Annotated in this window: 49 protein-coding genes and 5 tRNA genes (1 of these 54 running past the window's edge); 13 read left to right on the top strand and 41 right to left on the bottom strand. The window is 59.2% G+C overall.

All coding sequences use genetic code 11. The annotated features are described in order from the left end of the window. From AAZU54_RS13445 to AAZU54_RS13425, 5 genes are all read right to left on the bottom strand, one after another. Positions 1-213: the 5' portion of a cupin domain-containing protein gene (locus AAZU54_RS13445; protein ID WP_434727270.1), read on the bottom strand. Its footprint begins 201 nt before the window's first position; the window shows 213 of its 414 coding nt (coding positions 1-213); it begins with the start codon at positions 211-213; its stop codon lies off the left edge, out of view. A gap of 109 nt (positions 214-322) precedes the next feature. Continuing rightward, positions 323-883: a DUF1285 domain-containing protein gene (locus AAZU54_RS13440; protein ID WP_186556858.1), complete on the bottom strand. Its 561-nt coding sequence runs from the start codon at positions 881-883 to the stop codon at positions 323-325. Between the two features lie 12 nt (positions 884-895). Further along, positions 896-1,501, bottom strand: coding sequence for a DUF4823 domain-containing protein (locus AAZU54_RS13435; protein ID WP_186556859.1), 606 nt, complete (start codon positions 1,499-1,501; stop codon positions 896-898). A 66-nt stretch (positions 1,502-1,567) separates the two neighbouring features. Beyond that, positions 1,568-2,536 carry a GTP 3',8-cyclase MoaA gene (locus AAZU54_RS13430; RefSeq protein ID WP_428630296.1) on the bottom strand — a complete coding sequence of 323 codons (969 nt, stop codon included), beginning with the start codon at positions 2,534-2,536 and terminating at the stop codon, positions 1,568-1,570. A gap of 106 nt (positions 2,537-2,642) precedes the next feature. Then, positions 2,643-3,278, bottom strand: a complete 636-nt coding sequence (locus AAZU54_RS13425; protein ID WP_186556865.1) for a TetR/AcrR family transcriptional regulator — start codon at positions 3,276-3,278, stop codon at positions 2,643-2,645. A 72-nt stretch (positions 3,279-3,350) separates the two neighbouring features. Here AAZU54_RS13425 and AAZU54_RS13420 point away from each other — a divergent pair, with 72 nt between their 5' ends. Continuing rightward, a complete protein-coding gene (locus AAZU54_RS13420; protein ID WP_405128831.1) occupies positions 3,351-4,484 on the top strand; it encodes an aminotransferase class V-fold PLP-dependent enzyme in 1,134 nt (377 codons plus the stop codon). Between the two features lie 333 nt (positions 4,485-4,817). Here AAZU54_RS13420 and AAZU54_RS13415 read toward each other — a convergent pair whose 3' ends face one another. The 12 genes from AAZU54_RS13415 to AAZU54_RS13360 all read right to left on the bottom strand — a co-directional run bounded on the left by AAZU54_RS13415 (position 4,818) and on the right by AAZU54_RS13360 (position 14,706). Further along, positions 4,818-5,600 (bottom strand): TatD family hydrolase, encoded by a 783-nt coding sequence (locus AAZU54_RS13415; RefSeq protein WP_405128832.1) that lies wholly within the window; start codon positions 5,598-5,600, stop codon positions 4,818-4,820. A 35-nt stretch (positions 5,601-5,635) separates the two neighbouring features. Beyond that, the gene (locus AAZU54_RS13410; RefSeq protein WP_186556871.1) at positions 5,636-6,622 is read right to left on the bottom strand and encodes a DNA polymerase III subunit delta'; all 987 of its coding nucleotides are present in this window, start codon (positions 6,620-6,622) and stop codon (positions 5,636-5,638) included. Continuing rightward, positions 6,615-7,247 (bottom strand): dTMP kinase, encoded by a 633-nt coding sequence (gene tmk / locus AAZU54_RS13405; protein WP_368972583.1) that lies wholly within the window; start codon positions 7,245-7,247, stop codon positions 6,615-6,617. Before tmk ends, AAZU54_RS13410 begins: the two co-directional genes overlap by 8 nt. Positions 7,248-7,256: 9 nt before the next feature. Further along, on the bottom strand, positions 7,257-8,462 hold the full coding sequence (gene mltG, locus AAZU54_RS13400; protein WP_405128839.1) for an endolytic transglycosylase MltG: 1,206 nt from the start codon (positions 8,460-8,462) through the stop codon (positions 7,257-7,259). 3 nt (positions 8,463-8,465) lie between these two features. Beyond that, the gene (gene pabC / locus AAZU54_RS13395; protein WP_186556905.1) at positions 8,466-9,287 is read right to left on the bottom strand and encodes an aminodeoxychorismate lyase; all 822 of its coding nucleotides are present in this window, start codon (positions 9,285-9,287) and stop codon (positions 8,466-8,468) included. Then, positions 9,287-10,531: a beta-ketoacyl-ACP synthase II gene (fabF, locus tag AAZU54_RS13390; protein WP_186556907.1), complete on the bottom strand. Its 1,245-nt coding sequence runs from the start codon at positions 10,529-10,531 to the stop codon at positions 9,287-9,289. Before fabF ends, pabC begins: the two co-directional genes overlap by 1 nt. A gap of 163 nt (positions 10,532-10,694) precedes the next feature. Beyond that, positions 10,695-10,931, bottom strand: coding sequence for an acyl carrier protein (acpP, locus tag AAZU54_RS13385; RefSeq protein WP_008096410.1), 237 nt, complete (start codon positions 10,929-10,931; stop codon positions 10,695-10,697). A gap of 214 nt (positions 10,932-11,145) precedes the next feature. Next, the gene (gene fabG / locus AAZU54_RS13380) at positions 11,146-11,886 is read right to left on the bottom strand and encodes a 3-oxoacyl-ACP reductase FabG (RefSeq protein WP_186556909.1); all 741 of its coding nucleotides are present in this window, start codon (positions 11,884-11,886) and stop codon (positions 11,146-11,148) included. Positions 11,887-11,902: 16 nt separating this feature from the next. Then, positions 11,903-12,841, bottom strand: coding sequence for an ACP S-malonyltransferase (fabD, locus tag AAZU54_RS13375; protein WP_186556911.1), 939 nt, complete (start codon positions 12,839-12,841; stop codon positions 11,903-11,905). Between the two features lie 127 nt (positions 12,842-12,968). Further along, on the bottom strand, positions 12,969-13,979 hold the full coding sequence (gene plsX, locus AAZU54_RS13370) for a phosphate acyltransferase PlsX (protein ID WP_186556913.1): 1,011 nt from the start codon (positions 13,977-13,979) through the stop codon (positions 12,969-12,971). A gap of 3 nt (positions 13,980-13,982) precedes the next feature. Beyond that, positions 13,983-14,165 (bottom strand): 50S ribosomal protein L32, encoded by a 183-nt coding sequence (rpmF, locus tag AAZU54_RS13365; RefSeq protein WP_008096416.1) that lies wholly within the window; start codon positions 14,163-14,165, stop codon positions 13,983-13,985. Positions 14,166-14,178: 13 nt separating this feature from the next. Further along, positions 14,179-14,706 carry a YceD family protein gene (locus AAZU54_RS13360; RefSeq protein ID WP_186556915.1) on the bottom strand — a complete coding sequence of 176 codons (528 nt, stop codon included), beginning with the start codon at positions 14,704-14,706 and terminating at the stop codon, positions 14,179-14,181. 95 nt (positions 14,707-14,801) lie between these two features. On the opposite strand from AAZU54_RS13360, the gene AAZU54_RS13355 reads away from it, so the two are divergent. Next, positions 14,802-15,380 carry a Maf family protein gene (locus AAZU54_RS13355; protein ID WP_405128840.1) on the top strand — a complete coding sequence of 193 codons (579 nt, stop codon included), beginning with the start codon at positions 14,802-14,804 and terminating at the stop codon, positions 15,378-15,380. A 38-nt stretch (positions 15,381-15,418) separates the two neighbouring features. Here the strand turns inward: AAZU54_RS13355 and sppA are convergent, their stop codons facing one another. The 3 genes from sppA to rluC are packed head-to-tail and all read right to left on the bottom strand — an operon-like array spanning position 15,419 to position 18,054. After that, on the bottom strand, positions 15,419-16,408 hold the full coding sequence (sppA, locus tag AAZU54_RS13350) for a signal peptide peptidase SppA (protein ID WP_434727269.1): 990 nt from the start codon (positions 16,406-16,408) through the stop codon (positions 15,419-15,421). A gap of 2 nt (positions 16,409-16,410) precedes the next feature. Then, complete coding sequence (locus AAZU54_RS13345) at positions 16,411-17,091, bottom strand: HAD family hydrolase (protein ID WP_186556921.1); 681 nt, start codon at positions 17,089-17,091, stop codon at positions 16,411-16,413. 6 nt (positions 17,092-17,097) lie between these two features. Further along, on the bottom strand, positions 17,098-18,054 hold the full coding sequence (rluC, locus tag AAZU54_RS13340) for a 23S rRNA pseudouridine(955/2504/2580) synthase RluC (RefSeq protein ID WP_186556922.1): 957 nt from the start codon (positions 18,052-18,054) through the stop codon (positions 17,098-17,100). 753 nt (positions 18,055-18,807) lie between these two features. Between rluC and rne the strand changes: the two genes are divergently transcribed. After that, positions 18,808-22,065 carry a ribonuclease E gene (gene rne, locus AAZU54_RS13335; protein WP_434727268.1) on the top strand — a complete coding sequence of 1,086 codons (3,258 nt, stop codon included), beginning with the start codon at positions 18,808-18,810 and terminating at the stop codon, positions 22,063-22,065. Between the two features lie 184 nt (positions 22,066-22,249). On the opposite strand, the gene murB is transcribed toward rne, so the two are convergent. The 8 genes from murB to AAZU54_RS13295 form a co-directional block, all read right to left on the bottom strand. After that, positions 22,250-23,269 (bottom strand): UDP-N-acetylmuramate dehydrogenase, encoded by a 1,020-nt coding sequence (gene murB, locus AAZU54_RS13330; RefSeq protein ID WP_186556925.1) that lies wholly within the window; start codon positions 23,267-23,269, stop codon positions 22,250-22,252. Then, on the bottom strand, positions 23,266-23,730 hold the full coding sequence (locus AAZU54_RS13325) for a low molecular weight protein-tyrosine-phosphatase (RefSeq protein WP_186556927.1): 465 nt from the start codon (positions 23,728-23,730) through the stop codon (positions 23,266-23,268). The genes murB and AAZU54_RS13325 overlap by 4 nt, the downstream gene beginning before the upstream one ends. Next, positions 23,730-24,494, bottom strand: a complete 765-nt coding sequence (kdsB, locus tag AAZU54_RS13320) for a 3-deoxy-manno-octulosonate cytidylyltransferase (protein ID WP_186556929.1) — start codon at positions 24,492-24,494, stop codon at positions 23,730-23,732. The genes AAZU54_RS13325 and kdsB overlap by 1 nt, the downstream gene beginning before the upstream one ends. Continuing rightward, positions 24,491-24,676 carry a Trm112 family protein gene (locus AAZU54_RS13315; protein ID WP_028633616.1) on the bottom strand — a complete coding sequence of 62 codons (186 nt, stop codon included), beginning with the start codon at positions 24,674-24,676 and terminating at the stop codon, positions 24,491-24,493. The genes kdsB and AAZU54_RS13315 overlap by 4 nt, the downstream gene beginning before the upstream one ends. A 42-nt stretch (positions 24,677-24,718) precedes the next feature. After that, complete coding sequence (lpxK, locus tag AAZU54_RS13310) at positions 24,719-25,729, bottom strand: tetraacyldisaccharide 4'-kinase (protein ID WP_405128843.1); 1,011 nt, start codon at positions 25,727-25,729, stop codon at positions 24,719-24,721. Further along, complete coding sequence (locus tag AAZU54_RS13305) at positions 25,729-26,163, bottom strand: ExbD/TolR family protein (RefSeq protein ID WP_186556933.1); 435 nt, start codon at positions 26,161-26,163, stop codon at positions 25,729-25,731. Before AAZU54_RS13305 ends, lpxK begins: the two co-directional genes overlap by 1 nt. Continuing rightward, positions 26,160-26,795, bottom strand: a complete 636-nt coding sequence (locus AAZU54_RS13300) for a MotA/TolQ/ExbB proton channel family protein (protein WP_186556935.1) — start codon at positions 26,793-26,795, stop codon at positions 26,160-26,162. The genes AAZU54_RS13305 and AAZU54_RS13300 overlap by 4 nt, the downstream gene beginning before the upstream one ends. A 174-nt stretch (positions 26,796-26,969) precedes the next feature. Beyond that, positions 26,970-29,189 (bottom strand): DNA internalization-related competence protein ComEC/Rec2, encoded by a 2,220-nt coding sequence (locus AAZU54_RS13295; protein ID WP_434727267.1) that lies wholly within the window; start codon positions 29,187-29,189, stop codon positions 26,970-26,972. 142 nt (positions 29,190-29,331) lie between these two features. On the opposite strand from AAZU54_RS13295, the gene AAZU54_RS13290 reads away from it, so the two are divergent. Then, the gene (locus AAZU54_RS13290; RefSeq protein ID WP_186556937.1) at positions 29,332-29,958 is read left to right on the top strand and encodes a DUF2062 domain-containing protein; all 627 of its coding nucleotides are present in this window, start codon (positions 29,332-29,334) and stop codon (positions 29,956-29,958) included. Here the strand turns inward: AAZU54_RS13290 and AAZU54_RS13285 are convergent. The 3 genes from AAZU54_RS13285 to AAZU54_RS13275 all read right to left on the bottom strand — a co-directional run bounded on the left by AAZU54_RS13285 (position 29,842) and on the right by AAZU54_RS13275 (position 32,318). Then, on the bottom strand, positions 29,842-30,621 hold the full coding sequence (locus tag AAZU54_RS13285) for an ABC transporter permease (RefSeq protein WP_186556939.1): 780 nt from the start codon (positions 30,619-30,621) through the stop codon (positions 29,842-29,844). The genes AAZU54_RS13290 and AAZU54_RS13285 overlap by 117 nt on opposite strands. Beyond that, positions 30,618-31,550: an ABC transporter ATP-binding protein gene (locus AAZU54_RS13280; RefSeq protein WP_264236936.1), complete on the bottom strand. Its 933-nt coding sequence runs from the start codon at positions 31,548-31,550 to the stop codon at positions 30,618-30,620. The genes AAZU54_RS13285 and AAZU54_RS13280 overlap by 4 nt, the downstream gene beginning before the upstream one ends. Before the next feature lie 144 nt (positions 31,551-31,694). Continuing rightward, a complete protein-coding gene (locus AAZU54_RS13275) occupies positions 31,695-32,318 on the bottom strand; it encodes a glutathione S-transferase (protein ID WP_434727266.1) in 624 nt (207 codons plus the stop codon). Positions 32,319-32,547: 229 nt separating this feature from the next. Here AAZU54_RS13275 and AAZU54_RS13270 point away from each other — a divergent pair, with 229 nt between their 5' ends. Next, a complete protein-coding gene (locus AAZU54_RS13270) occupies positions 32,548-34,995 on the top strand; it encodes an acyl-CoA dehydrogenase (RefSeq protein WP_434727265.1) in 2,448 nt (815 codons plus the stop codon). Between the two features lie 83 nt (positions 34,996-35,078). Here AAZU54_RS13270 and AAZU54_RS13265 read toward each other — a convergent pair whose 3' ends face one another. Then, positions 35,079-37,403 (bottom strand): hypothetical protein, encoded by a 2,325-nt coding sequence (locus AAZU54_RS13265; RefSeq protein ID WP_434727264.1) that lies wholly within the window; start codon positions 37,401-37,403, stop codon positions 35,079-35,081. A gap of 1 nt (position 37,404) precedes the next feature. Continuing rightward, entirely contained in the window at positions 37,405-39,684 is a 2,280-nt protein-coding gene (locus tag AAZU54_RS13260) for a hypothetical protein (protein WP_434727263.1), read from the bottom strand. Between the two features lie 210 nt (positions 39,685-39,894). On the opposite strand from AAZU54_RS13260, the gene AAZU54_RS13255 reads away from it, so the two are divergent. Next, positions 39,895-40,305 carry a PA2817 family protein gene (locus tag AAZU54_RS13255; protein ID WP_186556954.1) on the top strand — a complete coding sequence of 137 codons (411 nt, stop codon included), beginning with the start codon at positions 39,895-39,897 and terminating at the stop codon, positions 40,303-40,305. A gap of 50 nt (positions 40,306-40,355) precedes the next feature. Here the strand turns inward: AAZU54_RS13255 and AAZU54_RS13250 are convergent, their stop codons facing one another. After that, entirely contained in the window at positions 40,356-44,513 is a 4,158-nt protein-coding gene (locus AAZU54_RS13250; protein WP_434727262.1) for a sugar-binding protein, read from the bottom strand. A gap of 167 nt (positions 44,514-44,680) precedes the next feature. Between AAZU54_RS13250 and AAZU54_RS13245 the strand changes: the two genes are divergently transcribed. From AAZU54_RS13245 to AAZU54_RS13220, 6 genes are all read left to right on the top strand, one after another. Continuing rightward, positions 44,681-46,144, top strand: a complete 1,464-nt coding sequence (locus AAZU54_RS13245) for a hypothetical protein (RefSeq protein WP_434727261.1) — start codon at positions 44,681-44,683, stop codon at positions 46,142-46,144. A 30-nt stretch (positions 46,145-46,174) separates the two neighbouring features. Next, positions 46,175-47,305, top strand: coding sequence for a hypothetical protein (locus AAZU54_RS13240; protein ID WP_405130366.1), 1,131 nt, complete (start codon positions 46,175-46,177; stop codon positions 47,303-47,305). Next, on the top strand, positions 47,302-47,673 hold the full coding sequence (locus AAZU54_RS13235; RefSeq protein ID WP_405130365.1) for a hypothetical protein: 372 nt from the start codon (positions 47,302-47,304) through the stop codon (positions 47,671-47,673). Before AAZU54_RS13240 ends, AAZU54_RS13235 begins: the two co-directional genes overlap by 4 nt. Positions 47,674-48,105: 432 nt before the next feature. Then, complete coding sequence (locus AAZU54_RS13230) at positions 48,106-49,116, top strand: hypothetical protein (RefSeq protein ID WP_405130364.1); 1,011 nt, start codon at positions 48,106-48,108, stop codon at positions 49,114-49,116. Positions 49,117-49,124: 8 nt separating this feature from the next. Continuing rightward, entirely contained in the window at positions 49,125-49,400 is a 276-nt protein-coding gene (locus AAZU54_RS13225) for a hypothetical protein (RefSeq protein WP_405130363.1), read from the top strand. Between the two features lie 60 nt (positions 49,401-49,460). After that, positions 49,461-54,389 (top strand): RHS repeat-associated core domain-containing protein, encoded by a 4,929-nt coding sequence (locus AAZU54_RS13220; protein ID WP_434727260.1) that lies wholly within the window; start codon positions 49,461-49,463, stop codon positions 54,387-54,389. Positions 54,390-54,429: 40 nt separating this feature from the next. Here the strand turns inward: AAZU54_RS13220 and AAZU54_RS13215 are convergent. From AAZU54_RS13215 to AAZU54_RS13195, 5 genes are all read right to left on the bottom strand, one after another. Continuing rightward, positions 54,430-54,505, bottom strand: a tRNA-Gly gene (locus tag AAZU54_RS13215). Between the two features lie 86 nt (positions 54,506-54,591). Next, positions 54,592-54,667 (bottom strand) — tRNA-Gly (locus AAZU54_RS13210). A gap of 3 nt (positions 54,668-54,670) precedes the next feature. After that, positions 54,671-54,746: transfer RNA gene (locus AAZU54_RS13205), tRNA-Glu, on the bottom strand. 92 nt (positions 54,747-54,838) lie between these two features. Then, positions 54,839-54,914 (bottom strand) — tRNA-Gly (locus AAZU54_RS13200). A 4-nt stretch (positions 54,915-54,918) separates the two neighbouring features. Beyond that, positions 54,919-54,994: transfer RNA gene (locus AAZU54_RS13195), tRNA-Glu, on the bottom strand. A 404-nt stretch (positions 54,995-55,398) separates the two neighbouring features. Here AAZU54_RS13195 and AAZU54_RS13190 point away from each other — a divergent pair. Further along, positions 55,399-56,166 (top strand): hypothetical protein, encoded by a 768-nt coding sequence (locus AAZU54_RS13190; protein WP_186557668.1) that lies wholly within the window; start codon positions 55,399-55,401, stop codon positions 56,164-56,166. Between the two features lie 36 nt (positions 56,167-56,202). Here the strand turns inward: AAZU54_RS13190 and AAZU54_RS13185 are convergent, their stop codons facing one another. Further along, positions 56,203-56,685: a GAF domain-containing protein gene (locus AAZU54_RS13185; RefSeq protein WP_186557667.1), complete on the bottom strand. Its 483-nt coding sequence runs from the start codon at positions 56,683-56,685 to the stop codon at positions 56,203-56,205. Continuing rightward, positions 56,686-57,573, bottom strand: coding sequence for an ATP-binding protein (locus AAZU54_RS13180; RefSeq protein ID WP_186557666.1), 888 nt, complete (start codon positions 57,571-57,573; stop codon positions 56,686-56,688). It lies immediately after the preceding gene. Positions 57,574-57,671 lie beyond the last annotated feature (98 nt).

Genomic DNA, 57,671 nt, shown 5'->3' with positions numbered 1-57,671 from the left:
GACTGCGCCCGGATGCTGGTGCGCAGGCGAGGCCTCGCCTGGGGCGTAGCTGACGGTAAGCATCACCGCTTTCTTACCAGGGGCGTTTGTCGGCAGTTGTTCTTGCAGGACCTTGACCTGGTCATGGCGCTCGCCATGAGCCCAGGCGGCAGGTTGCGAGGTGACCAGGCCCATAGCCATGAGCAAGGCGAGCGACGGGTGCGCGGGTTTCATTGGGGCATCTCCTGAGTGGGCAACTGCCTGCAGGTTATGCCTGGGGAGTGCGGCGGCAAATGGCCAATTCAGAGAAAAAACGGGAGGCCGCCAGTGAAACACGTCGATATCAGTCAACACGCCCAATCGGGTAAAACTGGCCGTGGCTCCATACCCCAAGCCACTCTTGGCCATCGATTTCACCCGGCACCGCCAGCTCCACCAACTGATAGAACACATTGCGGTGAATCAGCGCTTCGAGGTTGGTGCGCATGAGAATGTAGGGCGAAGGCTCCTGGGTCGCAGGATCGACCTGCACCCGCAGCGGATGATCGACACCCGCCTCGGCCTGGTCGTCGACGTTGCTGGTAAAGCGCAGCACCTGCTGCTCGCCACTGCCCAGCACCTCCAGTGTCACAGCAACGAACGGTGCGTCATCCACCTGGATGCCCACCTTCTCCACTGGCGTTACCAGGAAGTAGGCGTCGCCATCGCGGCGAATGATGGTGGAGAACAGGCGCACCATGGGTTTGCGGCCGATCGGCGTGCCTTGGTAGTACCAGGTGCCATCACGGGCGATGCGCATGTCGATGTCGCCGCAGAAATCCGGATTCCACAGATGCACCGGCGCCGGTCCTTTCGCCTTGGGGATCTGCGCCAGCAGATCATTGGCCTTGGCGGAATCGGTCATCACCCTCTCCTATCAGCGGCTCATGCCTAACAGACTACGAGCGTACTCGCGCATGGGGGCGGCGAGCAAATCCTGCGGGGCGTTGTCGTGGAACGTCAACAAACCGCCACGGCTCTTGATGCGGGCAGTGTCGACCAGATAGCGAGTGCTGGTCTCGATCAACATCAGCTGGACCACGCCGGTATCCCAACCCAGGCGATCCACTGCCTGCTCGTCATACCATTGATCGCCATTGCCAATGCGGTCATCGGTGCGAGCGAAGCGGGTGTACAACACATAGTGCGCGCCCACCGAGCGCGCCTCGGCAATCGCCTCTTCCAAGCCAAGTGGGCCTTGGGCGCGACGCACCAGCGGGAAGTATTCGACGAAGCTCTTGAAGGCCTCTTCGGCCACCACATTCTGCCCTGGCACTGGGCCCTTGCCGGGTGGCACGAATGCGCCCTGGCCAATGAAGATGAATGAGTCGGGCTGCAAACGAATCGACAGGTTACGCTGGGTATCACTGTGGTCGAGCAACCCCGCATCGCTCATGTGATAACGGACACCTTCGCCCATATCGCTGACATTCATGCAGCCGCCCAACGCCATCAGCGCCAGCAGCAAGACCAGGCTACGCATCTTTCCTCCAGAAACCGGTGACGAAAAACCGGCGAATAGCCGCCAGATGCAGCTTTTGCGCCAGAGTCAGCCGCCGATCACCTTCATCACCGTCACACCCCCGGAAAACGCCATGTCCTGCTTGTCTGCCAGGGCCTTGACCAGCAAGCGCTGCAGCGCCGGCAGCGCTTGATGGCGCGGCTTGTCGAGCAGATCGCCGATGAAATGACGATTGCCCGAGGACAGGCAGCCATGCAGCCAGCCAGTGGAGGACAAGCGCAGGCGCGAGCAGGTACGGCAGAACGGCACGCTCTCGTTGGCGATCACTCCAAAATGGCCCCTGCCCGGGATCTGGTAGCGCAAGGCAGTGGCATCCAGGGCGGCACTGGCCTGCTGGTAGTCATAGGCCTGGCCAATCAGCGCCAGCAGCTGCTCCAGACTGACAAACCGCTGCAAGAAGGCATTGCCGTCGCGCGCCAGGTGCCCCATGCGCATCAACTCGATAAAGCGCAGCTCGTAACCCTGAGCCAGGCAGTATTCGAGCAACGGCAGCACCTGATCCAGATTTTGCCCGCGCATGGGCACCATGTTGACCTTGATGCTCATGCCCGCCGCACGCGCCTGGGCCATGCCATCGAGAACACTGGCCAGATCACCGCCACGGGCAATCTGGCGGAAAGCGCCAGCATCCAGGGTGTCGAGGGAGACGTTCAAGCGGCGGATACCCGCCGCGCGCAGCAGCGGCAACTTGCGCGCAAGCAGCTGACCATTGGTGGTCAGCGAGACATCCTGCAGGCCGAGCCCTGCCAGTGAATCCAGGAAGGCTTCCAGCCTCGGGCTGATCAGCGGTTCACCGCCGGTGATGCGCAGCCGCTCGATGCCTGCCGCCTCGACCAGATAGGCCACGCCTCGGGCCAGTGCCTGGCCGCTAAGCTCATCCTGCGCCGCCACCAGGCGCTTGCCGTCGGGCACGCAATAGGTACAGGCGTAATTGCAGGCAGCCGTAAGACTGACCCGCAGGTTGCGAAAGCGCCTGCCTTGACGATCGACGATCATGGATGACTCCGACATGGAAGAATGGGGCGTGCAAAACCTGACTCATAAATCAGGTTTTTGCAAGCCTCCCTATCGGAGCGCGCCGGACAGATGCCGGCAAAGGCCTTCAGCTGGCCGGTTCTGGGTCGCGCTTACGCTTGTTGCCCATCCGCACACCGATGTCCATCAGGAACTGGAAGAAGCCTTCCTGATCTTCCAGGACATTGCTCCAGAACGGCGAGTGATACAGCGCCACGGCGCCGTGGACCAAGGCCCAGGCGGCGCAGTAATGGAAGTACGGTGGTACGTCTTCAAGCTTGCCTTCGCTGATGCGGCCCTTGATCAGCTGGGTCAGGCGGTCGAAGTTGGACGCGCGGATGCGGTGCAACTCCTCGACCATTTCCGGCACCTGGTTGCCCTTGACCACCTTTTCTTCCAGACGGTCGAACAAACGGTAGCGCTGCGGATCACGCATGCGAAACTCGAAATAGGCACGCGACAGGGCCTCTTTGTCGCGGTCGACATCGGCCGAATGCAACAAGCCGTTCAAATCGCGCTCGTAATCGAGCATCAGGCGCAGGTAGATCTCTGCCTTGGATTTGAAGTGTTTGTAGATCGTGCCTTTGCCGATACCCACGGCGTCGGCGATCATCTCGACGGTGACGCTGTCTTCACCCTGTTCGAGGAACAGCCTGAGGGCGGTATCGAGGATCTCTTGTTCGCGGCGGCGAAACTCACGGACCTTACGAGGTTCTTTCTGCATAGGAAGGACTGGTTGACAATCGAAGCCGATTATTATGCCTAACTTGCAGGAAATTGCACGGATCATCCAACCATGTCTATGTTTCACGATGAGTTCGAGCAGGCCCCGGGCCTGTGCTATCTGAACCATGCTGCCGTGGCGCCGTGGCCTAGACGTAGTGCCGATGCGGTGGCGCGCTTCGCCCGCGACAACGTTTGCCTAGGGGCCAGCGAGTACCCGCAGTGGCTGGCTACCGAGCGGCGCTTGCGCCAGCGCCTGGCGCGGATGATCAATGCCCCAAGCTCAGGCGATATCGCGCTGGTGAAGAATACTTCCGAGGCGCTCTCGCTGGTGGCATTCGGCCTCGACTGGCAGGTGGGCGATCAGGTGGTGATCAGCGACGAAGAGTTCCCTTCCAACCGAATCGTCTGGCAAGCCCTGGCCGATCAGGGCGTGCAGGTGATTCAGGTAAGCCTCGCTGGCGACGAGCCAGAAACGGCGCTGCTGGCCGCTTGCACTGAGCACACCCGCCTGCTGGCGGTCAGCGCGGTACAGTTCGCCAGCGGCTTGCGCCTGGACTTGGCCCGCCTGGGACAGGCCTGCCAGCTACGTGGCGTGCTGTTCTGCGTCGATGCCATCCAGCAGATCGGCGCCCTGCCCTTCGATGTGCAGCATTATCAATGCGACTTTGCCATGGCTGATGGCCATAAATGGATGCTCGGGCCTGAGGGGCTCGGGGTGTTCTACTGCCGCGCGGCGCTGCGACCACGCCTCAAGCTGCACGCCTATGGCTGGCACATGCTGGAACATCTAGGCGATTTCGAGCGTGAACACTGGCAAATTGCCCGCAGCGCACGCCGGTTCGAGTGCGGCAGCCCGAACATGCTCGGTGCCTGTGCGCTGGACGCTAGCCTGTCGCTGCTTGAGGAAGTGGGCATGGACAGCGTTGCACAGCAGCTACAGCGGCGCGTCGAGCAATTGCTCGAGGGGCTTTCGGCTATCCCAGGGGTAATGTTGCTTAGCCCGCGTGAGCCAGAACGCCGGGGCGGCATCGTGACGTTCGCTATTGACGGGCATGACAGTGGCTGGGTTTTCCAGCAGCTGAGCGAGCAACGCGTGATCTGTGCAAAACGCGGCGGCGGTGTGCGCTTATCACCGCACTTCTACACCTCAGAGTGGATCATCGACGAAACACTTCGACATATTCGGCGAATTGCCATGCACTGAATGCGCTATGGATCCCGCACGTATTCCAAATCTGTTTAAAAAACGACCAGCTGTCGCTGGCACTGCGCCAAACCTGACCAATACTTGAAGTGTTGGCGCGGCGCATCCCCCCAAGTGGCGCGCCGATAAAGGTGCTCAGGGACCGCGTACCTTTGTTTTACTCCTAATGGTCTTAACCCGGATTCCCCCCCCAGAACCCGGGTTTTTTTTGGGCTGTTTAAAGGGAGGATGGGCAGGTGCTGCTGTGCAGTGTTTGGTCTGGCCTCATCGCAGGCAAGCCCGCTCCTACAGGGTTAGCGATAACCGCTCGACCCGCGATAACGGCCGCAGGAATCACGCAACCCGGGCTAACGGGAACAACCGCTTGAAGTTGCCCGTGGTCTGCTCAGCCAACTGCTCATAGCTGACACCGCGCAGCGAGGCGATGTACTCAGCCACTTCACGCACGTACTGTGGCAGATTCGGCTTGCCGCGGTGGGGAATCGGCGCCAGATAGGGCGAATCGGTTTCCACCAGCAGACGATCAGCCGGCACCTGGCGAGCCACCTCACGCAGGGCATCGGCATTGCGGAAGGTGACGATGCCGGACAACGAGATGTAGTAACCCAGGTCCAACGCGGCCTTGGCCATCTCCCAGTCTTCGGTGAAGCAGTGCAGCACGCCGGCTTGCGGCAGATTGACCTCGCGCAGCAATGCCAAGGTGTCAGCCCGTGCCGCGCGGGTGTGGACGATCACCGGCTTGCCGGTCTGGCGCGACGCTTCCAGGTGCAGGCGGAAAGACGCCTGCTGCAACTCAGCGGCCTCAGGCTCGTAGTGATAATCCAGGCCAGTTTCGCCGATCGCCACTACGTGCGGGTGCGCCAGCTCCTTGAGCAACCAGTCAAGCGCAGGCGTCTCGCCCGGCGCCAGATCGAGCGGATGGACTCCCACCGAACAATCGACGTCGGCATATTGCTCACTGAGCGCCTTCACTGCCCCAGCGTTATCAGCGCTGACACCAATGCACAGAAAGTGGCCCACGCCGCGCTCACGGGCAGCTTGCAGGGCGGCATCGAGCGAGCCCTGATGGGCGCTGAGGTCAAGACGGTCGAGGTGGCAATGGGAATCTACGAGCATGGGAGCACGACACACAAAAAGAAATCTAAGAAAAATTACCGGGCGCCGGGCAATTGGACCCAATGGGCCAGCAAGGCTTCCAGCAACAGCACACGATTGAGGTTGGCCTTGCCCAGCACCTTCTGGCGCTGTTCAAGGATCCACGCCTGGACCTCCAGGACCTTGCCCTGCCGGCTCTTCTGCGCCAGGTACTGCACCACCTTGCGCATATCAGCCAAGCCTAACCCCTCCTCGTCCTGGGTCAATTGATAACGCAGGATCAACTGCGACCAATCGAAGAACCAGTCGAACAGTTGCAGCAGCGGCACGGTGTTCCACGCCTCGGCCAGCTGGCTGGGGGACTGTTGCTGCTTGAGCAGCTTCTTTACCCCATCAGTGACCAGTGCACGCTGATCGCGTACACCCTGCGCCTGTAGGCTGACCGCCATCAGCGGTGAACCGGCCGCCAGGGTCAGCAGCTCTTCGCGCTCGGTCTCGTCACTGCCGGGCAGAGCGCCGGCCAGCCAGGCCTGGCTCTGGGCCAGGCTTGGTTGCGGGCAGGTGACCTGCTGGCAGCGGCTCTTGATGGTTGGCAACAAGCGACTGGGTTGGTGGCTGACCAGCAGCAACACGGTATCGCCAGAGGGCTCTTCCAGGCTTTTCAGCAAAGCGTTGGAGGCGTTGATATTCATCGCCTCCACCGGCTCGATCAAGATCACCTTGCGCCCGCCCAGCTGCGCCGTTTGCACCACGAACGCCACCAACTCACGGACCTGATCAACCTTGATCGGCTTGTCGGCCTCTTCCGGCTCGAGGATGAAGTTGTCCGGGTGGCTACCGGCCTTGAGCAGCAGGCACGACTTGCACTGGCCACAGGCATCAAGCCCCTGCGGTTGCTGGCACAGCAAACGCGCCATCAGCCGCTCGGCCAGGGCGCGTTTGCCAATACCTTGCGGCCCATGCAGCAGATAGGCATGGGCGTGCTGGCTACGACCGGCCAACTGCTGCCAGATCGACTGCTGCCAGGGGTAGGCCTCAGCCACGGCAACGCTCCAGGATGCCCGGCAGCAAACCGTCGATGGCCCGCTGCACGGCGTCCAGGGACTGGCCAGCATCGACAATGCTGTAACGCTGTGGCTCACCTTTGGCGCGCTCAAGATAGGCCTGACGCACCGCTTCGAAGAACGCTTGGCCCTCTTGCTCGAAGCGGTCCAGGCGACCGCGCGCAGCAGCGCGTGCCAAGCCGACCTCAATCGGCAGATCGAAGACCAGGGTCAGGTCCGGACGTAGCTCGCCCTGAACGAAGTTTTCCAGAATGGCGATGCGCTCCACCGGCAGGCCACGCCCACCGCCTTGGTAGGCGTAGGTGGCATCGGTGAAGCGATCGCACAACACCACCGCGCCGCGCGCCAGGGCCGGCCGGATCACCTGGGCCAGGTGCTGGGCACGGGCAGCGAACATCAGCAGCAGCTCGGTATCAGCCGCCATGCACTCGTCACTGGGCGCCAGCAGTAGCTCGCGGATTTGCTCGGCCACGGGCGTACCACCAGGCTCACGGGTCAGCACCACGTCCAGCCCCTGCTCGCGCAGACGCTGCGCCAGGTATTCGCGGTTGGTGCTCTTGCCCGCGCCTTCGGGGCCTTCCAGGGTAATAAACAAGCCGCTCACGGGCAGTCCTTAATGTTGTTCGTCAGGTACCGGCGCATCGGCTGGCACAGGGTCGGTAGCAGGGGCGTCGGCCTCGGGCGCCGGGTTATCGCCTGGCGCTTGGTTGGCGTCGGCCGGCGCTTCACCGTTCTCAGCAGGCGCCTGGCTTGGCGCCACGCCCCCTTCTGCCCCTGGCTGGGCCTGTGGCGCGGGGCTGGAGCGGTAGTCGGCGCGGCGCTTGAGTTGGTACTCGCGCACTGCGGTGTTGTGATCGTCGAGGTCGTCGGAGAACACATGGCTGCCGTCGCCACGGGCGACGAAGTACAGGCTGGTGCCATTGGACGGATTCAACGCGGCATGGATCGCCTCACGCCCGACCATGGCGATCGGCGTCGGCGGCAGGCCGCTGATGGTGTAGGTGTTGTAGGGCGTCGGCTCACGCAGGTCGGCACGGGTAATCCTGCCGTTGTAACGCTCACCCATGCCGTAGATCACCGTCGGATCGGTCTGCAGCATCATGCCCAGGCGCAGACGGCGCACGAATACCCCGGCGATCTGCCCACGTTCCTGCGGAATGCCGGTTTCCTTTTCCACCAGCGAGGCCATGATCAGCGCCTGGTAAGGGTCGCGGTACGGTAGGTCGCTGACCCGCTCAGCCCACTCTTTGGCCAGCACCTCTTCCAGGCGCATGTAGGCCTGCTGGAGCAATTCGACATCGCTCATGCCGCGCACGAAGCGATAGGTGTCAGGGAAGAAGCGCCCCTCGGGGAACACGCCGGTATGGCCAAGCTTGTCCATCACCTCAGCGTCGGACAACCCTTCGAGGGTGTGCTTGATCTTTTCGTGCTTGGCCACGGCGGCGCGGACCTGGCGGAATGTCCAGCCCTCGACCAGGGTCAGGTTGTACTGCACCACATCACCCCGACGCCAAGCGTCGAACAGCTGTTCCACAGTCATGCCAGGGGTCAGGCGGTATTCACCGGTATGCAGCGGCGTGCCGGCCATATTGAAGCGCCAATACAGGCGCAGCCAGACCGCGTCGTCCAGCAGCCCTTCGCTTTGCATGCGATAGAACATACGGTTGGGCGTGGTGCCGTTGGGTACGTCGAGCATGCGTTCTTGCTCAACGTGCAGCGGCTGCTCCAGGACCGAATGGACCTTCCAGGCCGACCAGCCCAATGCCAGGCCGGCAAGGATAAGGCCCATTTCCAGCAGCAGCAGGAATTTGCGTCTCACGAATCAGGTATCCAGTAGCGTACGGGCAACGGCCTGCAGTTTACGGGTGAGCGGCCCCGGCGGCCAGTCAAGCGTGTGTGCAGGGCACTCACGCACGGGCCAAATTCCATACACGCTGTTGCAAACGAAGACTTCGTCGGCCTGCTCCAGGTCCGCCAGCTCAAGGTCTCGCACCTCAAACGGGATACCCAGCACTGACGCTTGCTGCAGCAACGCTGCGCGCATCACTCCAGCCACGCCGCAACGACTCAGGTCGGCAGTCAGCAAGACGCCATCGCGAACCAGAAACAGATTGCTGTAGACGCCTTCGATCAGCCGCCCTTGGGTATCACGCATCAGCCCTTCGACATGCTCGGCGTCCTGCCATTCGGCACGGGCCAGCACCTGCTCAAGGCGATTGAGATGTTTGAGCCCGGCCAACAGCGGTTGTTCCGCCAGACGCGTCTGGCAGGCGAACAGGCGCACGCCTTGCTCGGCATTGGCGGCGGGATAAGCTGGCAGCGGGCTGCCTTGCACAATGCGTCGGGCCGGTGATCCGGCAGCAGGCGCATAGCCGCGCAGGCTGTCGCCGCGGGTGAGGATAAGCTTGGCCACGCCATCGCCAAGCTGGCTGGCGTAACGCGTCAGTTCATCGCGAATCAGGGGGAAATCGGCTTCGATCGCCAGGCGCTGGCAACCCAACGCCAGGCGTTCGAGATGCAGCTCCAGCAAGCTCGGCCTGCCGGAGTGCACGGCAATGGTCTCGAACAGACCATCGCCGTAGGCCAGCCCACGATTGTGCAGATTCACCGCAGTCGCAGGCTGACCGTCGATCCAGCTGTGCATCAGTCGGCGAACCGGCGGAATACCAGCGAACCGTTGGTTCCACCAAAGCCGAACGAGTTGGACAGCACCACATCGATCGGCATGCTGCGAGCTTGATGCGGCACGAAGTCCAGGTCGCAACCTTCGTCCGGCTCATCCAGGTTGATGGTCGGCGGCGCCATCTGGCTGTTGATCGCCAGGACGCTGAAGATCGCCTCCACCGCACCCGCCGCACCGAGCAAGTGGCCGGTCATCGACTTGGTCGAGCTGACTGCCAGCTTGTAGGCGTGCTCGCCGAATACGCGCTTGATCGCGGCCACTTCAGCGATGTCGCCGGCCGGGGTCGAGGTGCCGTGGGCGTTGATGTAGCTGACCTGCTCAGGCTGGATGCCGGCATCGCGCAAGGCGTTGGCCATGCAGCGGGCAGCGCCTTCACCCGAATCAGGTGGCGAGGTCATGTGGTAGGCGTCACCGCTCATGCCGAAACCAACCAGCTCGGCATAAATGGTCGCACCACGCGCCTTGGCGTGCTCGAGCTCTTCGAGCACCAGCGCACCGGCACCGTCGGAGAGTACGAAGCCATCTCGACCCTTGTCCCATGGACGGCTGGCCCGGGTCGGCTCGTCATTGCGCGTCGACAGCGCACGCGAGGCGCCAAAACCACCCATGCCCAGGCCACAAGCGGCCATCTCGGCACCGCCGGCGATCATCACGTCAGCTTCGCCGTAGGCAATGTTGCGCGCGGCCATACCAATGCAATGGGTGCCGGTGGTACAAGCCGTGGCAATGGCGTAGTTCGGCCCTTGCAGACCCAGATGGATCGACAGGAAGCCGGAAATCATATTGATGATCGAACCTGGCACGAAGAACGGCGAAATGCGCCGCGGGCCCTGCTCGTGCAGGGTCCGACTGGTTTCTTCGATATTGGTCAGACCGCCAATGCCCGAGCCCATGGCCACGCCAATGCGCTCGCGGTTGGCATCGGTGATGTCCAGCCCGGCGTTGCGCACTGCCTGAAAGCCCGCTGCCAAGCCGTACTGAATGAACAGGTCAAGCTTGCGTGCTTCCTTGGCCGACAGGTACTGCTCGACTTCGAAGCCCTTGACCGAGCCGCCAAAACGGGTTGAGTAAGCGGTCAGGTCCGTGTGTTCGATCGGACCGATGCCACTGCGGCCAGCCAGAATGCCCTGCCAGGTGCTCGGTACATCGGTACCCAGTGGCGACAGCATACCCATACCGGTGACCACGACGCGTCTACGCGACACAGTACTCTCCTCATTTTCTAATAACAGAGTCTCTTGCCATTGCATCCAGGACTCGGAATGCAATGGCAACAAACTCTTGATTCACGGTTCTCGCAAAGAAAAAACCGCACGCCGGCAAAGGCAGTGCGGTTTTTCCCGACAAGAAGCGTCGACTACAAACGTCTTAGGCCTTGTGGCTGTTGACGTAGTCGATGGCAGCTTGAACGGTAGTGATCTTCTCGGCTTCTTCGTCAGGGATTTCGGTCTCGAATTCCTCTTCCAGAGCCATCACCAGCTCAACGGTGTCAAGCGAATCGGCACCCAGGTCATCGACGAAGGACTTCTCGTTGGTCACTTCCTCTTCCTTGACGCCCAGTTGCTCGGCGACGATTTTCTTGACGCGTTCTTCGATGGTGCTCATACCTAGTTTTCACTCCTAATGGACATATGTCAGGCAGCTGGCCGGTGACCAAGTTTATAGCAAGACGTTTGCTTTTCAAGCGGAACGCGCCCTGCCATACCCTATTGAATAGTCACCCAACCCTCTGTCCGGAATCTGGTTGCAGCTTTATAACGGATTTTAGGCTCGGAGTATGACTCTTTTTTGAACCAATCCGTCACATTGAGTTGCGGTGTTACATGTACATCCCGCCGTTCACTGGCACGGTAGCGCCAGTGACGTAGGCTGCGCCGTCGGATGCCAGGAAGGCCACCACTTTGGCGATTTCATCAGCCTGACCCAGGCGGCCCAGCGGAATCTGGGTTTGCAGCGCTTCACGCTGCGCTTCGGGCAATTCACGGGTCATGTCGGTATCGATGAAGCCAGGAGTGACCGAGTTGACGGTGATATTGCGCGAACCCACTTCACGCGCCAGGGCGCGGCTGAAGCCTTCCAGGCCTGCCTTGGCGGCGGCGTAGTTTACCTGACCGACGTTACCCATGGCACCCACAACCGAACCGATGCTAATGATACGACCCCAGCGCGCCTTGGTCATGCCACGCAGCACACCCTTGGACAAGCGGTACAGGCTGTTGAGGTTGGTGTCGACCACGTCGAACCACTCGTCGTCTTTCATCCGCAGCATCAGGTTGTCGCGGGTGATGCCGGCGTTGTTGACCAGGATCGCGGTAGCGCCGAATTGCTCCTGAATGGCCGCAAGAACGGCGGTGACCGACTCTTCGCTGGTCACGTTCAGCTCCATGCCGGTACCGGTGATGCCGTGCTCTTTGAGGGTGGCGGCGATGCGCTCTGCGCCCGAGGCCGAGGTCGCGGTACCGATCACGGTCGCGCCCTGGCGGCCCAGTTCGAGGGCGATAGCCTGGCCGATGCCACGGCTCGCGCCGGTGACCAGTGCAACTTTACCTTGCAGGCTCATGCAAGCTTCTCCAAATTCAGGCCAGCGCCGCACGGGTGGCGGCGACGGCGTCAGGGGTATTGAGGTTGTAGGTGGTCACGCCGTCAGCGCAACGCTTGTTCAGGCCAGCCAGGACCTTGCCCGGGCCGCACTCGACCAGGTTGACCGCGCCGTTGGCGGCCAGGGTCTGCACGCACTCGACCCAGCGTACTGGCTTGTACAGCTGCTCGAGCAGGTCGCGCTTGAGCGCATCGAGATCAGCGGCGATGCCAGCGGTAACGTTCTGTACTACCGGGATCTGCGGGGCTTTCCAGTCGATGGCGTTGACGTGCTCGGCGAAACGCTCGGCGGCCGGCTTCATCAGGGCACAGTGCGACGGTACGCTGACCGCCAGTGGCAGGGCGCGCTTGGCACCGGCCTCTTTGCACAGCTCCATGGCACGATCGACCGCAGCCTTGTTGCCGGCAATCACAACCTGGCCCGGCGAGTTGAAGTTCACCGCGCTGACCACTTCATCTTCAGCCGCCTTGGCGCAGATCTCGACTACCACGGCGTCGTCCAGGCCAAGGATCGCGGCCATGGCACCGTGACCGGACGGCACGGCTTCCTGCATCAACTGACCGCGACGCTCGACCAAGCGAACGGCGTCTTTCAGCGACAGGCTGCCAGCGGCGACCAGCGCGCTGTACTCGCCCAGGCTGTGACCTGCGACGAAGGCAGGCTGTGCGCCGCCCTCTGCCAGCCACAAGCGCCACAGGGCGATGGATGCGGTGAGGATCGCCGGCTGGGTCTTGTCGGTTTGATTGAGTTGTTCTTCCGGGCCTTCCTGAACCAGCTTCCACAGGTCGTAACCCAGAGCCTCGGAGGCCTCCTTGAAGGTCTCGATGATCACCGGCTTTTCGGCGCCGAGTTCAGCAAGCATGCCCAGCGACTGGGAACCTTGGCCGGGAAAGACGAATGCGAGGGATGCAGACATTGAACAAGCCCTTATGATCTTGTCGTCGGATAGGGTGCGCCGAGCCTAAGGCTGGACGCGCAATCTGAAAACTTGGATGAAAACGAAAACCAAGCGGTCACATTTAACCACTTCATGGCGATTATGCCTAAGGCAGCAAGTCTTCCAGGCGACCATGCAAGCGCTGCGGCAGGTTTTCCTGGATCTCGATCAGCGCGCGCTGGATTGCACTCTGCAAGCCCTCGACGCCCGCCGAGCCATGGCTTTTGATGACGATACCCTGCAAGCCGAGAAAGCTCGCGCCATTGTGCCGCGCCGGGGCCAAATCGGCCTGCAGACGCTTGAGCAGCGGCAAGGCCATGGCGCCGACAGCTCGGGCGAATACACCACCCTTGAACAGCGCCTCGATGCGCGCACTGATCATGGTCGCCAGGCCTTCGCTGGACTTGAGCAGGATATTGCCGACGAAACCGTCGCACACCACCACGTCAGCCTCCCCCCGGTACAGGCCGTCACCTTCGACGAAACCTATGTAGTTAAGGCCGCGGGCATTCTGCAACAGCGTGGCAGCCAGCTTGACCTGCTGGTTGCCCTTGATGTCTTCGGTGCCAATATTGAGCAACGCCACGCGCGGGCGATGAATGCCCAGCGCCTGGGCCGCGACCGAGCCCATCACCGCGAACTGGAAGAGGTTCTCGGCGCTGCAATCGACGTTAGCGCCCAGGTCGAGCAACTGGCAGAAGCCTGACTGGGTCGGAATTGCCGCCACCATCGCCGGCCGGTCGATGCCCGGCAGGGTCTTGAGCACGAAACGCGACAAGGCCATCAGCGCACCGGTATTGCCGGCACTCACGCAGGCCTGCGCCTTGCCATCACGCACTAATTCGAGGGCGACGCGCATCGACGAGTCAGGCTTACCGCGCAATGCCTGAGAAGGCCGCTCGTCCATGCCCACCACTTCGCTGGCGGCCACGATTTGCAGGCGCGCGCGATCCGCAGCCGAGAGGCCACTGACAAGATCTTCAAGAAGGGAGGGTTGACCGACGAGGGTCAGGTGTAGCGAGGGAGTAGCCGAGAGGCAAGCGATACTTGCCTGGACAATGCTGCGGGGACCGAAGTCCCCGCCCATTGCGTCGATCGCGATGATCTGAGCGGACAAGATTTACTCGTCAGCGCCCTTGTCGATCACTTTGCGACCACGGTATACGCCTTCTGGCGATACGTGGTGGCGCAGGTGTACTTCACCGGTGCTTTTCTCTACCGACAGCGCGTTTTCCGACAGGGCGTCGTGCGAACGGCGCATGTCACGGGCAGAGCGGGATTTTTTGTTCTGCTGAACAGCCATAATTGATTAACTCCTAAACGTTTGGGTCACGCTTTAACTGCGCCAAGACACTGAACGGGTTGGACCGCGTTACCTCGTCCTTGCTCGATTCGGGCTCGTCTGCGCCCGCCGGCTGCTGGCATTCTTCCGGATGATGAGCAGGCACGATGGGCAAGGCGAGCAAAAGCTCTTCCTCGATCAGCGCCTGCAGATCCAAAGGATCTTCGCCCAGTTCCAGCACGTCATAGCCTTTCGGCAACGACTGGGTATTCGCACCCTCCTTCACCACAGCGTAGGAACACTCGCTGTGAATCGGCAGGGTGACCAGCTCAAGACAACGCTGGCAAACCATTTTGACTTCGACGTCGAGCTCACTGTGGATAACCACAGCGTTCTGTTCGTCTCGTTCAAAATCGAACTTCGCCTGCACCGTACCGACATTGTCGGAAAGCGGGTCGCAGAGTCTTTCCAAATCAGCGAGTTGCAGCGAACCTTGGAGGGTTACGCCACGATCGGCTAATTTGCGCGGGTCAACGTGAGGTGGAATCGGGTCATTCAACATAGGCGCAGCATTCTAGGGATGCCCCCCGCCCCTGTCAAAGGAAATTCGGCGGCATCTGACATGTTAGAATCGGATGATCTGCCCAGGAGTCTACCATGCTTCCCCTGTTACTGGCTTCCAGCTCCCCTTACCGGCGCGAACTGCTCGAGCGCCTGCGCCTGCCCTTCACCTGGGCAAGCCCCGATATAGACGAGCAGCGCCTGGATGACGAGCCGGCTGTCGAACTGGTTCGACGCCTGGCCCGACAGAAAGCCGAGGCACTTGCGCACAGCCACCCTGATCATCTGATCATTGGCTCTGACCAGGTTGCCGTGCTGGGCGAACAGATCCTTGGCAAGCCGCACACCTTCGATCGAGCGTGCGAGCAGCTGCTTGCGGCGAGCGGGCAGCACGTTACCTTCCTCACCGGCCTGGCGCTGTACAACAGCCAGACAGGCCAGTGCCAGGTCGACTGCGTGCCATTTACCGTTGCGATGCGTGAACTGGACCGGGGGCGCGTTGAGCGCTACCTGAGGACTGAGCAGCCGTTTGACTGTGCTGGCAGCTTTAAAGCGGAAGGGCTGGGCGTGAGCTTGTTTCAGAGCACCCATGGCTGCGATGCGACCAGCCTGGTCGGCCTGCCACTGATTCGGCTGGTGGATATGCTGCTTAAGGAAGGCGTGCAGATTCCTTGAGAATTCTGGGGGCGCTTTGCCCCCAGACTCGTTCAACCTTAACGCAGGGTTGGCCCCTGGAACCCCATCCACATGGCCAAATGCTCAGCCACACTGGCGCCAATGCGCTTGGAGAAACGATCGAACGGCGATTCCTGGACAGTGAAATCGACCAGGTTCTTCTCACCGACAATATCCCGCGCCACATAGCTGGCACTACCCAGACCATCCACCAACCCCAGCGCCTTGGCCTGCTCACCCGACCAGATCAGGCCGCTGAACAACTCAGGATGCTCCTTGTCCTTCAGGCGCTCGCCGCGACCCTGCTTGACCATGGCAATGAACTGCTGATGGGTCGTGTTGAGCACACCCTGCCAGAACTCGGTCTCTTCAGGCTTGGCTGGCGAGAACGGATCAAGAAACGCCTTGTGCTCACCGGCGGTGTAGGTACGACGCTCCACCCCCAGCTTGTCCATGGCACCGACAAAGCCATAGCCCGCTGCGGTCACGCCGATCGAACCGACCAGGCTCGCCTTGTCGGCGTAGATCTCGTCCGCCGCACTGGCGATGTAATACGCACCCGAAGCCCCCAGATCGGCGATCACCGCATACAACTTGATCTGCGGGTACTCGGCACGCAGGCGACGGATCTCGTCATACACATAACCGGACTGCACCGGGCTGCCGCCCGGGCTGTTGATGCGCATCACTACAGCCTTGGTCTTGGCGTCCTTGAACGCCTCACGCAGGCTCTTGACGATATTGTCGGCGCTGGCGGCCTCCTGGTCGGCAATGATGCCACGCACTTCGACCAACGCCGTATGGCTGTCGCTGCGCGAGGCAGTGCTATCCATGCTCATCAGCGGCGAGAACAGAAACAGGATGCCGAACAGATAGAGGAACGTCAGCAGCTTGAAGAAGATGCCCCAGCGCCGCGCTCGGCGCTGCTCTTGCACACCGGCCAGCAGGGTCTTTTCCAGCAGCTTCCAGCTCTTGCGATCTTCGTCCTCGACCACCTCGGTCTTGGGCGCTTTCCACTCGTCAGCCATGCTCACCTACCTTGGAATTGAAGTTGCGCCGAACCGCTCAACCACTGGCGCAACTGGGAAAAATGATCAATACAGACCTGCGGACCGAATTCAGCCAGCGCCTGCAGCGACATCGCGCCGTAGCCCACCGCCACCGAATGCATCCCGGCATTGCTGGCCATCTGCAGATCGAACGCCGAATCTCCGACCATCAGCGCCTGTCCGGGTTCGACCTGGCAATGCGCGAGAATCTCTTCGAGCATCAGCGGATGAGGCTTGCCACGGGTTTCGTCGGCCGCCCGGGTGATGTCGAAGAATTGCTCCCAGCCATTGGCCTTGAGCACCCGATCCAGCCCGCGACGCGCCTTGCCGGTCGCCACCGCCAGACGATAGCCCTCGGCACGAAAGGCATCCAGCGACTCCAGCACGCCTTCGAACAGCGGCGAAGGCTGCTGATCGAGCGCCATGTAGACGTCGGCGTAGTGCTGACGGAACACCTCGACCTGGACCGGCTGAAGATGGGGATAGAGCACCGAGATCGCCTCGCTCAACGCCAGGCCAATGATGCCCTTCACCGCATCTTCGGCGCTTGGCACCTCGCCCGCACGCTCGGCCGCCAGGTTCATGGCCAGGACAATCCGCCCAATCGAGTCGGCCAACGTGCCATCCCAATCGAAGATCAACAGCTCGTAGCGTTTACTCATCGACAATCAGCTCGCACTCAAGCGCTCCACGGTCTTGGCCCACATCTCGTCGACCGGCGCCTCGATCTTCAGCTCGCCGCCATCGGGCAGCGGCACGGTCAGGGCATAGGCATGCAGGAACAGGCGCTTGCCCCCCAGCTCACGGATCTCGCGGGTGAAGTCCTCGTCACCGTACTTGCTGTCGCCGGCGATCATGTGCCCGGCATGCAGGGTGTGCACGCGAATCTGGTGCGTACGGCCGGTAATCGGCCGCGCCTCGACCATGGTGGCGAACTCACCAAAGCGGCGCAGCACGCGGAACAGGGTCAGCGCGTCCTTGCCTTCGTCATTGATTTCGACCATGCGCTCGCCAGAGCGCAGGTTGCTCTTCTGCAGCGGCGCATTGACCTGCTTCTTCGAGGTCGGCCAGTGACCGCGCACCAGCGCCATGTAGCGCTTGTCGACACCATCACCGCGCAGGGCGGCATGCAGGTGGCGCAACATGCTGCGTTTCTTGGCGATCATCAACAGGCCGGAAGTGTCGCGATCCAGGCGGTGGACCAGCTCCAGCTCCTTGGCATCCGGGCGCAGCTGACGCAGCGCCTCGATCACCCCAAAGCTCAGACCGCTGCCGCCATGCACGGCGATACCGGCTGGCTTGTTGAGCACGATCAGCGCCTTGTCTTCATAGACAATCGCTGCCTCCAGGCGCTGCAACAGCGCCTGGGCGACCGGTACCGGCTCGTCGCGCTCAGGCAGTCGGACGGGCGGTACCCGCACGATGTCGCCGGCCTGGATCTTGTACTCAGGCTTGACCCGCCCCTTGTTGACCCGCACCTCACCCTTGCGCAGGATGCGGTAGACCAGGGTCTTGGGCACGCCCTTGAGGGCCGTGATAAGGAAATTGTCGATACGTTGGCCGGCAAGCTCCGGCGCGACTTCGATCAGCTGAACGCCGGAAGTCGGAGGGGTATTGGTCGTCATTGCTCGATCATAACAATTTTTTATGGAATTGAAGCACTTAATCATTACTGCTATAGTCGCGAACGCCGCCAAAAGCGGCAGGCCAGCGGCACCTGGCTCTACGCCGGGCCCTGACCATCGCAATTCTCGAGGACGCGAGGCCGTCCTACGGGGTTTTCGCCAGTTTACCGAAATGCCTGGAATCGCCACCAGCGCCGAGTAGAGAAGACCGAAAAAAAACGACAAGCGCGGTGTTTCACCTGCTTTCCCGCTTCTTTTCGCTGGACCTCTGCCCCGCCACCGTCGCTTCCGCGTCACACCCGGCGAATGCTTCGGAAATACCTGCCTTGGACATGAATGGCGTCAGCTTCTGAATCGGAGCTGGCGAAAAATGCAACCCGTTGCGGATTCAGCGCGCGGCAGCACCCGAATTTTCAGGGATACGTGCAGGGTGGAGATGTACAGCCTCCCGGATCGTGTAGCACGGCGTTCGGCCACCGGCCCTCTGTAATGGCCCGGCGAGCGAGCCTCGATGTTCTCCAGATGCCTACGGGCGTCCACGATTCAATGGCTGATTCCTCCTCCTGACTGAGTGCACTTGGCACCGCAGCAACAGGACGCGTCGTCGCGACCACGGCAGGCTGGGCAACCGGCTGGTGCCGAATGTCGCCGACACGGGGGTGGCTCGCTACCCTTTGCGCACCTTGGCACCGACCATGAGAAGTCGTGTGTGCCGAACGCCGTTTCCGGCAGCCCGGAAACCGACGGTACAACATGAAAAGAATGCTGATTAACGCAACTCAACCCGAAGAGTTGCGTGTAGCCCTGGTGGATGGCCAACGCCTCTACGACCTGGATATCGAATCCGGCGCCCGTGAGCAGAAAAAGGCCAACATCTACAAAGGCAAGATCACCCGGATCGAGCCCAGCCTCGAAGCCGCCTTCGTCGACTTCGGCTCCGACCGTCACGGCTTCCTGCCGCTGAAGGAAATCTCCCGCGAGTACTTCAAAAAGGCCCCTGAAGGCCGCGTCAACATCAAGGAAGTGCTCAGCGAAGGCCAGGAAGTCATCGTCCAGGTCGAGAAGGAAGAGCGCGGCAACAAAGGCGCCGCCCTGACCACCTTCATCAGCCTGGCTGGCCGCTACCTGGTACTGATGCCGAACAACCCCCGCGCAGGCGGTATTTCCCGTCGCATCGAAGGCGAAGAGCGCAACGAACTGCGCGAAGCCCTCAATGGCCTGACCGTGCCGGGCGACATGGGCCTGATCGTGCGCACTGCCGGCCTTGGCCGCAGCAGCGAAGAGATGCAGTGGGACCTGGACTACCTGCTGCAACTGTGGACCGCAATTAAAGAAGCCTCGCTGGACCGCACTGCGCCGTTCCTGATCTACCAGGAAAGCAACGTCATCATCCGCGCGATCCGCGACTACCTGCGCCAGGACATCGGCGAAGTGCTGATCGACAGCATCGATGCCCAGGAAGAAGCCCTGACCTTCATCCGCCAGGTGATGCCGCAGTACGCCAGCAAGGTCAAGCTGTACGAAGACAGCGTACCGCTGTTCAACCGTTTCCAGATCGAAAGCCAGATCGAGACCGCCTTCCAGCGCGTAGTCGACCTGCCTTCCGGCGGCTCGATCGTGATCGATCCGACCGAAGCCCTGGTGTCCATCGACATCAACTCGGCGCGCGCCACCAAAGGCAGCGACATCGAAGAAACCGCCCTGCAGACCAACCTGGAAGCGGCCGAGGAAATCGCCCGTCAACTGCGTCTGCGTGATATCGGCGGCCTGATCGTCATCGACTTCATCGACATGACCCCAGCCAAGAACCAGCGCGCCGTCGAAGAGCGTGTGCGCGAGTGCCTTGAAGCTGACCGCGCCCGCGTCCAGGTTGGCCGCATTTCGCGCTTCGGCCTGCTGGAAATGTCCCGTCAGCGCCTGCGCCCATCGCTGGGCGAGAGCAGCGGCATCGTCTGCCCACGCTGCTCGGGCACCGGTATCATCCGTGACGTCGAGTCGCTGTCGCTGGCAATCCTGCGCCTGATCGAAGAAGAAGCCCTGAAAGACCGCACTGCCGAAGTGCGTGCCCAGGTGCCAATCCCGGTCGCCGCGTTCCTGCTCAACGAGAAACGCAATTCGATCACCAAGATCGAACTGCGCACGCGCGCACGGATCATCATCCTGCCGAACGATCACCTGGAAACCCCGCACTTCGAAGTCCAGCGCCTGCGCGACGACAATCCGGACGTGCTGAACAACCAGTCCAGCTACGAAATCGCTGCCACCGAAACCGAAGAAGCGCCGCAACCGACCGCCGCCACTCGCACCCTGGTTCGCCAGGAAGCAGCGGTCAAGACAGCCCCGGCCCGCACCAACGCTCCGGTTCCTGCCGCCGCACCAGAACAGCCCGCCGCCCCTGCCGCAGCAGCTGCCAATGCGCCTGAGCCAAGCCTGTTCAAAGGCCTGGTCAAGTCGCTGGTCAGCCTGTTCGCAGGCAAGGACGAGCCTGTCGCTGCACCTGCTGCCACCACCGAGAAGCCTGCTACCGAGCGCCCCCAGCGCAACGAAGAGCGTCGCAACGGTCGCCAGCAGAGCCGCAACCGCAACGGCCGCCGCGATGAAGACCGCAAACCGCGCGAAGAACGTGCCGAGCGCGCCCCGCGCGAAGAGCGTCAACCGCGGGAGGAACGCGCCCCACGTGAAGAGCGAGCACCTCGCGAAGAACGCGCTCCACGCCAGGACCGCCGCGGCAACCGTGAGGAACGCCCAGTTCGCGAACTGCGCGAACCTCTGGACGCCGCACCGGCTGCCCGCGAAGAACGCGCTCCTCGTGAAGAGCGTGCACCTCGTGAGGAGCGCGCACCACGCGAAGAACGCGCCCCTCGTGAAGAGCGTGCACCGCGCGAAGAACGTGCTCCTCGTGAAGAGCGCGCACCGCGCGAAGAACGTGCTCCTCGTGAAGAACGTGCTCCTCGTGAAGAGCGCGCACCGCGCGAAGAACGTGCTCCTCGTGAAGAGCGTGCACCGCGCGAAGAACGTGCTCCTCGTGAAGAGCGTGCACCGCGTGAAGAGCGTGCACCGCGTGAAGAACGCGCTCCTCGTGAAGAACGCCAGCCGCGCGCTGCCGAACAAGCCGCCGAGCAGGCAGCGGAAATCGCCGACGAGCAACTGCCAAACGAAGAGCTGCTGCAGGACGAGCAACTGGAAGGCGCCGATGGCGAGCGTCCACGTCGTCGTTCCCGTGGCCAGCGTCGTCGCAGCAACCGTCGCGAACGTCAGCGCAATGCCAATGGCGAGCTGATCGATGGCGACGAAGAAGCCACTGATGAGCAGCAGCCACAGCAGCACCAAGCGACCGAACTGGGTGCCGAACTGGCAGCTGGCCTGGCCGTCACCGCTGCCGTTGCCACCAGCAACATCAGCGCTGAAGCTGAGGCCCAGGCCAATCAACAGGCTGAAATCGCCACTGCCGAGGCCCCAGAGGCTGCGACAGGCGAAGTCATCGCCCTGCCATCTGAGCCTAACGCCCAGGTAGAACAAACCGTTGCCGCCGCACCTGTGGTCGAGCAGCCGTTCAGCGAGCCGGTAGCCGTGGTCGAGCCAAGCGCCGAGCCAGTTGTCGAAGTGGTGCCGCAAGCTGTCGTTGAAGCGCCTGTCGCTGAAGCTGCTGAGCCACAAGTTGCTGTCGAGGCTGTAGCGATCGAAACTCCAGCGGTTGAATCGGGTGAAGCCGAGAAAGCGCCGGAAGTTGCCGAAGCTGCACCGGTCGCACCCGTCGAGGCGCCAGTAGCTGAGCAGCCTGCTCCGGCTGTCGAAGCCAAGCCTGAGGTTGTCGAGCCAGCACCGGTTGCCGCCGAACCTGCACCGGTAATGCTGCCTAACGGCCGCGCACCAAACGACCCACGTGAAGTGCGTCGCCGCAAGCGTGAAGCCGAGGCCGCCGCTGCTGCCGCTGCCGCAGCACAGGCCGCTGAAGCTGCGCAACCTGAAGCCCTGGAAACAACCGAAGAGCAGAAGCCTCATCACGGTTGATTGCAACGGCTGAATGAAAAAGCCCCGCCAGTGTGAACTGGCGGGGCTTTTTCATGGCTTTTGGTAATGTGCTGCCTGTAAAAGCCTTATCGCGGGGCAAGCCCGCTCCCACGTACCCCGTCGCAATCGAATCGTTTGCGTGGGAGCGGGCTTGCCCCGCGATGAAGCCATCACAGGCAGGCCATCAATACAGGTTTGGCTCCATCTCCAACTCAACCCCAAACCGTTCGAGAATATCCGCCTGGATCTTGCGCGCCAGCTCATGCAGCTGCACCCCGGTCGCCTGGCCATAATTGACCAGCACCAGCGACTGCAAACGATGCACGCCCGCGTCACCCTCACGATGCCCCTTCCAACCCGCCTGCTCGATCAACCAGCCCGCAGCCAGCTTCACCTGGCCATTGGCCTGGGGATAAGCCACCACACTCGGATAGCGCGCACGGATCTGTTCAGTCAGGGCAGCACTGACCACCGGGTTCTTGAAGAAACTGCCGGCATTACCCAGTTCGAGCGGATCCGGCAGCTTCTCGCGACGAATACTGCATATCGCATCACTGATCGCCTGGGCAGTGGGCTGCTCGATGCCCTGCTCACTCAGACGCTGACGCACCGGCCCGTAGTCCAGGTGCGCCCGCAGCGTGCGATCGAGGGCAAAGCGTACCCGCAGGATCAGCCAACGCCCCGGCTCGCGCTTGAACAAGCTGTCGCGATAGCCGAATGCGCATTCTTCAAGGCCGAAATCACGCAGCTCGCCGGTCTGGCGATCCAGCGCCGTCAGCCCTGCGAACACATCCTTGATCTCCACTCCATAGGCACCGACGTTCTGCATCGGCGCAGCGCCTACGGTGCCAGGGATCAGGCTGAGATTTTCCAGGCCGCTCAGGCCTTGCTCCAGGCTCCACTGCACGAAAGCATGCCAGGGCTCGCCAGCCTCGGCCTCGACCACCACCCGATCGCCCTGCTCGCTCAGCACCCGGCGACCACGGCTGGCCATATGCAGCACCAGGGCGTCGATGTCATGGGTGAGCAACAGGTTGCTGCCACCACCAATCACCAGCACGGCAACGTGCCGCTGCGCCGCATTGGCCAGCGCCGCACGCACGTCATCGTCATTGTGCGCTTGAGTGAAATAGCGCGCTTTGACGTCGATGCCGAAGGTGTTGAACGGCTTGAGCGAAACCCGCTCCTGCCACTGCGCCGTCATAGCCGCCCCTTGATTTCCACAACCAGCGCCTGGCAGGCCGCCTCGATCAGGTCCAAGACCTGCTCGAAGCCGTCGGCGCCGCCGTAATACGGATCGGGTACTTCGTCCAGCGCTGCGCCATAGCGGCGCAGGAACAGATCGAGCTCAGCGCTTGCCGCGTGCGGGCGCAACGCCTGCAAATGGGCAAGGTTGCTCTTGTCCATGGCCAGCACCAGATCGTACTCGGCGAAATGGCGTGCACTGACCTGCTGGGCACGCTGCGCCGACAGGTCGTAACCGCGGCTTAGCGCTGCACGGCAGGTACGCGCGTCGGGCGCCTTGCCCACGTGCCAGTCGCCCGTCCCGGCAGACGCTACATGGACCTGGTCAGCCAGGCCGGCAACCTGTAATTGATGGCGTAACACGCCCTCGGCCGTTGGCGAACGGCAGATATTGCCCAGGCAGACGAACAGAACGCGCATCAAGCCTCCAGCAAGCGCCGAACGCGCTCCAGGTCTTCAGGGGTATCGACACCCACGGCAGGCGCCTCGATGGCGTCCTCGACATGAATGCGCACGCCATGCCATAGCGCCCGCAGCTGCTCCAGCGCCTCGGTTTGCTCGAGCCAGCACGGGCCCCAGCTAACGAAATCTTGTAGGAAGCCCACGCGGTAGGCGTACATGCCGATGTGGCGACGATAAGGCACTGCCTCAGGCAGCTGCTCACGATCCTTGGCGAAGGCGTCACGCGCCCAGGGCAGCGGCGCGCGGCTGAATGTCAAGGCCAGGCCATGCTTGTCGCTGACGACTTTGACCGCGTTGGGGTTGAATACCGTCTGCGGCTCATGGATCGGCTCGGCCAGGGTGGCGATGCCCGCCTCAGGGTGCGCCGCCAGGTTGGCCGCCACCTGATCGATGATCACGGGCGGAATCAGCGGCTCGTCACCTTGCACGTTGACCACGATGGCATCGCTGGGCAGCCCCAGGTGCGCGGCAACTTCGGCCAAACGGTCGGTGCCGGATTCATGATCGGCGCGCGTCAGCAGCACTTGGGCGCCGAACGCCTGGCACGCCTCGACGATGCTGGCATCGTCAGTGGCGATGACCACGCGGCTGGCACCGCTCTTACGCGCCTGCTCCCACACGTGCTGGACCATCGGCTTGCCGGCGATCGGCAGCAATGGCTTGCCCGGCAAGCGCGTCGAGCGCAGGCGAGCGGGGATCACCACGGTGAAATTCAGGCTCATTTGTCCAGACGCTCGTCGTCAGTCAGGGTGCGCGCTTCGCTTTCCAGCATGACCGGGATGCCGTCACGCACTGGATAAGCCAGGCCTGCGCCTTTGCTGATCAGCTCGGTCTTGTCGGCGCTGAGCTTGAGCGGGCCTTTAGTGATCGGGCAGGCCAGGATGTCGAGCAGTTTGGTGTCCATGGAAGCTTCCTTGAGGCCAGTGGCCGGAAAAATGAATAGGGCTCAGGGCTGACGGCGCGCAGGCAGCAACCGGTCGAGCTGAGCGTCGAACCAACCGACGAAGGCTGGCGAAGGCTGCGCTTCGACCGCCAGGTACCACCAATCGTCAGCGGCGAACGCCCGGCACTTCACCGCATCTTTTTCAGTCATTACCAGCGGCAAAGCCGGGCTGAACGTCAGCGCCTGGGCAGAGAACTGCGCATGGTCGGCGAAAGGATGCGGCACAGGCTGCCAGTTTAGCCCCAGCAGGGTGTTGAAGAAACGTTGTGGGTTACCAATACCAGCCACCGCGTGCAGGGCCTGGCCGGGCGGGAAATGCTCAAGCGAATGGCGCTCGCCGCTGTGCAGGTTGATCAGCGCTGAGGGCTGCAACTGGAAGGCAAAACCGCCATCACGGTCGCCGCTCGCGCCGTTGTACAGAACGGCATCCGCGTCTTGGAGACGCTCGACCGGCTCACGCAGCGGGCCTGCCGGCAGGCAGCGGCGATTGCCCAGGCCACGTGCAGCATCGATCAGCACCAGCTCAAGGTCGCGGGCCAGGCGATAATGCTGCATGCCGTCGTCACACAAGATCAGGTCCAGCGGCTCGCTGGCCAATAGCGCCTGCACGGCGCGGGAGCGGTCAGGGTCGATCATCAGCGGCACGCCGGTGCGCTGGACGATCAGCAACGGCTCGTCGCCTGCCTGCTCGGCACTGTGAGTCGCCTCGACCCGCCAGGGCAACTGCGCAGGCTTGGCGCCATAACCGCGACTGACCACGCCAACCCGCAGCCCCTGACGGCGGCAGTGCTCGATCAGCCAGAGGATCATCGGCGTCTTGCCGGTACCGCCAACGGTGATATTGCCCACCACGATCACCGGTACCGGCGCGCGGTAGCTGGCACTCTCGCCGCTGAGAAAGCGCGCACGCTTGCGCAGCACTACGCGCCGGTACAGCGCCTCCAGTGGGCGCAACAGGGCCAAGGCCGGATGTCCGGCATACCAGGCCTCCAGCAGACGATCGGCGAAGGCCATCAGGGCGTCCCCGGCGCCGCCTCGACGGTGGTCATGCGCAGCTGGCTGAAACCGAGCTTGCCGGCAGCATCCATTGCGGTAACCACAGCCTGGTGCGGCGTCTTGCCATCAGCACTGATCGACAGCGGCAACTGGGTGTCGCCACCGGACTCCTGCTGCAGCGCCTCGGTCAGGGTCGCCAGGTCGCTCTTGGGCAGCAGGTGGTTGTTCACCGAATACACGCCGTCGGCGCTGATGGTAATGTCCACCCGCTTGCCCTCGTCGGGGCTAGGCGGTGCAGCCGTGGTGGCCTCCGGCAGCTCGACGCGCAGCTGGTTCTCGCGGGTGAAGGTGGTGGTGACGACGAAGAACAGCAGCAGCACGAACACCACGTCGATCAACGACGCCAGGTTGATGTCGACGTTCTCGCGCTGGCGATTGCGCCGAAACTTCACGCCTTGCCTCCAGCCACTTCCACTTCGCGGTCGCCCTGCACGACCTCGACCAGCTTGATCGCCTCTTGCTCCATGCCCACCACCAGCTCATCGATACGACGCAGCAGGAAGCGGTGGAAGAATACCGCCGGGATACCGACCATCAGGCCCGCAGCCGTAGTGACCAGGGCCTTGGAGATACCGCCGGCGAGCACCGAGGCGTTGGCCGTCATCTGCGAGCCCATGAAGGCGCTGAAGATATCGATCATGCCCAGTACCGTGCCGAGCAGGCCGAGCAGCGGCGCCATCGCAGCGATGGTGCCCAGGGTGCTGATGTAGCGCTCCAGCTCATGGATGACGCGCGAGGCGGCCTCTTCGATGCACTCTTTCATGATCTCGCGGCCATGGCGCGAGTTGGCCAGGCCTGCGGCAAGGATCTCGCCCAATGGCGAATCGGCGCGCAGGGCCTTGAGCTTGTCACTGGTGAGCTGCTTGTCCTTGATCCACATCCATACCTGGCCGAGCAGGTGCGGCGGGGTCACGCGACTGGCGCGCAGGGTCCACAGGCGTTCGGCGACGATCGCCATGGCGGCGATGGAGCTCAGAATGATCGGCAGCATCATCCAACCACCGGACTTGACCAATTCCCACACAGTAAGCATCCCCTCGGAAAAAGGCCGCCACTCTAACATAGGACGCAAGTCGCCTCATCTGCCGGAGGTCGCAATGCGCAGCAGCGCATCCCCTCCCCCGACGCTAACCAACAACCACAGGCACCGTGGGAGCGGGCTTGCCCCGCGAAGAGGTCGGCCCAGCCTATGCTCTACTCAATCCCCAGTACGCCAGAACCGCCGCTGCCCCCGCTGCCCCTCTACACCGCCAAAGCTACCCAGGCGCAAACTCAGGGCCCCCTCGATCGCCGTGTCGTGAATCACCGCCCCATGCCGCTGATAACGCTCGATCACCTGCGCATGCGGATGCCCGAACCCGTTGTACCGCCCCCGCGAAATCAATACCCCACGCGGCGCCGTGGCGCGGATGAACGGTTCAGTGGAAGAACTGCGACTGCCATGATGCGGCGATTGCAGCCAGTCGACCCGCGTCTGGCCATTGGCCGCCAGCCAGGCCCGTTCGGCCCCGGCTTCAATATCCCCGGCCAGTAGCAGCCGCTCGCCATTGGCCTCGACCAGTAGCACGCAAGAGCGCTCGTTGCTCCCCGGCCCCTCGGGCCAATGCCAGAGCGAAAAACTCACCCCATCCCACTCCCAGCCCTCGCCCGTCAGGCACATGTCCGCCTGCAATGCCGCTGGCAGCTCAGCGGCCTCCCCGGCCAGCACCCGGGCAATCGCTAGGCCGCGGTGAACAGCCAACGCACCACCTGCATGATCGGCATGGGCATGGCTAATCAGCAGGACGTCCAACTGATCCACCCCCAGCTTGCGCAGGGTGGGCAGCACTACCGTCTGCCCCAGATCGCTTCCGCCTTGCGCGGGACCTGCGTCGTAGAGCAGGGTGTGCTGGCGGGTACGCAGCAGTATCGCCAGCCCTTGCCCGACATCCAGTTGCAGCACGTGCACCTGGCCATGCGGCACGGATTCCGTCGGCGCCCACAGCGCCAGCAGCATCACCGCCCCCAAGCCTCGCAGCGGCAAGCCACGCGGCAGCAGCACCAGCCAGGCGCCGCTGGCGACCAGCAGCCAAGCGATCAGCGGCAAGGGTCGAGGTATCCAGGCGGGCTGCCAGTGGGCCAGGTGGCCGAGCGCGCGAAACAGCCACTCCAGCGCCCCGCCCGCCAGCCACAACAGCGACTCGCCTACCCCCGCCACAGGCAGCAGAACAGTGCCAAGCAACGCCAAAGGCAGGACCAGCAGGCTGATCCAGGGTACAGCCAGCAAATTGGCCACAGGTGCGCTGACACTGATCGGCAGCCCCACCGCCAGCAACGCCGGGAGCAGGCCCACAGCGATCACCCACTGCGCCCGGGTCCAGGCGTGCCAAGGTCGCCAACCACCGAGCCGGTGAGCGAAGCAGTAGACCAGCACCGCCACCGCTCCAAACGACAGCCAGAACCCTGGCAACAGGCTGGCCAACGGCTCGATCAGCAACACGCCGCACAACGCCAGCAATAGCGGCAAGCCGGTGCCCAGATGACGAAAACGCAAGCGCCAGGCCAGCACTACCGCGAGCATCAGGCAAGCGCGCTGCACCGGCACCGCAAAACCCGCCAGCCAGCCATACGCCAATGCTGCCGCCATGGCCAGGCCACAGGCCCAGGGCAACCACGGCCAGCGATGCGGCCAGGCGCCGCAACGGGCCATGAACGCCACCAGCCCATACATCAGCCCCGCAGCCAGGCCGATGTGCTGCCCGGAAATCACCAGCAAATGCACTGTGCCGCTGGCCTGCAGGGCCTGCCAGTCTTCGCGCGCCAGCCCCGAGCCATCACCAAGCACCAACGCGACCAAAGCGGCTTCGCGGCCCTGGCCATCCACAGCCAGCAAGCGCTGGCGCAGACTGTCGCGCCAGCCGCCGGAGACTGGCGTCAGCAGTTGCCCGGCCTTGACTGTGCCGGTCGCACCGATCCTGCGAGCCAACAGCGTCGCTTCGCGGTCTGGCCCATGGGGGTTGAGCAGGCCATGCGGGCGCTTGAGTGTAACGGCCAGGCGCCAACGCTCGCCGGCCTGCACGTGCGGTCCGGCAAACCAGCTCAACTGCAGGCGCTTGGGCAGATCAGCCCGGCGCGACACTGCCTCATCCAGCTCAAAACGCACGCCTCGGCCAGTCTGTGCTGGCAGCCCCACCACCCTGCCCTCCAGCCACAAGGTGCGGCCATCCAGAGTGGCCGCCAGACGGTCATCCAGCGCTTGCTGCGCCGACCAACACGCCCAGCAAAAGCCCAGCAGCAGCCAACCCAGCGGCCAAACGCGCGTACGCAAGCAGCCCAGCCCAAGCAAAAGCAGGATCAGCAGCCATCCGACCGATGGCAGAACCGGAAGAAAACGCAGGGCCAACAACCCCGCGGCGAGCGCAAACATCCCTGTGCGCATGAGGTAGAGCTCCGCAAGCCGATAAGCCTGCACAGCAATAGCGCAATTGGCGCCTAATCTTGCTCAACAATTGTCACAAACTCTGAACAAGCCAGTCAGGGAATCAAGGCATACTGACCCCCTTCAAACCCGGGGAGCCTACATGCCGCGCCGCCTCTTCAAACGGTACATGCCGGATCCGACCAGCATTCGGGAACACAAATCTTTACGCTTCTTCGGAAAACTGCTGCACGATCCCAACCTCTGGCACCTGAACCGCCATTCAGTGGCGCGGGCCATGGGTGTAGGCCTGTTCGCGGCGTTGATCCCTATCCCGATGCAAATGCTGCTGGCCGCCAGCCTGGCCATTCCCCTGCGCGGCAACTTGCCAATCGCGGTGAGCCTGGTCTGGCTGACCAATCCGCTGACCATGCCACCGGTGTTCTTCGTCACCTACATGACCGGCGCCTGGCTGTTGCAGACGCCACCGCGCACCCTGCCCGACGACCTGACCTTCGAGTGGATCACCGATCAGCTGTCGACCTTGTGGCAGCCGTTTCTGCTCGGTTCGGTGGTCTGCGGCGTGGTACTCGGTATCGCCGCCTACTTCATCACCATGTTCTATTGGCGCTGGTGGGTTGGCCGGCAGTGGCGCCGGCGCAAACTCAAGGCTTCATGCACGCATGCCGCGGCCGCTGACCAGCAAGCGGATGCACAGGGTATACAGCACTGCGGTAGCAACCAGCATGAAGGTGATCGCCGTACCAATGCTGATATCCGACACCCCTAGAATGCCATAGCGGAACGAGTTGACCATGTGCAGCACCGGGTTAGCCAACGACACGGTCTGCCAGAATGGCGGCAGCAGGTTGATCGAATAGAACACCCCGCCCAGGTAGGTCAGCGGCGTCAGCACGAAAGTCGGGATGATCGAGATGTCATCGAAGTTGCGCGCGAACACTGCGTTGACGAAGCCCAGCAGCGAGAAGATGGTTGCCGTGAGCAACACCACCACCACGGTGACGCCCAGGTGATGCACTTGCAGATGGGTGAAGAACAGCGACAGGATGGTCACGATCACCCCCACTGCCAGACCACGCAACACCCCGCCCAGCACATAACCGACGAGGATGGTGTGTGGCGACACCGGCGAAACCATCAACTCCTCGATCGAACGCTGGAACTTGCTGCCGAAAAAGCTCGACACCACGTTGCCATAGGAGTTGGTGATCACCGACATCATGATCAGCCCGGGGACGATGTACTCCATATAGGTGAAGCCACCCATATCGCCGATCTGCCGGCCGATCAGGTTACCGAAGATCACAAAGTACAAGACCATGGTGATCGCCGGCGGCAGCAAGGTCTGCGGCCAGATGCGCAAGAAGCGCCGGACTTCGCGGTAGACGATGGTATTGAGGGCCACCCAGTTGGTGCGCAGCTCCACATTCATACCGCCACCTTCGACAGGTTCTTCTCCACCAGGGACACAAACAGCTCCTCAAGTCGGTTGGTCTTGTTGCGCAGGCTCTGCACTTCGATGTTCTGCAGGGCCAACTGGCCGAACAGCGCGGTGATGCCAATATCCTTATCCACCTGCACCTCCAGGGTATGCGGCGTGATCAGCCGACACGGGTAGCCCTGCAAGGTGGGGGCAACGGCCAGATCCTGCTTGAGGTCGAGCACGAAGGTTTCCACATGCAATTTGCTCAGCAGCTTGCGCATGCTGGTGTTCTCGACGATGGTGCCGTGGTCGATGATGCCGATATGGCGGCACAGTTGCTCGGCTTCCTCGAGGTAGTGGGTGGTGAGGATGATGGTGATGCCTTTCTGGTTCAGCTCAGTCAGGAAGCTCCACATCGAGCGACGCAACTCGATGTCCACCCCTGCGGTTGGCTCATCGAGAATCAGCAAGCGCGGCTCGTGGATCAGCGCGCGGGCGATCATCAAGCGGCGCTTCATGCCACCGGACAGCGAACGCGACTGCACATCACGCTTGTCCCACAGCCCCAACTGGGTCAGGTACTGCTCGGCACGCTCCTTGGCAAGCTTGGGCGGGATGCCGTAGTAGCCCGCCTGGGTGACGACGATGTCGAAGGTCTTCTCGAACTGGTTGAAGTTGAATTCCTGCGGCACCACGCCCAGGCAGCGCTTGAGCGCGGCAGGCTCGCGGTCCAGGTCATGGCCAAACACATTCACCGTGCCGCTGGTCTTGTTGACCAGGGTCGAGAGAATGCCGATGGTGGTGGATTTGCCGGCGCCGTTAGGGCCGAGCAAGGCGAAGAAGTCACCTTCGGCGACATCCAGATCGATGCCCTTGAGGGCCTGGAAGCCATTGCCGTAGGTCTTGGTCAGCTGTCTTATGGACAGGGCAGAACTCATAGCGGGTCACGTACCATGCGAAGAGGTTCAGGACACGCCAGATCAGGTCACTGGCGCAGTGAGTGCGGCCATGGTGCAAGGCCTGGCCGCACAAGTACAGTCATGTGTATTGATAGTGACTATCGAAATAGTGCAGGTGTTCGATCAGGTCAGCGCAGTCATCACCGCCGCCTGGTACGCCGGGCGCTCTTGCAAACGCTGGTACCAGGCTAGTAGGTGGTGCATGTGCGGACGCTCGATGGGCATTTCGAACCAGGCGTAGACGAAGCTGCCCAGCGGAATGTCACCCATGCCGATCTGCTCACCGGAGAGGTAGGGTTGCCTGGCCAAGGTCTGGTCGGCAATCGACAGCAGCTCGGCGCAGGCCTTTTGCGCGGCATTGATCGCGACCCAGTCGCGCTGCTGCTCGGGGCTGCGGAGCAGGCCCCAGAACAGCGGGCGGAAAGGCGTGGCGAACGATGAAGTGGTCCAGTCCATCCATTTATCGGCCAGGGCGCGCTGGCGCGGGTCGTCCAGATACCAGCCCTGCTCGCGGCCGTACTCGGCGCAGAGGTAGCGCACGATGGCGTTCGACTCCCACAGCACCAGGTCGCCATCTTCGAGCATCGGCACCAGGCCGTTGGGGTTGCGCGAGCGGTACTCGGGGTCGTTGACCACGCCGAAGGCGCCGCCGGCGTCGATCGACTCGAAGTCCAGGCCCAACTCGTGGGCGATCCACAACGCCTTGCGTACATTGCTCGAATTCTTGCGACCCCAGATCTTCAGCATGACAACGTCCTTATGAATGCGCGAATTCGGCAGTTTACTCCACAGCTTGATCGTCTGTACTGGCCTCAGCGCGGGACAAGCCAGCCCGGGCGGTCCAGACACATACCCTGACAACCCCCGGCGAACTCCTGCCGCCACACCCTGTCACTGATCTGACAAGGCCGTTCGCCGGATGCCGGCTAAGCTCTGTGGGTTCGGCCCACGCCCAAGGTTCCAAGGAGGAAGGATTATGTTGCTGTTGTGGTTGGTGGTTCTGGTGATCGGCGCGGCGTATCTCACCCATCGGCGCCTGCCGCCCTTGCAGATACTTGGCATCATCGCCGCCTACACGCTGCTGATGGGCATTTTCAGCAGCGCCCCGGGCTGGCTGCTGACGCTGATCTGGCTGGTACTGGCCGCCAAGACCGCGCTGCTGGTGCTGCCCGACTGGCGCCGCAAGGTGTTCACCGGCCCGATCTTCAAATGGTTCCAGCGCACCTTGCCGCCGATGTCACAGACCGAGCGCGAGGCGATCGAGGCTGGCACCGTGTGGTGGGATGGCGAGCTGTTCAGCGGCCGTCCCGCCTGGAACACCCTGCTCGACTACCCTGCGCCCAAGCTCACCGACGAAGAACAAGCGTTCATCGACGGCCCCACCGAGCAACTGTGCGCCATGGTCAGCGACTGGCAGATCGGCCAGGACCTGGACCTGCCGGCAGAAGCCTGGCAGTTCATCAAAGAGCACGGTTTCTTTGCCCTGATCATCCCCAAGCAATACGGCGGCAAAGGCTTCTCGGCGTATGCCCACTCCCAAGTCGCGATGAAGCTGGCCACCCGCAGCGGCGACCTGGCCTCCACGGTCATGGTGCCCAACTCCCTGGGCCCGGCCGAGCTGCTCCTGCACTACGGCACCGATGAGCAGCGCGACCACTACCTGCCGCGCCTGGCCCGTGGCGATGAGATCCCCTGCTTCGCCCTCACCGGTCCGCTGGCCGGCTCCGACGCGGGTGCCATGCCCGACACCGGCATCATCTGCAAAGGCCAATGGCAAGGCGAAGAGGTGATCGGCCTGCGCCTGAACTGGGAGAAGCGCTACATCACCCTGGGCCCCATCGCCACCCTGCTGGGCCTGGCGTTCAAGGCCTACGACCCCGAGCACCTGCTGGGCGAACAAGAAGAGCTGGGCATCAGCCTGGCGTTGATCCCCACCGACACACCGGGCGTCGAGATCGGCAAACGCCACTTACCGCTGGGCGCGGCGTTCATGAACGGCCCCAACAGTGGCAAGGACGTGTTCGTGCCGCTGAGCTTCCTGATTGGCGGCCAGGAAATGCTCGGCAAAGGCTGGATGATGCTGATGAACTGCCTGTCGGTGGGCCGCTCGATCTCCCTGCCGGCAGTCGGCACGGGGGCGGCCAAGTACACAAGCCTGGTGACCGGCCAATACGCCAATATCCGCGAACAGTTCAACGTACCGCTGGCCGCTTTCGAAGGCATCCAGGAATCGCTCGCGCGCATCGGCGGCAACGCCTGGCTGATGGACAGCGCCCGCCTGTTGACTGCCAAGGCCGTGGACCTGGGCGAAAAACCTTCGGTACTGTCGGCGATCCTCAAGTACCACCTGACCGAACGCGGCCGCGAGTGCATCCAGCACGCGATGGACGTGCACGGCGGCAAGGGCATCATCATGGGCCCGAACAACTACCTGGGCCGCAACTGGCAAGGGGCGCCGATCTTCATCACGGTAGAAGGCGCCAACATCCTGTCGCGCAACCTGATGATCTTCGGCCAAGGGGCGATCCGCTGCCACCCGTTCGTGCTCAAGGAAATGGCCCTGGCTGGGCGCGAAGACCGCGATCAGGCCCTCAAGGAATTTGACCAGCTGCTGCTCAAGCACATCATGTTCGCCGCTGGTAACGCCGCCAGCACCCTGGTACTGGGCTTGGGCCTGGGCCACTTCGAACGGGTGCCGGGCGATGCTTTGAGTCAAGGTTACTTCCGCTCATTGAACCGCCAGGCTGCGGCTTTCGCCTTGTTGGCAGACCTGTCGATGATGCTGCTGGGCGGCGCCTTGAAACGTCGTGAACGCCTCAGCGCGCGCCTGGGGGATGTACTGAGTTACCTGTACTTGTCCTCGGCCGCGCTCAAGCGTTACCACGACCTGGGGTCGCCGGAGCACATGCAGCCGTTGTTGCGCTGGGCGATGGAAGAGTGCCTGGGTAAAGCAGAGCAGGCGCTGGATAAGCTGCTAGACAACTTCCCCAACCGGTTTATCGGCTGTGCGCTACGCGTGCTGGTGTTCCCGTTTGGACGTCGGCATACCGGGCCAAGTGATGAGTTGGATGCCGAGGTTGCACAGTTGATTGGGCGCAGCAAGGGGGATCCGGCGTTGGAGGAGCTGTTGGCAGGCTGCTTCCGGCCACAGGCCGAAGGTGATCCGGTGGCGGCATTGCAAAGGGCCTGTGACTTGCTGGACGAAACTGCGCCGCTTCGCAAGACCCTGCATCAGGCTACTCGAGAGGGAACAGTGCAGGCTCAAGCCGGGCGCTCGGTAATCGAGGCTGCAATCGAGGCTGGCGTGTTGCAGGAGACGCAAGGACAGCAGCTAAGCGATGCTGAATCCGCTCGACGTGCGGTCATTGATGTGGATGCCTTCGATAAAGACCAGTTATTACCAGGGACGGATAAGATACGCTGATCGCAGGGGGCCGCTTAGCGGCCCTCGTTTCGATCCAGCAGTTGCAATGATCACTTCAACCGGTCGCCATCACGCTTGCTCGACTAGGCGCCCTCTTCATCTTTTGCCTCCCATTTGAGGGTGGCCCGTGCTATTTGGGCTTTGCGTAATTCAGCAAAACTACTCAAGGGCAAAGGAAGGGTCAGGCTGCCCCCATAGGTTCTGGTAGACGTTTGTTTTTTCGCCAGGATGACGACAAAACGTGCGTCTCCCTGTGGCGTGTAGACTCCCCCTGAATCTATCTGGCCGGTTCCTTCCAGGGGCAGTATCCACTCCACTTCAGGTAGAGGACTTGGGCTCCCTGCCACCCTCGCTTCGATTTTCAACCCCGCTCCTGCCCATTGCTCATCCACGGACAAATGCAAATCGGGTTCCTTATGCGTTACCAAGACATACCCAGTTGCAGTACGCCCTGAAGTTTTACCCGTGACCTGTATTTGGTCGATTACATACCTCACATCATCAGGGGCTGGCGCCGCCTGGTAGTCAGCGATAGCGCTGTTAGTCCCCGAGCTTGAGATGGTTCCACTGCCCGCACCGTCCGTCAGCACCTGCCACTCCAGCTCTTCAGCGGCCATGCTGGGGTCTTCCAGCAGATCCGCACGCAACTGGAGCGAAGTACCGCTAAAACAGGTGGCGAACTTCGGATTGAAATCCAGCGAATGCCCTATCACCATGACCAGTGACTCGCTACGCTGCTCGGCATCGGCATCGGCATCGGCATCGGCAAGTTTTGCAACGACCCGAACCATCAGGTTTTTACCCCCCAGCGCCGCCGCAGCTGGCGCCTGGTAATAACCTGTGGCTTCATTGATTGTACCCATCTCACCTGTAGTTCCCGGCAAGGGTTCGATGCTCCATTTCACGCCGTTGCTTGGCGGCTCAACGGTGAATTTAGTTTCAGCCGCAGCTGATAACTCTACGTTCTGCTCGACTATTCGGAACGAACTATCCGTAGACGTGAATCCGCCCATCAGCAACAGATTGTTCGTTCTGTTTCTGACGAGAGGCTGAATAAAACGCCCATCAGGCTGGCGCAGGCACGGTAGGATTTGCCTATCGATATGAGCGGTCAGGCGGGTGGATAGCGCGTTCAAAAACCCCCTTTGCACCGCATAATCCGCAAGGGCTTTAATGGCGTCTTCATGAGTAGATGGCGGGACGGACTGGTCATCTATGCTCGCAGCGGCTTGCTCTACCATGCTGTCCAGCCGCCCCGTCAACGCAGCCGTGGCGTCGGCTGCAAGTTCAAATGCGTAATCCAGTCGAGGCTCAACTGTAATCTTGCTACTCTGCCACTCTTCTGTTGCACCCACATGCCGGTATTTATATTCCACTGTACAGCTGGGCTGCCACGTTTGACTGATGCGCTCCTCAGCGAATGCTATCTTGAGTGCAGCCTTACCGCCGCTCCCCGGCACGACAATCTCATCGAACAACATCTCCAACCCCAAGCCCTCGCACCTTCCTGCCGGGATCGAAAGTTGCCCTTTCAGTGCCTCCATACTGCCCAGGCCTTTCTCTGGGGGGTCGCTCTGAACATAGCGATACTCTCCTCCTTGCAAGACGCCCAAAATGCTTTGCGCGTAGGCATCCCGATGCAAAAGTCGCCAAGAGAGAATGGCAGTGCTCGCATACCTGTCATCGGCAGTGTTCGCCAGCAATGAGGGGAAATCAAGGCCATCTTGTGGCACGCGCCCCTGTCCCCCGTGAGTAAAGTTGACGAAAAACAGCAACGCCGGTGTCAGCCCATCGCTCCCTTGCACCGCAGGCCTTGCCTGCGATACCTGGCGAAACGGGTTGTCTTGGCTGCTCATAACATCGGCAAGCGCTAGCACCTGCTGCGCAGGCTCCAAGGCATCGAGGCCAGCCTTGAGCATTTTGGGGCCCAGCGATTCAATATCCGCAGTGCTGTTCAACACCAGGGTATGGTCCTGACCCTGGCCAAGATCAAGCACCACTTGACCGTTCTCGGAGCGCACCGGCAAGTTCATCGTGGCCTGCAGCCGACTCACCGTATCATGCACCGCTATACTCATCACCTCACCCAGATAACTGGATTTCACATAGCTACCGCCCTCCAGGCTCAACCGGACATGGAGCATAGGCCGCTCATAGCCGTTCGCCTTAATATGTACATCCGTGAGGCGGACAATGTAGTTATCCAACTCATGCAGAGAGTCATCTTCTTGACGTAACGCTTGGCCACTGAGGAATGCGACAGTCTGCTCCGCCAATCGCTGCAACTCTTGCTGTTGCACGGTGTATTGAAGTAGCGAAAGCGGTTGGGAGGCGATCATGTCCCAGTTGAGCATTGACGGGTTTCTATCCATCCACGCCACCAGCGCTTCAGGGGGGGTCATGCTCATATCAATGTCCTCCCAGGGATGCAGCGGCAGCCTTATTTTCCAGAAGTTTGCTATAGGCTGTTTTGTATTGGGTGAGCGGCAAAGGCAGAAGGATAAACCCCTCTACCTCGACTCCCAGTTCCGGGTCACGGCTTTTGCCAACAATCAGCGCGAAGTGTTCACTTGCCTTGGGGTCGACCGTGTACACGCCGGTTGGACCCTCAGGGTTTATCTGCCCAGGCCCAAACCGAAGTTGCCAGGTCGTAGGCGTTGATACCCCCGTAGGCGACATCGTCAGATGGATTGAATGCTCTGTATTACCCTCTTCAACCTCAGTGACGTAGAGCGGAGCAAAGTTGTTGCCAGACACCAGCCAGGTTTCTCGAGTCAGTTTGGTCTTGGGGTCATACACCAGCACTACATCAACATGAAAGGTCTCAACTGTACCTGCGGTATACCGAACCTTGGCACCGCTGAGAGCGCTTAATTCGCCTTTCGCATTGTCTCCGTCCTTGAACGACCAGATTAATTTCGAGGCGTCTTCAGTAGTACCTGCCATCAGGTCGACACCGCTGCCCTCCGTGCCGAGATGGTACGCCAGGGGGGTTAAACTGAGCGCTTCACGCACTACCGTTAGCAACGCATAGCCGCTGACACCGGCATCCGTTGTAGCCTTGACCCGATGACGCATGAAATCACCACTGAATGCAGCATCTGCGGGTGCTGTATATCTGCCAGTTTTTGCATCGATGGTACCGATGTTCGGATCGTCTTGATGCAGTGGTTCTATCTCCCACTTGGCGATGGCCACGCCATTAGACACACTAAACGCATGGTTAGCGCCCGCCATGATGATCAGCTCTTCGACATCCAACCGGGGTAATTCATGGTGCGAACTAAACCACCCTAGAAAAGCAATATTGGCGGTCGCGGGCGACTCGCCGACCAAAAAGTTATTACCAAAGCTCATTTTAATAAGGCGTTCCACTGCGGGGATCGAGAGTTGCGCCATCACGTCCTTAACTACTTCTGTGACACACAAATTCGAGAAGACCACTAACAACCTTGCCCAGATGGGGATCCACCCTTTGTAATCAGACTCATCGAGATCTATTACCTCAAACTCAAACCCGAATTGTGGCAGCTCCCCAACCAGTCTACCTTCGACCCGCTTATGAAATCGAAACGGCCCCCACTTCGGGATTTCTCTTTTGAAAAAATGAACCTCTCCCTCAACCTCCCAGGTTACCCTAGCTCCTCCTTTTTCATCTGTGAACACGCTAAACTCACCGCCTGTGGCTACCCGCATCGAAAGATCATGGAAGTAAATCGCGAGAGGCGGGCCCTCTGCTTGCTCATATTCAGCCACTCCATCCTTGATAATAATTTCAGGGTTTTTCAGTTTGAACGACTGAATTATCCCGTCAGCGCCATACACCAGATCATAGGCTGTTACAGCGGGAGAATGACGGGCCATGCTTTCGACAAGCGAAACAAATAACGCATACATCGGATGGAACAGCACAGTACCCGTGTAGGCCTCGACACCTGAAGGGAGCAAGTATTTGAAGTCAGCATTATCGCCGGGCAATTCAGTTGATTCTTGCCCTATTGAGCTAATGAATACCTCGACCGCCCCCTGCCCCTCTACCTCTTTATCTGCACGCGCTCGTAACCGGTAAGTCTGCGGCGCAAACCCATCCGGCAAGTCGAGGGCAATTTGCCCAAACTCGAACGTTTGTTGTTCAGCGTCCAACCCGAGAAACCAGTCCTCAAAACTCTTCCCGTGCAACTTTTGAACGGAGGCATCCTCGCCAAATACCAGCTGGAAATTTGTACTTTTACTTAAATCAACCAGCAGCCTCCTTTCATCACCCACCTTTATAACGGTGTCATCTAACTTAAGGTCCATCGTTAACAGCGGCGCGTGCAGGGGCTTTATCCACTCCACGCGATGTACCAACCAGCGTTCCGCGCGCCGCGTCAAGCCGACATCCCCCCCGCCCAGCAATGCCATGCTCAGCCGGGCAATACTGCCCTCCGAATCCTCCGGTTTGATGAAGGTCAGCCGTGGCTTGTCGAGAAGCGCGCCATGCAGCAGATAAATGGCGTCGTCATCGTCTGACTGTTCTGGATCACTAGAGAACGGGTCAAAGTATGTATTTTCCGCAAAGCGCCTGACATATTCTTGAGCGAAGACGTGGTTAACCGTTGACTGATCAAGGCTCACCACTACATCCCAAGCTGGTGCCCGCACACCGCCTGCCAGCCATTCGATCAACTGCTGTTTATTGAGCGCCATGGTAATCCCTCACTGTATTTAGGCTGGGTGCCTACTGCCTTGTTTTACGCATTATTCTCGGCGGGCACTACTGGCAGATTTACCAGTTGCGTCGTCAAGCACTTATTCCTTAGCTCGCCGCGCCTCATCAAAAATATTCCTGGCGGCGTGAAGCGATCACTGCGAGCGGCGTATACTGCACGCTATTATTCAATACCCAAGGACATCGCCATGGCCACTGCCCAACTTGACTATCACCTGCATCTACTACAGCACCTGCGTACCATATTGGCCGCACTGGGCGAGGCCGAGCAGGTGCCCGAGGAGAGTCACGCTCTGTTCCTTGAGCGCTTCGATGAACTGCTGACGTTGCTCCCCAAAGACCCGCTGGAAAGCCAATACCTGGGTCAGGACCTTATCTGCCAGGTCATTCAACGCTACCCGCAAATCGCCCATTTGGTGCCACGCGATCTGCTGTGGTTCTTTGGCGGCGACTGCCTGCACTTCATGCCGGATGAAGAGCTCGATCTTTACCAAACATTGGAAGAGCGTCGATACCAAGCCGAACAAAATGGCGAGGCGTTCGACTGGCATCAGCAAAAGCGGCTGCTGGCTCAGCCTGACGAAGGTAGCCAGCACTGACCAATGCTCAGCAGCCCGTCTACTCAGCGGGCTGCATCTCCCTGCTCGGGTTAAAGGCCATTCTCGTCCTGCAGCTCGCCGAGAATCAGCCCCTCTGTTCCATAAAAGGTAATCGAGTTACCGGCCTGCTCAAGGCTTGCGACCCTGCCCCCCTGATAGAGACGATTTTGTGTGCCTACCCCATCTCGGCTCATACCCGTGAGAATGTCCTTGCCATCGTAATGATATTCCGCCAACACGATGTCACCTTCGGCGGATGGCCGGCTAACCTTGATCAAGCGGTTGACACGATCATATTCAAGCAGATGCCCTTGCTCGTCGCAGGTCATATTGCCATTAGCGTCGTAGGTCAATTCAATTTCGTGCAGGGCTGGAAGATCCCAGAGCAACCACAGATCAAGAGGCTTGATAAGCTTCAGTGCCTTGACCAGCAAACGTGCGCCGGCAAGATCAAGGGCTTTTAAGCCGCCATGGTGACTAACAACGTCCAAGCCCTTCAGCTGGGCAGGGTCGTCATCAGAGAATGAATAAAATATTATTTGCTCCCCCCCTTCCTGATATTCCGTCATACATAGATCGATATTATCAAGTTCATCGTAGGTGAAGACTTGGCTTTTGATCGCGGCGCCTGAGGGGTCTACAGGCAGCTCGGAGCCTGTGCACTCGTAGCTGGTCAGACGCTGCCTGTCGTCATAACCATAGGTTTCCAGCCGTATGATCTCTTGTGTCTTTGTATTTCGAAGCGTGCGCGAGGTCAACGCATCGACATCGTTATAGCAGTGTTCAAGACATTGGCCATCGCCACTGCCGGGTACGAACGTACGCGTGCACTCACGATCAAACTGATCATAGGTCAACTTAGTTTCCAAGGACTGCGGCGGGTTGCCTGTAGTGAAAGAGCACAACCGACCAAAGCTGTCGTAACTTAATTCACTACTCACTTGGTCGCCCAAGCCAGTCCCTGTTAATTGACCACTATTTTCGTCGTAATCGTACGTCTGCTCCAGCCCCTGGGCACCCGTGTAGGACGTTATGCGCCCACGTTGACTGTGGCCATAATTCACTTCATAGGTCACGCCTGCTAGCTCACGCTTCTCCCATTTGACAGCGCCGTTGAGATAATGGGTACGCTCGAAAGTCTGATCCATAACGGAACATTCACGCAAACGAGCATTTTTTTCATGATAAGTAAAAGTGGTTTCCTGAACAACTTCTTCCTCGTCATGCGCCGTGACGTCGATGAATTGTCTTGCTTTAGGCTCTTCATTCAATCGGAATTCATATTGATAGCGGATAATCTGTCCACCCGGCGTAACCACCTCGCAGGGCTTACGCTCACTTCCTTTATACGTGTAGGTCTGCTTGCGCTTACCTGTCGTGGTACTTTTTTCACGGTCCAGGCCGTCGTACTCCTTCTGCCCCAGCTCTTTACCCGCAACACTGATGGAGGTTGGCAAGTCTGCGTTGCTGTGCTTGGCAAATGTGCGCACCACTTTTGCACCGTCGGCTAACGTCTGTTCGAGCTGCCGACCGAATACGTCATAGCTGTACTTATTGACTCTCTCGCCCAATAAGCCAACCGCTTCGCTTAGGGTACGGCCTAAGCCATCGTATGTATTTTGCTGCAGGCTAATTCGAGTTTCCTGATAGTTGTCTCCCTCCCCCGACCATTGCAAACGCTCTGTGCGCGCAGGCTGGTTGAAGAGGTTCAACCAGGTTTTGTTAATACCACTACTCTCGCCGTCTGTGCTTTCCCGCCAACGTTTGACGATACGTTGTTTGGGGGCGTCTGCCGGTTGCCCAGGGTAGCTTTCGCCAACAGGATCGTCTTCTTCTATCACCTTGATCCCATCGGGTCCGGTGACTGCGCGTTGTTGGCCCCAATCATCGTAGTCATAGCTGCGAATCAGCGTTAGATCATCCGATGTTTGCGCGCTGCGCCAATCAGTCTCAGTTTCGCTTTGCAGCCTTCCAAACGCATCGTATGTGGCCAGGTATAGCGCACGGAGTAGCTCCTCCTCACCCTCCTGCCGCGGCGTGGCATTGTCGAGGTCATTACGCTGTTCTTTGACCGGCCTGTTCAGTCCGTCAAGGAGGGTGTGTGTCAAAACACAATTCACATCGGTGCGTTTCTGGCTGGCTCGATCATTATCGTTTGCACAGAGCCAATACGTGTAGCTACGGTCAGCCATATAGGGGGATTGAGGGGCGACGATTTCCTGGATGACCCGGCGCAGCACATCATATCGGTAGTTAATCCTCACGCCATTGTCATCTTCGCTAAGTAATAATTCTCCAGTGAGCAGCGAGTGTTCGCTGGTCGTTGTTTTTTTGATGATGTTCGTGGGGCTGTTGTCGTGTCCGGTGACCGTCTGGGTGATCACCAGCACTGTTTCGTTATTGTCATGAGTGGCAAACGTTGGCGCCCGAGTGGCGTAGGTGTAACTGGTCTTGGTTGGCAGGTCGTTCATGGTGAGCGTGTGCTCCTCCAAACGGCCATAGGTGAGAGGCTGCTCGATGCGCTCGAAATACTTGTACTGGGTGCTCTGCAGGGGCTGGATCACTGCCCCTCCCTCATTGATCTGATCCAGCGTCTCTACCTCTACGACATGCCAAGCGGTGGTGCTCGCATTGCCTTCATACGCCGGCAGCGTGCGGTAGCGATAACCCTGGGACAGGATCGGTGCATCGAGCGTTTGCCCAGGCTTGGCCGGTGTCACGGTCTTGCTCTTGAGGTGGCGTACGAAACCACTTGGGTCTGCCGGGCACTTGTCGATCTCTCCGGCGGCGGGGTACCAGAGGCTGGTTTCGACTACGCCGCTGGGGTGCTCTACGGTGTGCAGGTTGCCGTCATCGTGATAGGTACGCTTGAGCACCTCCGTTCGGGCAGTGTCGGTTTTAGCTTTGCGCCAGGTGGTAGTGGTGGTCAGCGGCAGCTGGCAATAGGCAGGCTGGTCCTTGAAAGGCTTGCCTTCCGTATAGGCATAGCTGGTCTCCACGGTCTGGATGTGCAGGTCATCCGCAGGCCCTTGGCTGGTGATCTCACGGGTCAGCAGGTGGAACTTGTTGAAGTGCCGTTCGATGCTGCGCAGGCTTGTTTTGCCATCGGCGCTCAGCAACGTTTCTACCGAGCCATAGCGATAAGGGTTGGGATGCTTGTAGAGGATATCCAACCCCGGCGTGGGTTCGCCGAGCGCGAGGTTGGCCCCCAGGAAGTTATTGTCAGCCTGGTAGCCGTCTTCTTCGGTGTTCACTGTGTACGCGTAGCTGACGATTTGATTGCAACTGGCGCCGGCCTTGGGCACCTCGTCGGCGTTACCAGGCCGAACCTCATGCTTGGAAACCCTGGGCAGGGTGCCGGGAAGGTTGTTACTGCGCTTATGCCCTACCGGATCATAGGTGATGAGCTCCCAAGCACCGGTAGGGGTACGCACCTCTGCAAGACAGTTGTAGGTATGGCTGACTGTATACATGAAGCGCCACTTGGCCTGATTACCATCGACCGTCGGTAATTGCAGTTCAATCACCCGGCCTTGCGTATCCAATTGCATGACGAAGCGTACCTGGGTGGCTGCAGCGCCCTGCGGATTGAGGGTGATCTCCACTTGGCGCTTGCTTTCATCACGCTTGATTTCGAGCAGCGGGGCATAGACGCCTTCGACGTCACTGCCCTCGATGCTGGCCAGCCGGTCGTAGGTCTGGCCATCAGACTCGAAGGACGCATAGGTGAACTTCAGCGGCAGGGTTTGCCGAGTCCAGACCTCGACAGGCAGCGCGACAGGCCGGCTGGCAGCGCGGATTTGGAGTTTTTCGAGCAGCCCGGAGCGGTGCTCGACGAGGTAGTGGGTCGATCCGCCATCGGCTACTTCATCCAGGTGAAAGCTGTCGAGCTTCTTCTCTTCCATCAGCATTTGCGCGCCGTTACGGCTGGTGACCAAGAAGCTTTCGCCGGTATGTAGAGCCGCCACCTGGGTATCGGGAGTGAATTGCGACAGCTGCAGGTTCCAGCCCTTGCCGTAGCCTGTGTCTTGCTGATTGAGTGGGTTGAAGAACAGCGCCAGGGGCAGGCTTGGGCCGAGCAGGGCGTTGGCTTCGACCTGCGGCAAGTTGAGCGACACCGTGTACTGGCCTGTACGCGGGTCGACGCCGCTTTGCAGGAAACTCATGAAGTTGAAGGCGTTGGAATGGAGGGCGGTCGTGGCGGTCATGGTCAGTTGGCCTCGTGAGGTTCGGGCTATGAACAGCTACCCCACACGCTAGCAACGACCCGTACGATCCACACCTAGCATTTTTGCCAGTTTCATAGCGTGAACCCGTGCTGTAAAAAATGGGTAAACGATTACCGCACTACTGCGCAAATAATGAGGACATGACAATGAAATCCACTGATCCGCTCGCTGCCTCCCCGGATCTCGAACGCATTGGCATAACCGATAATGAATTAGCGCGGGTGCATATTTACCCATCACATGAATCCATCGTTGCTATAGATCAGCTGAATCAACAGCCTGTACCCGTATTTATCTTACCGCATTCAAGCATGGGACTCGGCGACATCGTTAAGCTCACCTTCCAGGGTTTCCGGGGTGACAATCCGCCCACAATAAGACGTTGGTCGATCACGATAGAAACAACAGACACACTCATCGAATTTAGAGTACCCGACAGCGAGTTTTCAGTCTGGAAAGGTAACTACATCAAGGTAAATTATACCGTTTTGGCAAAGGACTCAGACGAGATTAAATTCACCTCCTCTGAACAACGCTTCGATATTGTAAAAACATACGAGCCAGACAACCTCCTCGAGCCACCGACTATCCCCGACACTGAAGATGGATTTCTGAATCCAGCATTGATTGGCGCCGAGGGAGCGACAGTAACGCTTCGCTACGATGATGTTGAGGAACATGATGAAGGGGTGCTATTGATTCAGGCATTCAACGGTTCGGACTCAGTCGTTGCCAACACCCAACAATGGCGCAGGGCCAACACCGATGATGTAAACAACAAGCGGTTAAACTTCACCATCGAGAAGGCTTGGTTTGAGCAGCTACTTGACCACCAACTTAAACTCAGCGCCCAGATTGCAACCACGTCATTCGCCCGCAGCTCCAAGCCAGGCGAACTCACTGTGAAAAAATCTCGAATCCTTCCCGCTCCCAGCCTGGCGGGTGCTGTCAACGGTGAAGTCGCCGCGATTGTCATACGCCAGGCGGCTGTCCTGCAGATCCCCAAAGATGCCGAAATACAGGATGCGACCGTACTGGGTTGCGTAAGTACCGAGCAAGGCACATTACTCGCCAGCGTGGTGATGAAACCTCCGACCGAAGAGCAGGACAACGTAATTGCGTTTCCGGAAGCCCTATTCTCTTCCTACATCGGGGAATCGCTGAACTGGTACTACGAAGTATGCGATGGAATCACATACGAACGTTCCCCGCTACGAAACATTAAGCTCAACAACGTTCCACTGAGTTCAATGCCAGCGATTCAGTGTGTCGAAACCTATGGAGAGGGCACATTGGCGCTGAAAAACCTGACGCCTGCCGTGAGCGGTGCCAGCCTTAAACTCAACCGTTGGCCATTCATGAAGCAGGGGCAGATCGTTAATATCAAGGTTTCATTAAAATATGAAAAAGAGAGAAAGGATTACGCATTCGAACAACATCTCGTTAGCGCCGACGATGTCAAACAAGGCGCTGTAGTCAAGCCACTGCCACGCGAAGAACTCCTTAAAGTACAACGCGGTAGCCATATGGTGATCACGGCCCAAGTCGCGTTTAGAAACGGCGGCCCTGCTCAGCCTTTTAAATCGGTGACCTTGCAACTGATTGATTGACTCCAGGCCGCTTCGGCAGAGGATTCGCCCATGGAAAATGTATCACCTACCTCCCTGCACAATGCATCAGCCGAGGCACATCTCCTCACGAATGCGCAAACCCTGAATTGCGAAATCACACTTGACGGTTTCCCCTCGACAAACGCATCTGAGCGCCGCGGCAGCATGTATGCCAACGGTGCGCAACAACTGGCTATACGCGTGAAACTCTGGCGAGCGGGCGGTGTGGTTTCACCTGAAGAATGGGACTCGCTCACCCTGCTTTACAGCGATAAAAAAACTGAAGTCGAGGTTTTACCGATCAAAGACGGTGAACCACCGCTTCTAGCCGTCTCTGGGAAGTGGGCCTACACATCGATCAGAAGTGCAGTCTACGAGCAGGCCCATGACGGATCCTCCCAGGTGAATGCAGAGGCATATTCAGACGCCTGGACATATAGGGTGTTGCACCTTCACAGCACAGTTTCCGAGACCACTGGAAATACCGATTTTTACGTGTGTGTAACCGACAACGACGGTACAAAACATATTATGAATACCCAGCCGATTTCAATATCCATTAAAAATCAACCAAGCCCACCCCCAATTGGAATGATGTCGAAAAATATTGAAGGATTTGACTACACCACTGACCCAGGCGAAAGCGAATTTAACGAAACCTACAAATATGACTACAATCCGGTCACTCAAGAATATTTCATACTAAGTATACGGGGAGGGTTCATTACCTGCGATGTGAAAGGGCGTGAAGAAACAGGTACCCAGGGTCGCTGTTCCATCGTCCGTTTCGAGCGCGACCATATAACTGAAAGGGTGTGCACTGTGACCGGCGTAGTGACATCTAGAAACCAAAAATATATAACCTTTGATCCCCAGCTATATAACTCCGACTTCAACCCAGCCTTTGGCAGTCGCTTAGTAGAACTACCTATACACGGGTATCTGGATGACAACACAATCGTAATTTCGGTTCATCGCTTCAATGATATCTCTATATCCTCCATCCCGGAAAATTGTCAGAAAGAAATCTTCGGCAAATGGGGCGATGACTTAACGCTTACTTTTCGCAACCGCCAAGGAAACACGTTTGAACAAATGGTTTCATTTCCTGAAAAAAAACAAAACTATCATAGGAATGCTTTAGTAAGGAAAAATGCATGAGAATATATTTTTCGAATGATCCAGACTTCACAACATCTGACTGGTATCATGACATTGTTACGGGCAGCACCGAATACAATGTCAAGCAAGCCAGCGGTGGCAAGGGTGCTAATTATTTCAGGCTTTATAAAGTACCTTCTGGATGCGAATTCAGGCTACGAAGCTACATGGCAGACAAGCTTATAACGAACTCCACCTTAATCCGCGCCACCAACTTTGAAACAACCACCGGCGTCATTGATTACTTCTCACTCTTGATGCACCCAAAACGAGCATTTGCGCCCGGAGTATTTAAATTGCACGACTACCTTTTTCTCGTTGAGCCTGAATATAATATTCACAAAGTGGAAGTAACTTTCAATATATAGGACTTCTGCAAGATAGACACCCCATGAGCACTATCTCTTAGCAAGTCACCCCACGACTTTGCCCTAGAGATACCAAAGCGCTTACCGACGTTAACTATTGGTTCCCTGGAGTAAAAAGTGCACAATTCCCCGAGACAACAGACTGAACCCAGTCTACTCCCAAGCATCATTCAACCCAGCGAGGTGTCGAGCATTTCGCATAACGATAAGGTTTACTTTATCTTAGACCCCCAACTCCTCCCGCAAGCGAGACGGAAATGGACAAGCTCAAAAGGCTCTATTACTGATCAAGGCTTGTATGTAGCGGGCTCAACATCGTCTGGCACGTCTACTGTGATGTGCCAACCTTTTCATAATAACATAACTTACCCTTTGTTTTTTACAACCCTAACTCACGCACCCCGCTTTAATCCAGTCCCAGACCAGGAAAATGTGAAAAGTGGAACACTGAAACTTCCGGGGCATGAAAAACTCCCTATCAGGGTCGAAATGTTTGGCAATGGCGCTCAACAGCTAGCTTTCGAAGCGCTGATCTCAATGGAAACTGGAAAAAATCTGGCGGAACCCGACTGGGAACGTTTTTACATATTTGATTACTATAGCCACCAGCCCCTTCCACGTCTTGAGCATGCCACAAAACCTGTATTAGAAGCGGGCCCACTCAAATGGGGGTTTGCAACAGAGAGGAATGAGGACTTTTATCCCGCTGCGCCGAGCCAAGCAAGCGAAAACAGTAAAAAAGCTTCAGACTCATCGAAAATTTTCTACCTGCATAGCCTGGCCAATTCGACGTCTCGAAAAAAAATCTACGCAGGCTTGCAAGATAAGTATGGGTGGTGGCATTACTTCAACGAACAGAATAATATATTTGAAGTGTCAATCCTATCGTTCACCCCCCCCACAATGAAAGCACAACTAGAAGACAAATACCGATTTGGCTTTACAGACAAGCGCGCACCCTATGATTACGAAGTCAACCTTGACACTCATGAATACTACGAAATTTTGATCAGCGACGGCTTCAAACATTGCACAGTCCGGGGTATAGATGATGCGCCGACACACCCCCCCCGAACTTCTATTGTACGATTTGAGCGTGACCTAGGTGCTGAAACCGTATGTACCATCACAGGATTAGTATTGGAAAAAAATCAGAGCCACATATCATTTGATGACGAACTCACCAAGCTACCGCAACTGGCCTTTCTAAAGACCATCAGCTTCTCTGGCAGCCTTCAAGCTGACTCCATCATCCTATCAGTTCATCGCTTCTCTACTCTTCCTGCTGACGAGTTTACCGAGGAGCAACGTAAGCAACTATTCGAAAATTACGCCAACGATCTATTACTTGAATTTCAGGATAAATACGGCAACCGCTTTACAAAAAGCATTGGATTCATCCCGAAAAATCAAAGCCGCCACCGCAATACAATTATTTTTTAGGTGCCTTCATGCTCATCTATATTTCCGATCACCTACCAGACCCGGCAACACGGCTCTCCACCAACAGAGTTGGACCAAATACTGCTGTCAACTTCCATGGCGACCATTATTACATCAAAGTCATGGATCTTCCCTCAGCGACTTCTTTTATTCTACGCGGCCCTGGCGACGACATGCACATCAAAAGTTTTTTATACCTTGCCAATACCGGCTGGCTGAGATGCGGTGACATTAGAACAGCACCCAAAGGTATCATTGCGCCAGGTCTCTACAAAATTGATTAACGTCTTTGGTTAAATCTAAGTATCCCTCTTCACTCAGTACTCCAAGCGACGGGTATCACTATGACCGCCACGACCGCCCTGCACTCCAACGCCTTCAACTTCATGAGTTTCCTGCAAAGCGGCGTCGACCCGCGTACAGGCCAGTACACGGTGTCGCTCAACTTGCCGCAGGTCGAAGCCAACGCCCTGCTCGGCCCAAGCCTGCCCCTGGCGCTGTTCTTCAACCCGCTCAATCAGCAAGACACAGGCTACGGCAAGGGCTGGAACCTGCAGCTGTCGCAATTCACTCCCGATACCCAGGTGGCGGCTCTACATACCGGCGAAAGCTTCTTGGTCACCAGCCGTAACGGCGCGCAAATGCTGATGGAAGAGAAGAAGCTCGACAGCTTTCACCTGGATGAAGTAGCCGATGGCGGATCGACCCACTACCTCGTCGAGCACCGCTCCGGGCTGCTCGAAAAACTCCAAATCCGCGCTGCCAGCCGGCCTGTCGCGCTGCCTGTCGAGGTCTGGACTCGGCAAACCCTGCCGCTGAAGTTCACCTATGCGTCCTTCGAGTCTGATGGCCAGACCTACGACCGGCTGGCCAGCATCGAGGGCAGTGACGTCGAAGGCGTCTATGCCCCGCTGCTCGAAATCAAGCGTGATGAAAGCAAGCGCCAAGTGGAGATCACCCTCAATCCGCAGGGCGCTGCAGCCACCCAGGTACGCTTCGTCATGCAATTGGATACGCAAGGCCGGGTGATTGAACTGCAATTACCGACGGTCGATGGTAATCAGGCCAAGTGGCGCTTCATGTATACCGTCAGCCATACCTACAACTGTCTTGCAGAGGTGCGTACCCCTACCGGTGCTTGGGAGCTCATCACCTATGATCCGGTAGGGCATAAGCGCAGTAACAACCTTCCCGGCACCCTGCCCAGGGTTTCCAAGCATGAGGTTCGGCCTGGTAACGCCGACGAGGCGCCCAAGGCCGGCGCCAGTTGCAATCAAATCGTCAGCTACGCGTACACAGTGAACACCGAAGAAGACGGCTACCAGGCTGACAATAACTTCCTGGGGGCCAACCTCGCGCTCGGCGAACCCACGCCGGGGTTGGATATCCTCTACAAGCATCCCAACCCTTATCGCTATGGCTCGGTAGAAACGTTGCTGAGCGCCGATGGCAATACAAGCCTGCGCAGCATCGAACGGCACTTCAACAAGTTCCACCTGCTGACCCGTGAGATCACCAGCCAAGGGCCTGCGGATGACCTGCACATCCAGACCGTGGAGACCAGCTATGCCTATACGGAAGGCAAGCCTTTCAAGGACCAGCCTGCCTATTGCCAGCTGCCGCTGACCACCGCTACCACCTGGCGCAAAGCTAAAACCGACACTGCCCGAACGGAGGTGCTCAAGCGTACCTATCACGATGACGGCAACCTGCACACCGTAGAACAATCCAGCGGCGTCGTCGAAACCAGCCTCTGGTATCCCGCTGCGGGAGAGCAAGGCGCGTGCCCGCCAGATCCGGGCGGCTTCGTTCGCCACCTCAAAAGCAAGACCACTACACCGGCGCCTAGTGCGCTAAAGCCGAGCGCACCCATACTGCGCCAAGGGTATCGCTATAGCGCGCTGCCTGCATATGCCGGTAATGCAAGCACCGCCGACTGGCCGGTAACCGAGATAGAGACGCTGGAGGAAGTCGATGCGCAAGTGCAGGTGCTCCAACAGCTGCAGAGCACCCAATACACGTACTTCAAAAACCAGCAACAGCCTCTTACCTACGGTCGCGTGGAGGAGCTCACACTCACCATCAACGGTCTTGCCACCACGACCAGTTACACCTACGCCACTCGGTTGTCGACCTTTGCCAACGTTGCCAACGATGACAATAAAGAAACGGTGCTGGTGACCACCCAGACGGTCACCGGGCACGACAACAGCGCCACGAACATCATCAAAAAAACCACGACCAGCGAACGCTCGCTACTCACTGGAGAATTATTACTTAACGAAGATGAGGAAGGTGTACAAGTCAGCTATCAATACGACCTTTTGCGTCGCATCAGCACAGAAGCAGTAGCGCCAGGCACTGATCACGCGGCAACACGCCACTACCACTACGCGCTGTGCGCCAATGATAACGACAGAGCACAACAGACGTTTATTACTGCGCACGGCATAACCACGGTGACCCATCTGGACGGGCTGGGGCATCCGGTGAAAGAACACCGTGATCATATCGATGAGGCTGACCTGAAGAAATCATTCGTTATCCAGGCCATCGAATACGACAATTTCGGCAGAGTCACAAAGACACTTAAATACGATTTCGATGGGGCCAAGTCACTCCCAACGCTCCGGCATCGTTACGCCTATGATCACTGGAGCCAACAGAACTGGGTCGAACAACCAGACGGTGTCCAAGAGCACACGCTTAACGACATGGTCGGCGCCAATGCCGCCCAAACCCGCACAGTGGAAACATGGCGCCAGTCGGCGGGCGAAGCGCCCCAGATCAGCAGCAGGCGTAAAACCTGGTTCAACGTATTTGGCAAACCGGATAAAATTGAAAGACTCAACCGTCACGGTGTGAGCGCAGGTACCCAGCGCTATGAATACAATGGGCTGGGGCAGTGCGTAAAGGAAACAGATGAACACCGCAATAGCACACGTTTCACTTACGACCCTTGGGAGCGTGTCACTCAGATCCAATTGCCGGACAACGCCAAGGTCAAACGTGCCTACGCGATGCACAGCAGCGAGGATCTGCCCACCAAAGTCCAAATCACCTACGCCGGCCCTGCGGGGCAAACCGATCCGCTCATTGAGTTGGGCAGCAAAACATATGATGGAGTTGACCGTGTTACGCAAATCACGACAGGTACACGCACGCAGAAACTTGATTATGATGAAGGCAAGCGCCTGCCCAAGCAACGTATTACCGCCGCTGAAAGAATACTGAAGTTCGACTACCTGCCCACGCTTACTGACCTCCCCCTCAACACCACGCTGATGGGCGAAGCCAAAGCAGAATTTCAGAGTGAGTTTACTTTCGATAACGTCCGCGCGAATCTGCTGAGCGCCACTAACCAACACGGCGTAAGACGCTTTGGTTACGACTGGAACAACCGACAGAAGAGCGAGACCTGGGAAGAAAATGGCAAGGCCGTTTTCAATCGCGAGAAACGCCACTCCCTTAGAGGACTCGTGCTCAGTGAAGCAGCAACCGACTTTGCCCCCACACGCTGGCACTATGACGATAAAGGGCGAGTCATCCGCATCGAGCAGACGCCGCTCAGCGTAGAGATCGGTTACGACTCGCTGGGGCGCCCAAACTCGGTCGAGCTAAAAAAGACCGCGAAGGCCGGGCCACTCAACAAGACCACCATCGAGTATGACGAGCACGACCGCGAAGTTCTTCGCACGCTAACGTTGGACAACCAAGCCATACGAACGGTGACTCAAACCTGGGGTCTTGACGATTTGCTTCGACGACGAGAACTCAAGGAGGGTAGTTCATTACTACTCGGTGAATCGTTTGGTTACGACACCCACAAACGCTTATCGACGCATGAGTACAGAGGCACCCTTCTGCCGAAAGACGCTCTGGGGCGGAACATCATAAAGCAAAGTTTTATCTTTGATGCTTTCGATAATATTGTTTGTTATCGCAGTGATTTCGACAACGGCGAAGATGAGCTCACCGAGCACCTTGCAAACGTGAGCAACCCTACCCAACTGCAGTCAATTATCCATCATCCCGCCCGTAAAAACCCTATGCCCCCATTACGCTACACCCCGGACGGCCACTTAGAGCAAGATGAACAAGGACGACTGCTGGCATACGACGCACTTGGGCACCTGCTGCAAGTCACCAACGGGAGCACCGATCAGCAACCACACAGCACTTACCGGTATGATGCACTCGGGCAACTGCTGTACACCAAACGTGGCGCCGATGGCGATGAAACGCGTTTGATATTCGAAGAAAATCGCCTGCGTTTCGCTATTCGTGGCGCCCATAAAATACAGTGGCTGCATGCCCTGGACATACCCCTGGCTCAGCAAGGTCCAACCAGCTCGGAATCCCCCCTGTTACTGCACTGCAATGCCAATGGCAGCATCATCACTGAAGCTGCGGATGCTACTCGGCACGATGCCAGCTACTCGTCCTATGGAGCGCTTTCGGCAGATGCTGAGCAGTGGACCAGCCTGTTGGGCTTCAACGGAGAACTCATCGACCCCGCCACCGGCTGGTATCTACTGGGCAGCGGCTATCGTACCTACAATCCGACCCTCATGCGCTTCCATAGCCCCGACTCGCTCAGCCCTTTCGGCAAGGGTGGCATCAATGACTACGGTTACGCCCAAGGAAACCCCATAGCCTTCCGCGATCCGACGGGGCACTTCGCCCAAGGTATCGCTTTAACCAGGGCATATGAGAGGACCGCATACAACGCTGGCGCCCAAGGCATCGAACTGACCTCTGCTTATGAAACTGAGAGTGAGCGTTACTATCGCTACCGCCGATATGAATATGAAGCCGCTGTGAAACGTGCGGAAGAAGAAATGCAAAAGGCGAAGAAGGGTATTCTTTGGAAAATAATTGGCGTGGGTATCGCATCCATCATTTTGTCAGTGGCCAGCTTCGGTGTCGGTATTTATTTTACCGGCCTGCTGTCTGCCATGACGCTGATGAACGTAGTATCCACCAGCTTGACCATCGCTAGCACTGTAGTCAGCGCTGTGGGTTTTGCAAAGAATGACGAGGGAATGATGCAAGCTGCAGACATTCTAGATTACGTATCAATGGGTACTGCAGCCCTGGATTTGTCATTAACGCTCGCAACAGCTAAAGCAACTAAAGCCGCCATGATGGCTCAGAAAACTTTTAAAGCGTCCTTGCCCGCCCTTTCTAGCAGCACCCGCCCCAAAAGCAACGCCATGCCAACTCAAGGGAGCAGCGATGTTCATGCGTTTAGGCACTATACAATTGCATAAATAAAAAAACGCCACTTCAACCGAAGTGGCGTTTTTAATTTGGAGCGGGAAACGAGACTCGAACTCGCGACCCCGACCTTGGCAAGGTCGTGCTCTACCAACTGAGCTATTCCCGCAATGTGAAGCTTTACCGCTAATCGGCGTGAAGCGCCTTGACGACCTTCACCACCACTGCACCGTGCGAACGCCACAGTATTTAAACTGGAGCGGGAAACGAGACTCGAACTCGCGACCCCGACCTTGGCAAGGTCGTGCTCTACCAACTGAGCTATTCCCGCAAATGGCGTCCCCTAGGGGACTCGAACCCCTGTTACCGCCGTGAAAGGGCGGTGTCCTAGGCCACTAGACGAAGGGGACACACAACACTTTTCAGTGCGCCAGATACTGAACCTCACGATTCAACCTGGACTTTCTTTTCCTGCCCCGCCCTTAAGCAGTGCCGGAGAAACTGGAGCGGGAAACGAGACTCGAACTCGCGACCCCGACCTTGGCAAGGTCGTGCTCTACCAACTGAGCTATTCCCGCAATATGGCGTCCCCTAGGGGACTCGAACCCCTGTTACCGCCGTGAAAGGGCGGTGTCCTAGGCCACTAGACGAAGGGGACACGCTGCTGGCATTACTGCCTGCTTTCACTCCCTGCGGCGTATTGCTGTGTGCTTTACGCTGCAAGTGGCGCGCATTCTAGGGACGGGATGGAAAGCCGTCAACCCCTTTGTATAAATTTATTTAAATCAATGACTTCCCTAGTTGTCACCGCTGCGCGCAGGATGTGTCTGGCTATTGGCGTTGATTTTCTGACGATGGCCCGGCAAGCTCGCAGCAAAGTGCCACTACCTTGAGAAATCGAGAAGTGGGCCGACATATAGATTGCGGCAGGCGTGCCGGCCTCTTCGCGGGCAAGCCCGCTCCCACAGGGTACTCGCGGTTCAGTCCGCCAGGCTGCACTGTTCGCCTGTTGGCGAACTCACTACACTCAATGATGCAAAACTTCTTCATGAGGCGTTAACGGTGACACCACTTCTGATCACCCTGCTCATCGTGGCCGGTATCGCGTTACTGATCGTGATCGGCTACCTCAATAATGTGGTCGAGAACAATAAGCTTGAGCGCGCCCGGCTGAAGATCGAGCTGGCCGAACGCGCGCGCCGCTGCGGGGAAATCAACGAAACCTTCCCCGGCCAGCTGATGACCCCTGCCCTCAAGCTGCTGATGACTCGCCTGGAACTGAACGTCACCCAACGTCAGTTGGCGGTGGACAAGCACAACGGTGACCTCAAGGGCCGCCTGGCCGAACTTGAGGGTTTGGTTGCCCAGGGCGACAAGCTGCCCGTGAACAATCCACCCAGCCCGATTCAAACCGAGGTCAAGGCCAAGGATGTGCGCTTCTTGCTCGAAGCGCTGCACAATCAGATCGTGCGCGCTACCCAGGAAGGTTTCCTGGCGACCAATGAGGGCAAGTACTGGGTCAAGGAAATCCGCCATATCCTGGTATTGCTGCATATCGAGTTCTTTAACAACCTGGGGCAGCAGGCGCTGCAGCAGAATCAGCCAGGGCATGCACGGTTGGCGTTCGAGCGGGGTGTGCAGTATCTGCGCAAGCAGCCTGAGCCTAAACAATATGAAGAGCAGCTGACCTATCTGGAGAAGCTGCTGGCACGGGCCAACGCGATGGTGCTCGATCAGATGGAGCCGGCGGAGAATGATCAGAATGAGCTGACGGCGGGGCTCAAGACTGATGAAGATGAGACCTGGAAGAAGAAGGTCATCTACGATTGACCCAAAAAGGGGCCTTGTCAGGCCCCTTTGTCATGCTCAGCAGTCGGTCAGCTCAAGAAAGATCGCCGCCAACTTTTCCAACCCTTGCTGATCGGCCTCACTGAACCGTGCAAGCTTCGGGCTATCCAGATCGAGCACCCCAATCAGCCTGCCCTCTTTCACCAAGGGAATCACCAATTCGCTGTTGGACGCACTGTCACAGGCGATATGCCCAGGGAAGGCATGCACATCGTCCACCCGCTGAGTCTGCTGGGTCGCCGCCGCTGCCCCGCACACACCCTTGCTGAACGGAATGCGCACGCAGGCCACTTGCCCCTGGAACGGGCCAAGCACCAGCTCCTCGTTGCGATTGATATACAAGCCCGCCCAGTTCAGGTCATCCAACTGGCTATAGAGAAAAGCCGAGAACTGCGCGGCGTTGGCGATGAAGTCGCGCTCGTCGGCGAACAGTGCCTGCACTTGCGCAGCCAGCAAGTCATAGCCGTTTAGGCCTGCGCCACTGGCATTGAGGTCGATCATTTATTTCTGCTCCAGCAATTGCAGCCCGACCCAGTAGCGGGCGAACTGATAGGCACAACGGCCATTTCGGTTACCGCGCCCGGTTGCCCAGCGCACGGCGAGTATTTCCAGCGCCTCGTCACGCTGCCAGTCAAGCCCGGCGGCGCTGGCCAACTGGCCGATCCAGTGTTCGACCACGTTGAGGAAGTGTTCTTGGCTGAAGGGGTAGAACGACAGCCACAGGCCGAAGCGGTCGGACAACGCGATCTTGTCTTCTACTGCTTCATTGGGATGCAGCTCGCCGTCGACCATCTTCCAGTTTTCGTTGTCGCTCTGCTTCTCCGGCACCAGGTGGCGACGGTTGGAGGTGGCGTACAGCAAGACATTGTCCGGCGCCTGCTCCAGCGAGCCATCGAGCACGCTCTTGAGTACCCGGTAGTCGCCCTCCCCGGCTTCGAACGAGAGGTCGTCGCAGAACAGGATGAAGCGCTGCTCAAGCTTTTGCAGCTGCTCGACCACCCGCGGCAAGTCGGCCAGGTGATCGCGTTCGATCTCGATCAGGCGCAGCCCGGCATCGGCATGCTCGGCCAGCAAGGCGCGCACCAGCGATGACTTGCCTGTGCCACGCGAGCCCCACAGCAACGCGTGGTTGGCCGGCAGGCCGTTGATGAACTGATGGGTGTTGCGGCCTAGCTGATCGCGTTGCTTGTCGACGCCGATCAGGTCGCTCAGGCGGATATCCAGGCTGACGTGCAGCGGCATCAGGTAGCCGCTGCGGCCATCGCGCTGCCAGCGCGCGGCCAGGGTAGTATTCCAGTCGATCTGCGGGCGCGGCGCCGGCAGCAGCGGCTCGAGACGGGCGAGGACAGATTCGGCACGTTCGAGGAAGGCGTTCAAGCGGGGGTCCATGGTGACTCCTGGCAAGGCGAGGCTTTGAGGTTTTGGTTGGCAGTGCCGGCCCTATCGCGGGGCAAGCCCGCTCCCACGCCGGCCTATCTTCAAGAGGG

This window comes from Pseudomonas sp. Je.1.5.c (genome assembly GCF_051129895.1).
GTDB classification, from domain to species: domain Bacteria; phylum Pseudomonadota; class Gammaproteobacteria; order Pseudomonadales; family Pseudomonadaceae; genus Aquipseudomonas; species Aquipseudomonas urmiensis.
The sequence above is the reverse complement of the archived record's forward strand: the minus strand, read 5'-3'. Positions and strand labels throughout refer to the sequence as shown.

Excerpts from the sequence above, each read along its gene's own strand:
- fabG (WP_186556909.1), bottom strand. The coding sequence starts at position 11,886 with ATGAGCCTGCAAGGTAAAGTTGCACTGGTCACCGGCGCGAGCCGTGGC.
- AAZU54_RS13260 (WP_434727263.1), bottom strand. The coding sequence starts at position 39,684 with ATGGCGCTCAATAAACAGCAGTTGATCGAATGGCTGGCAGGCGGTGTG.
- AAZU54_RS13360 (WP_186556915.1), bottom strand. The coding sequence starts at position 14,706 with ATGTTGAATGACCCGATTCCACCTCACGTTGACCCGCGCAAATTAGCC.
- AAZU54_RS13295 (WP_434727267.1), bottom strand. The coding sequence starts at position 29,189 with ATGCGCACAGGGATGTTTGCGCTCGCCGCGGGGTTGTTGGCCCTGCGT.
- AAZU54_RS13285 (WP_186556939.1), bottom strand. The coding sequence starts at position 30,621 with ATGAATGTGGAGCTGCGCACCAACTGGGTGGCCCTCAATACCATCGTC.
- kdsB (WP_186556929.1), bottom strand. The coding sequence starts at position 24,494 with ATGAGCCTGAATTTCACCGTGGTGATCCCCGCTCGCCTGCGCTCGACG.
- AAZU54_RS13180 (WP_186557666.1), bottom strand. The coding sequence starts at position 57,573 with ATGGACCCCCGCTTGAACGCCTTCCTCGAACGTGCCGAATCTGTCCTC.
- acpP (WP_008096410.1), bottom strand. The coding sequence starts at position 10,931 with ATGAGCACCATCGAAGAACGCGTCAAGAAAATCGTCGCCGAGCAACTG.
- AAZU54_RS13265 (WP_434727264.1), bottom strand. The coding sequence starts at position 37,403 with ATGAGCATGACCCCCCCTGAAGCGCTGGTGGCGTGGATGGATAGAAAC.
- AAZU54_RS13270 (WP_434727265.1), top strand. The coding sequence starts at position 32,548 with ATGTTGCTGTTGTGGTTGGTGGTTCTGGTGATCGGCGCGGCGTATCTC.
- murB (WP_186556925.1), bottom strand. The coding sequence starts at position 23,269 with ATGACGGCGCAGTGGCAGGAGCGGGTTTCGCTCAAGCCGTTCAACACC.
- AAZU54_RS13420 (WP_405128831.1), top strand. The coding sequence starts at position 3,351 with ATGTCTATGTTTCACGATGAGTTCGAGCAGGCCCCGGGCCTGTGCTAT.
- AAZU54_RS13415 (WP_405128832.1), bottom strand. The coding sequence starts at position 5,600 with ATGCTCGTAGATTCCCATTGCCACCTCGACCGTCTTGACCTCAGCGCC.
- rne (WP_434727268.1), top strand. The coding sequence starts at position 18,808 with ATGAAAAGAATGCTGATTAACGCAACTCAACCCGAAGAGTTGCGTGTA.
- AAZU54_RS13315 (WP_028633616.1), bottom strand. The coding sequence starts at position 24,676 with ATGGACACCAAACTGCTCGACATCCTGGCCTGCCCGATCACTAAAGGC.
- lpxK (WP_405128843.1), bottom strand. The coding sequence starts at position 25,729 with ATGGCCTTCGCCGATCGTCTGCTGGAGGCCTGGTATGCCGGACATCCG.
- AAZU54_RS13245 (WP_434727261.1), top strand. The coding sequence starts at position 44,681 with ATGAAATCCACTGATCCGCTCGCTGCCTCCCCGGATCTCGAACGCATT.
- AAZU54_RS13440 (WP_186556858.1), bottom strand. The coding sequence starts at position 883 with ATGACCGATTCCGCCAAGGCCAATGATCTGCTGGCGCAGATCCCCAAG.
- pabC (WP_186556905.1), bottom strand. The coding sequence starts at position 9,287 with ATGCACAGCTGGATCGACGGTCAGCCTGCGACTGCGGTGAATCTGCAC.
- AAZU54_RS13255 (WP_186556954.1), top strand. The coding sequence starts at position 39,895 with ATGGCCACTGCCCAACTTGACTATCACCTGCATCTACTACAGCACCTG.
- fabD (WP_186556911.1), bottom strand. The coding sequence starts at position 12,841 with ATGTCTGCATCCCTCGCATTCGTCTTTCCCGGCCAAGGTTCCCAGTCG.
- sppA (WP_434727269.1), bottom strand. The coding sequence starts at position 16,408 with ATGGCTGACGAGTGGAAAGCGCCCAAGACCGAGGTGGTCGAGGACGAA.
- AAZU54_RS13290 (WP_186556937.1), top strand. The coding sequence starts at position 29,332 with ATGCCGCGCCGCCTCTTCAAACGGTACATGCCGGATCCGACCAGCATT.
- AAZU54_RS13435 (WP_186556859.1), bottom strand. The coding sequence starts at position 1,501 with ATGCGTAGCCTGGTCTTGCTGCTGGCGCTGATGGCGTTGGGCGGCTGC.
- AAZU54_RS13250 (WP_434727262.1), bottom strand. The coding sequence starts at position 44,513 with ATGACCGCCACGACCGCCCTCCATTCCAACGCCTTCAACTTCATGAGT.
- AAZU54_RS13425 (WP_186556865.1), bottom strand. The coding sequence starts at position 3,278 with ATGCAGAAAGAACCTCGTAAGGTCCGTGAGTTTCGCCGCCGCGAACAA.
- AAZU54_RS13275 (WP_434727266.1), bottom strand. The coding sequence starts at position 32,318 with ATGCTGAAGATCTGGGGTCGCAAGAATTCGAGCAATGTACGCAAGGCG.
- AAZU54_RS13280 (WP_264236936.1), bottom strand. The coding sequence starts at position 31,550 with ATGAGTTCTGCCCTGTCCATAAGACAGCTGACCAAGACCTACGGCAAT.
- AAZU54_RS13225 (WP_405130363.1), top strand. The coding sequence starts at position 49,125 with ATGCTCATCTATATTTCCGATCACCTACCAGACCCGGCAACACGGCTC.
- AAZU54_RS13355 (WP_405128840.1), top strand. The coding sequence starts at position 14,802 with ATGCTTCCCCTGTTACTGGCTTCCAGCTCCCCTTACCGGCGCGAACTG.
- AAZU54_RS13430 (WP_428630296.1), bottom strand. The coding sequence starts at position 2,536 with ATGATCGTCGATCGTCAAGGCAGGCGCTTTCGCAACCTGCGGGTCAGT.
- AAZU54_RS13185 (WP_186557667.1), bottom strand. The coding sequence starts at position 56,685 with ATGATCGACCTCAATGCCAGTGGCGCAGGCCTAAACGGCTATGACTTG.
- AAZU54_RS13235 (WP_405130365.1), top strand. The coding sequence starts at position 47,302 with ATGAGAATATATTTTTCGAATGATCCAGACTTCACAACATCTGACTGG.
- rpmF (WP_008096416.1), bottom strand. The coding sequence starts at position 14,165 with ATGGCTGTTCAGCAGAACAAAAAATCCCGCTCTGCCCGTGACATGCGC.
- AAZU54_RS13220 (WP_434727260.1), top strand. The coding sequence starts at position 49,461 with ATGACCGCCACGACCGCCCTGCACTCCAACGCCTTCAACTTCATGAGT.
- AAZU54_RS13325 (WP_186556927.1), bottom strand. The coding sequence starts at position 23,730 with ATGCGCGTTCTGTTCGTCTGCCTGGGCAATATCTGCCGTTCGCCAACG.
- AAZU54_RS13240 (WP_405130366.1), top strand. The coding sequence starts at position 46,175 with ATGGAAAATGTATCACCTACCTCCCTGCACAATGCATCAGCCGAGGCA.
- AAZU54_RS13345 (WP_186556921.1), bottom strand. The coding sequence starts at position 17,091 with ATGAGTAAACGCTACGAGCTGTTGATCTTCGATTGGGATGGCACGTTG.
- rluC (WP_186556922.1), bottom strand. The coding sequence starts at position 18,054 with ATGACGACCAATACCCCTCCGACTTCCGGCGTTCAGCTGATCGAAGTC.